Annotated in this window: 42 protein-coding genes, 5 tRNA genes and 1 pseudogene; 17 read left to right on the forward strand and 31 right to left on the reverse strand. The window is 64.1% G+C overall.

What is annotated here, in order from left to right; genetic code table 11:
* The 3 genes and pseudogenes from JWQ90_RS21480 to fabV all read left to right on the forward strand — a co-directional run.
* A pseudogene (locus JWQ90_RS21480) lies at positions 1-248 on the forward strand (biopolymer transporter ExbD); the annotation flags it as partial.
* Positions 249-297: 49 nt separating this feature from the next.
* The gene (locus tag JWQ90_RS21485; RefSeq protein ID WP_299697042.1) at positions 298-1,314 is read left to right on the forward strand and encodes an AgmX/PglI C-terminal domain-containing protein; all 1,017 of its coding nucleotides are present in this window, start codon (positions 298-300) and stop codon (positions 1,312-1,314) included.
* 115 nt (positions 1,315-1,429) lie between these two features.
* Positions 1,430-2,623: an enoyl-ACP reductase FabV gene (fabV, locus tag JWQ90_RS21490; RefSeq protein WP_299697043.1), complete on the forward strand. Its 1,194-nt coding sequence runs from the start codon at positions 1,430-1,432 to the stop codon at positions 2,621-2,623.
* A gap of 63 nt (positions 2,624-2,686) precedes the next feature.
* Here fabV and JWQ90_RS21495 read toward each other — a convergent pair whose 3' ends face one another.
* The 11 genes from JWQ90_RS21495 to JWQ90_RS21545 all read right to left on the reverse strand — a co-directional run bounded on the left by JWQ90_RS21495 (position 2,687) and on the right by JWQ90_RS21545 (position 15,339).
* On the reverse strand, positions 2,687-4,753 hold the full coding sequence (locus JWQ90_RS21495) for a S8 family peptidase (protein WP_299697044.1): 2,067 nt from the start codon (positions 4,751-4,753) through the stop codon (positions 2,687-2,689).
* 164 nt (positions 4,754-4,917) lie between these two features.
* A complete protein-coding gene (locus JWQ90_RS21500; RefSeq protein ID WP_299697045.1) occupies positions 4,918-6,225 on the reverse strand; it encodes a dicarboxylate/amino acid:cation symporter in 1,308 nt (435 codons plus the stop codon).
* Between the two features lie 27 nt (positions 6,226-6,252).
* On the reverse strand, positions 6,253-8,190 hold the full coding sequence (locus tag JWQ90_RS21505) for a SurA N-terminal domain-containing protein (protein ID WP_299697046.1): 1,938 nt from the start codon (positions 8,188-8,190) through the stop codon (positions 6,253-6,255).
* Positions 8,191-8,320: 130 nt separating this feature from the next.
* Positions 8,321-8,397, reverse strand: a tRNA-Asp gene (locus tag JWQ90_RS21510).
* A 9-nt stretch (positions 8,398-8,406) separates the two neighbouring features.
* Positions 8,407-8,482, reverse strand: a tRNA-Val gene (locus JWQ90_RS21515).
* Between the two features lie 89 nt (positions 8,483-8,571).
* A complete protein-coding gene (locus tag JWQ90_RS21520) occupies positions 8,572-8,844 on the reverse strand; it encodes an HU family DNA-binding protein (RefSeq protein ID WP_299697047.1) in 273 nt (90 codons plus the stop codon).
* A 320-nt stretch (positions 8,845-9,164) separates the two neighbouring features.
* On the reverse strand, positions 9,165-11,495 hold the full coding sequence (lon, locus tag JWQ90_RS21525; protein ID WP_366919568.1) for an endopeptidase La: 2,331 nt from the start codon (positions 11,493-11,495) through the stop codon (positions 9,165-9,167).
* A 242-nt stretch (positions 11,496-11,737) separates the two neighbouring features.
* Positions 11,738-13,012: an ATP-dependent Clp protease ATP-binding subunit ClpX gene (clpX, locus tag JWQ90_RS21530; protein WP_299697048.1), complete on the reverse strand. Its 1,275-nt coding sequence runs from the start codon at positions 13,010-13,012 to the stop codon at positions 11,738-11,740.
* A gap of 128 nt (positions 13,013-13,140) precedes the next feature.
* A complete protein-coding gene (gene clpP / locus JWQ90_RS21535) occupies positions 13,141-13,797 on the reverse strand; it encodes an ATP-dependent Clp endopeptidase proteolytic subunit ClpP (protein WP_299697049.1) in 657 nt (218 codons plus the stop codon).
* 36 nt (positions 13,798-13,833) lie between these two features.
* On the reverse strand, positions 13,834-15,147 hold the full coding sequence (gene tig, locus JWQ90_RS21540) for a trigger factor (RefSeq protein ID WP_299697050.1): 1,314 nt from the start codon (positions 15,145-15,147) through the stop codon (positions 13,834-13,836).
* A 107-nt stretch (positions 15,148-15,254) separates the two neighbouring features.
* A tRNA-Leu gene (locus tag JWQ90_RS21545) sits at positions 15,255-15,339 on the reverse strand.
* 205 nt (positions 15,340-15,544) lie between these two features.
* On the opposite strand from JWQ90_RS21545, the gene JWQ90_RS21550 reads away from it, so the two are divergent.
* From JWQ90_RS21550 to JWQ90_RS21560, 3 genes are read left to right on the forward strand one after another with little or no spacing between them, the layout of a single operon-like run.
* On the forward strand, positions 15,545-15,736 hold the full coding sequence (locus JWQ90_RS21550; RefSeq protein ID WP_299697051.1) for a hemin uptake protein HemP: 192 nt from the start codon (positions 15,545-15,547) through the stop codon (positions 15,734-15,736).
* 45 nt (positions 15,737-15,781) lie between these two features.
* Positions 15,782-16,837: an iron ABC transporter permease gene (locus tag JWQ90_RS21555; protein ID WP_299697052.1), complete on the forward strand. Its 1,056-nt coding sequence runs from the start codon at positions 15,782-15,784 to the stop codon at positions 16,835-16,837.
* Between the two features lie 4 nt (positions 16,838-16,841).
* A complete protein-coding gene (locus JWQ90_RS21560) occupies positions 16,842-17,627 on the forward strand; it encodes a heme ABC transporter ATP-binding protein (protein WP_299697053.1) in 786 nt (261 codons plus the stop codon).
* Between the two features lie 347 nt (positions 17,628-17,974).
* On the opposite strand, the gene JWQ90_RS21565 is transcribed toward JWQ90_RS21560, so the two are convergent.
* Positions 17,975-19,633 carry an isovaleryl-CoA dehydrogenase gene (locus JWQ90_RS21565; protein ID WP_299697054.1) on the reverse strand — a complete coding sequence of 553 codons (1,659 nt, stop codon included), beginning with the start codon at positions 19,631-19,633 and terminating at the stop codon, positions 17,975-17,977.
* A gap of 143 nt (positions 19,634-19,776) precedes the next feature.
* Here JWQ90_RS21565 and JWQ90_RS21570 point away from each other — a divergent pair.
* The 4 genes from JWQ90_RS21570 (at position 19,777) to JWQ90_RS21580 (ending at position 22,270) form a co-directional block, all read left to right on the forward strand.
* A tRNA-Ala gene (locus JWQ90_RS21570) sits at positions 19,777-19,852 on the forward strand.
* A 16-nt stretch (positions 19,853-19,868) separates the two neighbouring features.
* Positions 19,869-19,944, forward strand: a tRNA-Glu gene (locus tag JWQ90_RS21575).
* A gap of 171 nt (positions 19,945-20,115) precedes the next feature.
* Positions 20,116-20,526: a DUF6338 family protein gene (locus JWQ90_RS29290; protein WP_366919567.1), complete on the forward strand. Its 411-nt coding sequence runs from the start codon at positions 20,116-20,118 to the stop codon at positions 20,524-20,526.
* Positions 20,527-20,812: 286 nt separating this feature from the next.
* Positions 20,813-22,270 (forward strand): wax ester/triacylglycerol synthase family O-acyltransferase, encoded by a 1,458-nt coding sequence (locus JWQ90_RS21580; RefSeq protein ID WP_299697055.1) that lies wholly within the window; start codon positions 20,813-20,815, stop codon positions 22,268-22,270.
* Here the strand turns inward: JWQ90_RS21580 and JWQ90_RS21585 are convergent.
* From JWQ90_RS21585 to JWQ90_RS21600, 4 genes are all read right to left on the reverse strand, one after another.
* Entirely contained in the window at positions 22,211-23,422 is a 1,212-nt protein-coding gene (locus JWQ90_RS21585) for a serine hydrolase domain-containing protein (RefSeq protein ID WP_299697056.1), read from the reverse strand. The two genes, JWQ90_RS21580 and JWQ90_RS21585, sit on opposite strands and share 60 nt — an antisense overlap.
* A gap of 65 nt (positions 23,423-23,487) precedes the next feature.
* A complete protein-coding gene (locus JWQ90_RS21590; RefSeq protein WP_299697057.1) occupies positions 23,488-23,979 on the reverse strand; it encodes a DUF2505 domain-containing protein in 492 nt (163 codons plus the stop codon).
* Between the two features lie 103 nt (positions 23,980-24,082).
* On the reverse strand, positions 24,083-25,435 hold the full coding sequence (locus JWQ90_RS21595) for a DUF1329 domain-containing protein (RefSeq protein ID WP_299697058.1): 1,353 nt from the start codon (positions 25,433-25,435) through the stop codon (positions 24,083-24,085).
* A gap of 194 nt (positions 25,436-25,629) precedes the next feature.
* A complete protein-coding gene (locus JWQ90_RS21600; RefSeq protein WP_299697059.1) occupies positions 25,630-27,048 on the reverse strand; it encodes an AarF/ABC1/UbiB kinase family protein in 1,419 nt (472 codons plus the stop codon).
* A 34-nt stretch (positions 27,049-27,082) separates the two neighbouring features.
* Here JWQ90_RS21600 and JWQ90_RS21605 point away from each other — a divergent pair, with 34 nt between their 5' ends.
* Positions 27,083-27,526, forward strand: a complete 444-nt coding sequence (locus tag JWQ90_RS21605) for a hypothetical protein (protein ID WP_299697060.1) — start codon at positions 27,083-27,085, stop codon at positions 27,524-27,526.
* Positions 27,527-27,548: 22 nt separating this feature from the next.
* Here JWQ90_RS21605 and JWQ90_RS21610 read toward each other — a convergent pair whose 3' ends face one another.
* Positions 27,549-27,830, reverse strand: a complete 282-nt coding sequence (locus JWQ90_RS21610) for a hypothetical protein (RefSeq protein ID WP_299697061.1) — start codon at positions 27,828-27,830, stop codon at positions 27,549-27,551.
* Positions 27,831-28,043: 213 nt separating this feature from the next.
* Here JWQ90_RS21610 and JWQ90_RS21615 point away from each other — a divergent pair, with 213 nt between their 5' ends.
* Entirely contained in the window at positions 28,044-28,490 is a 447-nt protein-coding gene (locus JWQ90_RS21615) for a DUF2147 domain-containing protein (RefSeq protein WP_299697062.1), read from the forward strand.
* Here JWQ90_RS21615 and JWQ90_RS21620 read toward each other — a convergent pair.
* The 6 genes from JWQ90_RS21620 to JWQ90_RS21645 are packed head-to-tail and all read right to left on the reverse strand — an operon-like array spanning position 28,487 to position 34,952.
* On the reverse strand, positions 28,487-31,084 hold the full coding sequence (locus JWQ90_RS21620; RefSeq protein ID WP_299697063.1) for a DUF1329 domain-containing protein: 2,598 nt from the start codon (positions 31,082-31,084) through the stop codon (positions 28,487-28,489). The two genes, JWQ90_RS21615 and JWQ90_RS21620, sit on opposite strands and share 4 nt — an antisense overlap.
* An 8-nt stretch (positions 31,085-31,092) precedes the next feature.
* Positions 31,093-31,845 carry an energy transducer TonB gene (locus tag JWQ90_RS21625; protein ID WP_299697064.1) on the reverse strand — a complete coding sequence of 251 codons (753 nt, stop codon included), beginning with the start codon at positions 31,843-31,845 and terminating at the stop codon, positions 31,093-31,095.
* Between the two features lie 12 nt (positions 31,846-31,857).
* Positions 31,858-32,262 carry a biopolymer transporter ExbD gene (locus JWQ90_RS21630; RefSeq protein WP_299697065.1) on the reverse strand — a complete coding sequence of 135 codons (405 nt, stop codon included), beginning with the start codon at positions 32,260-32,262 and terminating at the stop codon, positions 31,858-31,860.
* Positions 32,259-32,801, reverse strand: coding sequence for a MotA/TolQ/ExbB proton channel family protein (locus tag JWQ90_RS21635; protein ID WP_299697066.1), 543 nt, complete (start codon positions 32,799-32,801; stop codon positions 32,259-32,261). Before JWQ90_RS21635 ends, JWQ90_RS21630 begins: the two co-directional genes overlap by 4 nt.
* Positions 32,794-34,185, reverse strand: a complete 1,392-nt coding sequence (locus JWQ90_RS21640; protein ID WP_299697067.1) for a MotA/TolQ/ExbB proton channel family protein — start codon at positions 34,183-34,185, stop codon at positions 32,794-32,796. The genes JWQ90_RS21635 and JWQ90_RS21640 overlap by 8 nt, the downstream gene beginning before the upstream one ends.
* Entirely contained in the window at positions 34,182-34,952 is a 771-nt protein-coding gene (locus JWQ90_RS21645; RefSeq protein WP_299697082.1) for a DUF3450 domain-containing protein, read from the reverse strand. The genes JWQ90_RS21640 and JWQ90_RS21645 overlap by 4 nt, the downstream gene beginning before the upstream one ends.
* 102 nt (positions 34,953-35,054) lie before the next feature.
* Between JWQ90_RS21645 and JWQ90_RS21650 the strand changes: the two genes are divergently transcribed.
* Positions 35,055-35,675 carry a rhodanese-like domain-containing protein gene (locus JWQ90_RS21650; RefSeq protein ID WP_299697068.1) on the forward strand — a complete coding sequence of 207 codons (621 nt, stop codon included), beginning with the start codon at positions 35,055-35,057 and terminating at the stop codon, positions 35,673-35,675.
* 99 nt (positions 35,676-35,774) lie between these two features.
* Here the strand turns inward: JWQ90_RS21650 and JWQ90_RS21655 are convergent, their stop codons facing one another.
* The 7 genes from JWQ90_RS21655 to JWQ90_RS21685 all read right to left on the reverse strand — a co-directional run bounded on the left by JWQ90_RS21655 (position 35,775) and on the right by JWQ90_RS21685 (position 42,722).
* Positions 35,775-36,296, reverse strand: a complete 522-nt coding sequence (locus JWQ90_RS21655; RefSeq protein ID WP_299697069.1) for a hypothetical protein — start codon at positions 36,294-36,296, stop codon at positions 35,775-35,777.
* A 171-nt stretch (positions 36,297-36,467) separates the two neighbouring features.
* Positions 36,468-36,965, reverse strand: a complete 498-nt coding sequence (greB, locus tag JWQ90_RS21660) for a transcription elongation factor GreB (protein ID WP_299697070.1) — start codon at positions 36,963-36,965, stop codon at positions 36,468-36,470.
* A complete protein-coding gene (locus JWQ90_RS21665; RefSeq protein WP_299697071.1) occupies positions 36,965-37,858 on the reverse strand; it encodes an NAD(P)-dependent oxidoreductase in 894 nt (297 codons plus the stop codon). The genes greB and JWQ90_RS21665 overlap by 1 nt, the downstream gene beginning before the upstream one ends.
* Positions 37,859-37,893: 35 nt before the next feature.
* A complete protein-coding gene (locus JWQ90_RS21670) occupies positions 37,894-40,626 on the reverse strand; it encodes an MMPL family transporter (protein ID WP_299697072.1) in 2,733 nt (910 codons plus the stop codon).
* 10 nt (positions 40,627-40,636) lie between these two features.
* The gene (locus JWQ90_RS21675; protein ID WP_299697073.1) at positions 40,637-41,452 is read right to left on the reverse strand and encodes an outer membrane lipoprotein-sorting protein; all 816 of its coding nucleotides are present in this window, start codon (positions 41,450-41,452) and stop codon (positions 40,637-40,639) included.
* 123 nt (positions 41,453-41,575) lie between these two features.
* Positions 41,576-42,214: a hypothetical protein gene (locus JWQ90_RS21680; protein WP_299697074.1), complete on the reverse strand. Its 639-nt coding sequence runs from the start codon at positions 42,212-42,214 to the stop codon at positions 41,576-41,578.
* 25 nt (positions 42,215-42,239) lie between these two features.
* A complete protein-coding gene (locus tag JWQ90_RS21685; RefSeq protein WP_299697075.1) occupies positions 42,240-42,722 on the reverse strand; it encodes a transcriptional repressor in 483 nt (160 codons plus the stop codon).
* A 119-nt stretch (positions 42,723-42,841) separates the two neighbouring features.
* Between JWQ90_RS21685 and JWQ90_RS21690 the strand changes: the two genes are divergently transcribed.
* Positions 42,842-43,936: a GTP-binding protein gene (locus JWQ90_RS21690; protein ID WP_299697076.1), complete on the forward strand. Its 1,095-nt coding sequence runs from the start codon at positions 42,842-42,844 to the stop codon at positions 43,934-43,936.
* Positions 43,937-43,941: 5 nt separating this feature from the next.
* Here JWQ90_RS21690 and JWQ90_RS21695 read toward each other — a convergent pair whose 3' ends face one another.
* Positions 43,942-44,352, reverse strand: a complete 411-nt coding sequence (locus tag JWQ90_RS21695) for a MerC domain-containing protein (protein WP_299697077.1) — start codon at positions 44,350-44,352, stop codon at positions 43,942-43,944.
* Positions 44,353-44,500: 148 nt separating this feature from the next.
* Here JWQ90_RS21695 and JWQ90_RS21700 point away from each other — a divergent pair, with 148 nt between their 5' ends.
* The 3 genes from JWQ90_RS21700 (at position 44,501) to JWQ90_RS21710 (ending at position 47,374) form a co-directional block, all read left to right on the forward strand.
* Positions 44,501-45,148, forward strand: a complete 648-nt coding sequence (locus JWQ90_RS21700; RefSeq protein ID WP_299697078.1) for an ATP-binding cassette domain-containing protein — start codon at positions 44,501-44,503, stop codon at positions 45,146-45,148.
* Positions 45,145-46,389, forward strand: a complete 1,245-nt coding sequence (locus tag JWQ90_RS21705) for an FtsX-like permease family protein (protein ID WP_299697079.1) — start codon at positions 45,145-45,147, stop codon at positions 46,387-46,389. Before JWQ90_RS21700 ends, JWQ90_RS21705 begins: the two co-directional genes overlap by 4 nt.
* Before the next feature lie 160 nt (positions 46,390-46,549).
* Positions 46,550-47,374: a DUF3299 domain-containing protein gene (locus tag JWQ90_RS21710; RefSeq protein ID WP_299697080.1), complete on the forward strand. Its 825-nt coding sequence runs from the start codon at positions 46,550-46,552 to the stop codon at positions 47,372-47,374.
* Positions 47,375-47,522 lie beyond the last annotated feature (148 nt).

Consider the following 47,522-nt stretch of genomic DNA (forward strand, 5'->3'; position numbering starts at 1 on the left):
CGGTGATGCGCACCGAGCAGGCACTTCCAGCCGATGTGAAACTGCTGGCGCCGCTGAAATCCGCCCTGCTGCTCGCCCCGCTGATGCAGGTCGACGGCGATACCCAGAACCGCCTCACCCGCGGCGAGGTCAATATCGTCGCCGACAAGTCCATCCCCTATCACCTGCTCAAAAAGGTCATGGCGACCTGTACCGATACGAGATTCGCACGCATCTCGCTGGCCGTCGTCGAGAAGAAGGGTTCGTGATGGGGATCGTGATGGGGATCGTGATGATCAGCGCTCAAGGAGGAGTCGCATGAGCGCCACCGCTCTGCACCACAACGCCGTAATCGGCACCGATGCCTGGAGTCTGACGGACGAAGCCGATCGCCTGTTCCGCAAGGTGACGACGATCGCGCTGTTCGTTTTCCTGATATTGGCCATCGTGATTCCGCTGCTGAAACTGGCCGGCCTGGAGCGCGGCGGCGGCGACACGCTGGACCGCCGCTACGTCAGCCTGCTGCCCGACGCCGAAGTCGCGGACCAGACCGAAGAGCCCAAGCCCTCGGAAGACAATTCTCCCAAATCCGAAGAGCCGAAGCCGCAGGAAGTCGCCAAGCCCGAACCAGCCAAGCCCAAGGCCGAAAAACCGACGCCGAAGCCCGAGCCGACCCGCGAGCAGCAGGTGGAATCGGCGCGCGACAAGGCCTCGCAGACCGGCGTCATGGCGATGGCCGACCAGCTCAAGGCGCTGCGCGACAACTCGCTGCAGGGCATCGACACGGCCCGGCCGCTGACCAGCGACATGGTCACGGCCAAGGCCGGCACCGGCGCGTCCGGCGGTTCGGCTGCGGGCGGCGCGTCGATCGCGCAGTCTGCGGCCGCCAGTTCCGGCGGCATTTCCGGCTCCGGCACCGGCGACACGCGCCGCTCGCAGTCCGGCGCCGGGCTCGGCCAGCGCCGCACCACCGTGGTCGAAAGCCCGATCGGCATGGGGCCGGACAAGACCCGGCCCGGCCAGAGTGGCGACAAGCAGATCGCCGCGCGCACGCTCAGTGAGATCCAGGAGACTTTCGATCGCAGCAAGGCCGCGTTCTACGCTATCTACCAGCGCGAACTGCGCGACAAGCCGGACGTGCGCGGCAAGATCGTCATCAGCCTGACGATCGCGCCGAACGGCTCGGTCTCCGCCTGCCAGATGGTCTCCAGCGAACTAGGCGATCCGGAGCTGGAGGAGAAGATCCTGCAGCGCGTGCGGCTGCTGAACTTCGGCGCCAAGAACGTGCCGGCATTCACGTATCCGAACTATCCGATCGTGTTGTTCCCGGCCTGAGGCGAGCGCCGGCGTATGGAAGGCCGGCTTCTTGCTTAGACAAGTCGGCTTTTGAGCCGGGGGGCTCCGCACAGGCGGCGCCCCCCGCAATCGAAACGAACCAGACGATCCTTCAATGATTATCAAACCCAAAATCCGTGGCTTCATGTGTGTCTCAGCTCATCCGGTTGGCTGCGAAGTCAACGTCAAGGAGCAGATCGACTACGTGAAGGCCAGGGGCGCCGTCGCCGGTGGGCCATCGAGGGTACTGGTGATCGGCGCCTCCACCGGCTACGGCCTGGCGGCGCGCATTACCGCGGCCTTCGGCTGCGGTGCGGCGACGCTAGGGCTGTTCTACGAGCGTGCCGGCGAAGAGACCCGCCTCGGCAGCGCCGGCTGGTACAACTCCGCCGGCTTCCACAAGTTCGCCGAAGCCGAAGGCCTGTACGCCAAGAGCATCAACGGCGACGCCTACTCCGACGAGATCAAGCACAAGACCATCGAGGTCATCAAGCAGGATCTGGGTCAGGTCGACCTGGTGATCTACAGCCTGGCCTCGCCACGTCGCAAGCACCCGAAGACCGGCGAAGTGTTCAATTCGGTGCTCAAGCCGATCGGCGCGCCGCTGACCCAGCGCGGCCTGGACACCGACAAGGTGGTGATCAAGACCGTCACGCTGGAAGCCGCGACCCAGGACGACATCGACCAGACCGTCGCGGTGATGGGCGGCGAAGACTGGCAGATGTGGATCGACGCGCTGGCCGAGGCCGGCGTGCTGGCGCCGGGCGCCAAGACCACGGCTTTCACCTACGTCGGCGAGAAAGTCACGCGCGCGATCTACTGGAACGGCACGATCGGCGCCGCCAAGCAGGACCTCGACAAGAAGGTGCTGGATATCCGTGCGAAGCTCGCGGTCAGCGGCGGCGATGCGCGCGTGTCGGTGCTCAAGGCGGTGGTCACCCAGGCCAGCTCGGCGATCCCGGTGATGCCGCTGTACCTGTCGACGCTGTTCATGGTGATGAAGGCGCGCGGCACCCACGAAGGCTGCATCGAGCAGATCTACACGCTGTACAAGGACAACCTTTACGGCGCCACGCCGACGATGGACGCCGAAGGCCGCCTGCGCACCGACTATGCCGAACTGGATCTCGAGGTGCAGGCCGAAGTCGAAAAGAACTGGGACATTATCGAGAACGACACGATCCCGACGATGACCGACTTCCCCAGCTACAAGCACGAGTTCATGCGCCTGTTCGGTTTCGACATCGCCGGCGTGGACTACGAGGCCGACGTCGACCCGGTAGTGCCGATCGCCAACGTCATCGGCTGACTCGCGCTTCCAATAAAAAAGGCCCGCGATGATCGCGGGCCTTTTTATTGCAACGCCGCGCGACTACGGCTGCTTGGTGCAGAGCGAGAAACTGCCCGAGCCGCTGTACGCATAGACGCGCCAGCGATAGGTGCCGGCCGCGGCGCTGTAGTCGATCGACTCGGTCGCGGTTGAGCCCAGGGAACTCGCCACCGCGCTCCAGCTGCCGCTGCTGCTCTTCTTCTGCAGATACAGGTCGAAGTCGGCGCCAGCCGGCCCGCTCAGGCGGCCGCTGTTGGTGCCGGTTACGCTCGTCGTATAGCCGCTGCTGGTCGGTGCGTAGTAGCTGCCCGCGGCGCTTAGCGAGCCGCTGTAAGCGGTGTAGCCCGCCGCGCAGGAACTGCTGCCGCCGGTGGTAAACGCGCCGACCAGGCTGACGCCGGAGAACGTGCTGTAGCCCCGCACCATCACGTAGTACGTGCCGGCCTGCGCGCTTGTGATCGGGCAGCTTTCGGCGTTGCCGCTCTTGTACGGCCGGCAGTCGTAGCTGGACGTGGTCGGCGCAGAGCCGAACTTCACATACAGATCCGCATCGCCGGTGCCGCCGGACATCGTGAAGCTGAGCCCGGTTGCACCCGCCGGTACGATCATCGTGTAGCGCAACTCGGTATTGGCGCTACCGGCCAGGCCGGTCACCGGAACACCGTTCTGCAGCACGCTCGAAGTCGGCGGTGGCGTGGTGCCCTGCGCCGCGGCGATCGCGGCCGGCGCGTCGACGATGCCGGTGCCGCACTGCGAGCAGGTCGCCGGGAACGCACGCGCGGTGCTCTTCAGCGTGCTCTCGACTTCGTCCGGCGTGATCGTCGGCTTGACTGCGTACAGCAGCGCCGCGACGCCGGCGACGTGCGGCGTCGCCATCGACGTGCCCTGATAGAACGCGTAGCTGTCGGCACCCGGCGTCGTGGTGCCGGCATTGAGTGTCGACAGGATGCCGTTGGCGGTGCCGCTGCTGGTGTCGCCGCCGGGAGCGGCAACGTCGACGATGCTGCCGTAGTTCGAGTAGTACGCGCGGCCACCGGTGCGGCCGACCGCGGCCACCGCGATCACACCTGAGCAGTTGGCCGGGCTCGAGTTCGAGGCGTTGGTGTTCTCGTTACCGGCCGCGACGATGACGCTGGTGCCGCGTGAGCGCGCCGAGGTGATCGCCGCCTGGCTGGTGCTGTCGCAGGCGCCGCTGCCGCCGAGCGACATGTTGATGACCTTGGCCGGATTCGCGTTCGCCGGCACGCCGCTGACGGTACCGCCGGAAGCCCAGATGATGCCGTCGGCGATGTCGGAGGTGTAGCCGCCGCAGCGGCCGAGCACGCGCACCGGCAGCACCTTGGCGCTGTAGGCGATGCCGGCGACGCCGTTGCCGTTGTTGGTCAGAGCGGCGATCGTGCCGGATACATGGGTACCGTGCCAGCTGCTGTTCGACGAGCCGGTGCCGGCGCCGCATTGATCGGTGGTGTACCAGTCGCCGGGATCGCTGGCGTCGCTATCGCGGCCGTTACCGTCGTTGGAGACGGTGGTATCGCTGATGAAGTCATAGCCGCCGACGATGTTGGTCGCGAGATCCGCATGCGGCCGGTAACCGGTGTCGATCACCGCGACGACCACGCCGCTGCCGCTGGTGACGTCCCACGCGGCCGGCATCTTCAGGCTGGCCGTCGCCTCGTACAGATCCCATTGCTCGCTGTAGCGCGTGTCGTTGGGCGTCAGCAGCGCCTTCATCAACCGATCTTCCTCGGCGTACTCGACCCGCGCATCGGCTGCAATATCCCGCAGCAGCGCGGCGAACTCGTCGGCGCCCAGGCGCCTGCCCTGCACTTTCACCACTTCGCCGCCGGTGGCGATCGCGCGCATCGGCGCGAGTTCAATGCCGCGACGTGCCGCGGCCGCCTCCAATACAGCGCGCGCCGCGACTGCATGCGCGGCGAACACACCGTCGCCGTCCTTGAACTTGACGATGATCCGCTGCGGCGGGCCCTGATCGTCGGCGGACGGCGCAACTTGCGCCTGTGCCGACAACGAGATCGTCAGCCCCAGCGTCAGCCAGGCGGCCAGACGCGCGATGCCCGCCCAACGGCGGGCCTCTGCTTTCCCTTGCATATCACTCTCCTTGCCTTACTCGAATCCAGATCAGGCGGATCGAACTTGCCGATCCGGCATCCGCATCCTGCGGACACAGGGCAACCGCCCCCTGTACTTCGAGCCTAGCGAGTGGATACAAAGAGAAACATCGGGGAAACACTTGCATCCAACGCGGAAATCACTCAGCGAGCTTCGTCCTGTGACGCGTCTCGCAAAGGCTGGCGGCCAGGCAAGGCTTTCTCGCCGAGGATGCCGTCCTCGCCTTCCAGCCGCGCGACCAGGATCGTCGCGCAGGAATCGCCGAACACGTTGACCGCGGTGCGGCACATGTCGAGCACGCGGTCTACCGCGAGGATCAGGCCCACGCCCTCCAGCGGCAGGCCGATCGAGGTCAGGATCAGCGCGATCGCGACCAGGCTCGCCGACGGAATGCCGGCCACGCCGATCGAGGTCAGCAGCGCGGCCAGCACGATGGTGAACTGCGTCGGCAGATCCAGCGGCAGGCCGTAGGCCTGGGCGATGAACATCGCGGCGGCGCATTCGTACAGCGCGGTGCCGTCGGTGTTGACGTTGGCGCCGATCGGGAGCACGAAGCCGGTGATCCGCCGCGGCACGCCGGCGCGCGTCTCCAGACACCCCAGCGTGCTCGGCAGCGAGGCGGCCGACGAGCTGGTGGAGAACGCGGTCAGCAGCGCCGGGCTCATCGCGCGGAAATGGCGGATTGGCGAAACCCGGCCGATCACGCGCAGCACGATCGGCAGCGTGATCAGCATATGCGTGGCCAGAGCGCTGATCACGGCGACGCAGAACCAGGCCAGCGGCCGGAACGCGCTCCAGCCGGTCTTGGCGATGATCGGCGCGACCAGGCCGAGCACGCCAATCGGCGCGAACGCCATCACCACCTTGGCGATGCTGATCATGATTTCGTAGATGCCCTGCCAGAAATCGCGCTGGGTCTTGTGCAGCTCCTTGGGCAGACGCGATACGAAGTAGCCGAACAGGAAACCGAAAGTCACCAGGCCGAGCATGTCGCCCGATGCAGCCGCGGCGAACACGTTCTCGGGTACCAGCCGGACGACGACGGCGAGCATGTCACCGGCGCCCTTGCCCTTGACGCTCTCCATGACCTTGCCGGTGTCGGCGTCCAGGCCGAGCAGAGGGCCGGCCGGCTTGCCGTCGACGATCCCCGGATGCAGCAGGTTCACCATCAGCAGGCCGGTCAGGATCGCGATCGTGCCGGTGCCGAGATAGAACGCCAGCGTGCGCAGGCCGTAGCGGCCGATCTTCGAGGACTCGCTCAGGTTGCCGATGCCGCCGATCATCGCTGACAGCACCAGCGGAACGACCAGCATCTTCAGGCCGTTCAAGAACATCTTGCCGGCGAAGTCGCAGAACGTCAGGAACGCCGGCACATCTCCCAACCACCACCCGCTGGCAACGGCCAGCACCAGCGCGATGGCGATTTGCCAATGCAGAGCCGGCCATTTCATCCGAGTGCTCCGCATCAGCGTGCTCCGTTAGCCGCCTTTCTGGTCGGGCGCAGGCGTGGCGGCGGACTCATCGGCCGGCGGGTTCTCGATCTTCACCTTGAACTCCTTCTCCAGCGATTTGCGCATGGCCGCGTATTCGGCACCGGCGACGGCTTCACGCAATTGCGCGGTGCTGCCTTTCGCCTCGGCGGGGCTCGCCTCCGGCTCGTCAACCTTGCGCAGCAAGATCACGGCCAGGTCGCCATTGGCAAGAGCAAGCTCGGTGGCGCTGAGCTTGCCTTCGGCCGGACGCGGCAGCTTGAACGTCGCGTCGACCACGGCGCGCTCCGGCGTGGAGCCATTGCGCTTCACATTGGTATCGGCATGCATTTCGGCGCCGACGGCGGCGCTGGCAGCGTCGAGCGTGTCGCCCTTGCGCAGCGCCGCCAGCAACTCCCTGGACTTCGCGGCAGCCAGCGTCTTCGCAGTAGCAAGCTTGAGTTCTTCACGAATCCCGTCGGCGACCTCGGCCATCGGGCGTTGACGCGGCGCTTCGTACTCGCTCTTGCGAATGACGACGACGCGGCCCGGACCCACCGACAGCGGCTTGCTGTTTTCGTTGTCGGTCAAAACCTCCTGCGAAAACGCTGCCAGCCTGACCGGCTCCTGGGCGAGGATGCCGGCACCGCCGGCACGCGTGAACCAGTCGGTGGTCTCGACCTTCAGGCCGAGCGTCTGGGCAACGGTATCCAGCGAGGTCGGGCTCTCGAACGCGAGCTGTTCGAGCTTGTCCGACATTTCCTGGAAGCGTTTCTGAGCCTCGCGCTGCTGATAGACCTCGAGCAGCTCGGCCTGCACGCCTGGATCTTCGAACGGGCGCGCGCTCGGCGCTTTCAGTTCTTCGAGCTGGATCAGATGCCAGCCGAATTCAGTCTCGACCACGTCGCTGGTTTCACCGGACTTGAGCGCGAACAACGCGTCCTCGAACGACTTGGTCATCATGCCGCGCTTGACCCAGCCCAGATCGCCGCCCAGCGTCTTGGAACCGGTATCGTCGGAATTCTTCTTGGCCAGTTCGCCGAAGTCGGCACCGCCCTTGAGTTCCGCCTCGATCTTTTCGATCTTGGCCTTGGACGCGGACTTGTCGGCGCCGAAGGCCACCAGGATGTGGCGCGCGCGGCGCTCTTCGGTGCCGGTGAAACGGCTGTCCTTCTCCGCGTCGTAGGCGACCTTCAATACATCGGCGCCGGGATTCTCGGCTTTCGACAACTTTTCCAGATCGAGATCGACGTATGCGAGCTTGAGACGCTCGGGCGCCATGTAATTGGCCTTGTTGGCCTCGTAGCGCGCGGCGATTTCCGCGTCGGTGATTTGCGCATCCTTCTGGAAGCGGGCGATCGGCAACACGGCCATGCCGATGTCACGCGTCTGGCCACTGATGCGGCGCGTCAGCTGTGCTTCCTCGTCGCTGACGAAGGCCGAATCGGCAATGCTCTCGCGCAGCTGGTCGATCACCAGCGACTCGCGCAGATCGCCTTCGAAGCGCTGCGGCTGCAGACCACGACGCGACAGCAGATCGCGATAAACCTTGGTCGAGAACTTTCCGTTTTCCTGGAACGCCGGAACGCTGCTCAGATAATTGAACACTGCCGCGTCGCTGGCGCGATAACCGGCGTCATGCGCGTACTGACGCAGTACCTGCTCCTGCACCATGTCGTCGAGCACGTTCTGACGGAAACGCGTCTTGTCGATCATCTCGGGGCGAAAGTTTTCGCCGAGCATCTGCTGCAGCTGCTGATAGCGCTGATCGTAGCCCTGACGAAATTCGGCTTGTGTGATCTCGTGGTCGCCAACCTTCGCGACGATCGGATCGACGCTGCCACCCTTGAAGGATTCGATGCCCCAGAACGCGAACGGAATACAGATCAAACCGATCACGAACCAAACGATGGGGCCGGACAAGCGATCGCGAATGTTTTGCAGCATGGCAGGTCGTCTTTACTCGAAACAGTGAATGCGTCTTGTGACGCGGTCTTGACGCGCTCTTATAGCGCTATTTTCGTGACGCGCAAAACAAAAAAGGCACCCTTGCGAGGTGCCCCTTTTGCAAATCGAGTGGCGGAGCGGACGGGACTCGAACCCGCGACCCTCGGCGTGACAGGCCGATATTCTAACCAACTGAACTACCGCTCCACTTTTTGATGGTGGGTGCTGACGGGCTCGAACCGCCGACATTCGCCTTGTAAGGGCGACGCTCTACCGACTGAGCTAAGCACCCCTGGGCGACGCGTCTTGCGAACCTCGAATCGAACCGCCAAACAGACTTTTCACAGACCGTTCAACGACATCAGCGCCCCACGTAGTCCGCTACTTTATCGCATCTTTTAGAGCTTTGCCAGCTTTAAATGACGGCGTTTTGCTGGCCTTGATCTTCAAGGTCGCGCCGGTCTTGGGATTGCGGCCGACACGAGCAGCACGCTCGCGAACCTGGAACGTACCAAAACCAACCAGAGCGACTTTGTCCTTCTTCTTGAGCGCCTTTCCGACCACGAGAATCAGCGCGTCTAGGGCGCGGCCCGCATCTGCCTTGGACAGATCGGCCTTGTCGGCGATCGCCTGGATCAATTCTGATTTATTCATTTGAGACGTCCCCGGAATTTTTTGATTGCATTGCGGCGCGCAAAGCCATGAGCCATGCGTGCGATATCGAAACGAGCCGTTGCAGCGCTTTTATGAGTGGACAGCTGATCAGCGCTGGCAAGCAAAGAAGCGTTTGATGTAGCCAATTTACGCAACAACGGAGACAGCTTTTTATATCAAGCGCGTCCGTTGCTCGTCAATCAAAAAACCTACTCAGGGCGCTGCAGGAAAACCCGCAAATCCTCAGCGAATTTGCGGGCTGCGGGCGCATCCCCCATTTGCGCAACACAGCCCCGCAGACATCGCAAAACGATCTTTGCTTAGTGCGGGCGTACCGCCTCAGTTGACGCGGCAGGAACTTGCGCCGGCGTATCCGATGCCTTGGGCTCGGGCATCGTTTCGAGCGCGATCTTCAGCACGTCCTCGATCCAACGCACTGGCTCGATCCTCAGTTCCTTTTTGATATTCGCCGGGATGTCCGCGAGATCCTTGGTGTTTTCCTGAGGGATCACGACCGTGCGAATGCCGCCGCGCTGAGCCGCGAGCAGTTTCTCCTTGAGCCCGCCGATCGGCAGCACTTCGCCGCGCAGCGTGATCTCGCCGGTCATCGCGACATCGGCGCGCACCGGGATGTTGGTCAGCGCCGACACGATTGCGATGCACATCGCGACACCGGCGCTGGGGCCGTCCTTCGGCGTTGCGCCTTCCGGCACATGCACATGGATGTCGTTGGCCTGATGGAACGCGGGATCGATGCCGAGCGCGCGCGCGCGCGAACGCACGACAGTCAGCGCCGCTGCGATCGACTCCTGCATGACATTGCCGAGCGAACCGGTCTGCGTAAGCTTGCCCTTGCCCGGCGCCAGCGCGGCTTCGATCGACAGCAACTCGCCGCCAACTTCGGTCCACGCCAGACCGGTAACCTGGCCAACCTGATTCTTTTCTTCCGCGCGCCCATAGCGAAAGCGCTGCACGCCCAGGTATTTGTCGAGGTTCTTCTCGGTGACTTTCACCGCCTTGTCGCTCGGCTTCAGCAGCACTTCCTTGACGACCTTGCGCGCAATCTTGCTGATCTCGCGTTCGAGGTTGCGCACGCCGGCTTCGCGCGTGTAATGACGCACCACGCCGCGTATCGCGCCATCGTTGATCTCGAGCTCGCCCACCGGCTTCAGACCGTTGTTCTTCAACTGTTTGGGAATCAGATACTGCCTGGCGATATTGAGCTTCTCGTCTTCGGTATACCCGGCAAGACGGATCACTTCCATGCGATCGAGCAGCGGCCCCGGAATGTTCAGCGTGTTGGCGGTGGCGACGAACATCACGTCCGACAGATCGAGGTCGACGTCGAGGTAATGATCGTTGAACGTCGAGTTCTGCTCCGGGTCCAGTACTTCGAGCAGCGCCGACGAGGGATCGCCGCGGAAGTCGTTGCTCATCTTGTCGATTTCATCCAACAGGAACAGCGGGTTCTTGACGCCGACTTTCGACAGGTTCTGCACGATCTTGCCGGGCATCGCGCCGATGTAGGTGCGGCGATGGCCACGGATCTCGGCCTCGTCGCGCACGCCGCCCAGCGACATGCGCACAAACTTGCGGTTCACCGCTTCGGCGATCGAGCGGCCGAGGCTGGTCTTGCCGACACCCGGCGGGCCGACCAGGCACAGGATCGGGCCACGCAGCTTCTTCACGCGGCTCTGCACCGCGAGATATTCCAGGATGCGTTCCTTGACCTTCTCCAGGCCATGGTGATCCTCGTCCAGCTTGCCCTGCGCCAGGTTCAGGTCGATGCGCGCCTTGGTGGTCTTCTTCCACGGCACCGTTGTCAGATGATCGAGATAATTGCGCACCACGGTGGCTTCGGCCGACATCGGCGGCATCATCTTGAGCTTGTTCAACTCGGCCTTGGCCTTGGCGCGCGCCTCTTTCGGCATGCCGCTCTTCTCGATCTTGCGCGCGTATTCCTCCTGCTCGTTCGGCGCCTCCTCGCCTTCGCCGAGCTCCTTCTGGATCGCCTTCATCTGCTCGTTGAGATAGTACTCGCGCTGGTTCTTTTCCATCTGCGACTTGACGCGGCCGCGGATCTTCTTTTCGATCTGCAGCACGTCGATTTCGCTTTCCAGCTGCGCGAACACATGCTCGAGGCGCGCGTGCGGATCGTCGATCTCGAGCACCGTCTGCTTGTCTTCGAGTTTCAGATTCAGATGCGCAGCGACGGTGTCGGCGAGGCGGCCCGGTGCATCCATGCTGGCCAGCGACGGCAGCAGTTCGGCGGGGACTTTCTTGTTGAGCTTGATGTACTGCTCGAACTGCGCGAGCGTCGAGCGCACCAGCGCATCGACTTCCTTGGTGCCCGGCGGGATTTCGTCGATCGGCAGCGGCTTGCACTCGGCGACGACGTAGCTGCCGTCCATTTCGAGCTTGAAGATCTGCGCGCGCTGCACGCCTTCGACCAGCACCTTCACGGTGCCGTCGGGCAGCTTCAGCATCTGCAGGATGCTGGCCAGCGTACCCACGCGATAAATGTCCTCACTGCCCGGATCATCGGTGTCCGCGGTGCGCTGCGCGACCAGCAGGATGCGCTTGTCGTCCTGCATCGCGGCGGACAGTGCGCGTATGGATTTCTCGCGCCCGACGAACAGCGGGATCGCCATATGCGGATAGACCACGACATCGCGCAACGGCAGTACGGGAGCCAGACGATCTTGGGATGCTTCCACGTGGTTTCTCGGTGGTGAGGCGTATAGCCTTCAGATTACTGCAGATGAGGATGGCTCGCAGGCTTTTCAAGGCGGCAAGCGGCATAGCCGAGGGTAAGTTTCGAGCAGATGACGCCAGATACGAAAACGCCCCGGTGTAACGGGGCGTCTCCTGAAGCAAAAAACTTTTCGACAACTCAGGCGCTGTTCTTCACTTCTCGACGCGATTCGACATTCTCATAGACGATGAACGGCTTGGCTTCGCCCTTGGCGACGGCCTCGTCGATCACCACTTTCGACACGTTCGACATCGACGGCAGGTCGTACATCACCTCTAACAGGATGTTCTCGAGGATCGTCCGCAGGCCGCGAGCGCCGGTACGGCGTTCCTTGGCTTTGCGGGCGATCGCGCGCAGCGCGTCTTCGCGCAGTTCGAGCTGGCAGCCTTCCATCTGGAACAGCTTGGCGTACTGCTTGACCAGCGCGTTCTTCGGCTCTTTCAGGATCGACATCAGCGAGGCTTCGTCGAGCTCCTCGAGAATCGCGGCGACCGGCAGGCGGCCGACGAATTCCGGGATCAGGCCGAAGCGGATCAGGTCGTCCGGCTCCAGCGCCGACAGCACCTTATTGATCTGCGCATTCTCTTTGGCCGAACGCACGTCGGCCGAGAAGCCGATGCCGGTCTTGTCGGTGCGCTGCTGGATCACGCGCTCCAGGCCGGCGAAGGCGCCACCGCAGATGAACAGGATGCCGGCCGTATTGACCTGCAGGAATTCCTGCTGCGGATGCTTGCGGCCACCCTGCGGCGGAACCTGGGCGATGGTGCCTTCGATCAGTTTGAGCAGAGCCTGCTGCACGCCCTCGCCCGATACGTCGCGGGTGATCGACGGGTTCTCGCTCTTGCGCGCGATCTTGTCGATTTCGTCGATGTAGACGATGCCGCGCTGCGCCTTCTCGATGTCGTAGTCGCACTTCTGCAGCAGGCGCTGAATGATATTCTCGACATCTTCGCCGACGTAACCGGCCTCGGTCAGCGTGGTGGCGTCGGCGATCGCGAACGGCACGTCGAGCAGGCGCGCCAGCGTTTCGGCCAGCAGCGTCTTGCCGGAACCGGTCGGGCCGATCAGCAGGATGTTGGACTTCGAGAGTTCGACACCGTCCTGCGATCCTTTGACCGACAGGCGCTTGTAGTGGTTGTACACCGCCACCGACAGCACTTTCTTGGCCTGATCCTGCCCGATCACGTACTCGTCGAGCACCGCGCGGATTTCCTGCGGCTTCGGCAGCCCCTTGGTCTGCGGCTTGGCGTGGACTTCTTCGCGGATGATGTCGTTGCAGAGGTCGACGCACTCGTCGCAGATGTAGACCGACGGGCCCGCGATCAGCTTGCGAACTTCGTGTTCGCTCTTGCCGCAGAACGAGCAGTACAGAACTCGTCCGTTGTGCGTGCCGCCGCGCAAATCTCCACTCATCTCTTTGTATCCTCGTGCCGGCTGTGACTACCGCTTGACGCCGGTGGCCGTACATATAGCACGGCCTCAATTAATCGCAAAATGGCCCAAAACTTATTGATGAATCAACCAACAGCGCCCCGTCCGAGCTACACGGCAGGGGCCGACCGAGTCTCCAGGATGCGGTCGATCAGACCGTATTCCTTGGCCTGCTCGGCACTCATGAAGTAATCGCGCTCCACGTCCTTCTCGATCCGCTCGATAGGCTGGCCGGTGTGAGCGGCCATCAGCTGGTTCAGGCGTTCGCGCAAATACAGGATCTCACGAGCCTGGATCTCGATATCCGCCGCCGCGCCCTGGGTACCGCCGGAGGGCTGGTGGATCATGATCCGCGAGTGCGGCAGCGAGTAGCGCTTGCCCTTGGCGCCGGCCGACAGCAGGAACGCACCCATGCTGGCGGCTTGGCCGATGCACATGGTCGCGATGTCCGGCTTGATGAACTTCATCGTGTCGTAGATCGCCAGGCCGGCGGTGATCACGCCGCCCGGCGAGTTGATGTACAGATGGATGTCCTTGTCCGGGTTCTCCGACTCCAGGAACAGCAGCTGGGCGACCGCCAGGTTGGCCACGTAGTCGTCGATCGGCCCGACGATGAACACCACCCGCTCCTTGAGCAGGCGCGAGAAGATGTCGTAAGCGCGCTCGCCACGGGCGGTCTGCTCGACCACCATCGGAACGAGGCCCTGGGCACGGCCGATCAACACGTTGGAATCGACGTTGGAATCGACATTGGAATAGGAGGTCATGTCTTCTATGGCGGACGATTAGGCGAAAACTTAAGTTCAGGCCTGAGCCTGGGGATTCAATAGCTGCTCCAGCGACATCGGCTGCTCGGTCGGTGTGATGCCGTCGAGCAGGCTCTCGACGACCTGGTCTTCCAGCACCACCGCGCTCAGGCCCTGCATCATCTGGGCATTGCTCCGATAGTACTGTTTGACCTCTTCGGGCTGCTCGTAGTCGGCGGCCATGTCGTCCAGCGCCTTGTCGACGCGGGCCGGATCCAGCTTGATCGCGCGCTCCTTGAGCACCTCGCCGATCAGCAGGCCGAGCGCGACGCGGCGACGGGCGGTCTGTTCGAACAGCGAAGCCGGCAGGAGTTCATCGCGCTTCTCGGGCGTCAGGTTGCGCATGTTCATGCGCTGGGCGGCGTCTTCACGCAGACGCGGGACTTCCTGCTCGATCAGCGCGCTCGGCACGTCGATCGGGTTCTGCGCCAGCAGCTGCTCCAGGGCCTGGGCCTTCAAACGGCCGCGGACCGCCTTGTCGCGCTCGCTCTCCAGCGCCTTGAGGCCCTTTTCACGCAGCGCGGCGGCGGACTCGACGTTGTGCGCCTTCAGGAACTCGGCATCGTCGAGGTCCGGCAGCTTGACGCCCTTGACTTCATGCACGACCACGTCGAAATGCGCGGTCTTGCCCTTGAGTTCTTCCGAGCGATAGTCCTCGGGGAAGCTGACCGGCACGGTGAAGCTCTCACCGGCCGCATGGCCGACGATGCCGTTCTCGAGGTCCGGCAGGAACTGGCCGGCACCGATCTCGAACTCGACCTTCTCGCCCTTGCCACCCTGGAACGCGACGCCGTCGATCTTGCCGTCGAAATCGATGCTGACCTGATCGCCGGCGGTGGCGGCACGGCTGACGGCTTCCAGCTCGCGGCGGCCCTTGCGCAGGTTGTCGACCAGCTTGTCGATGTCGGCTTCCTGGATGTTGACCACCGGCTTCTCGATCGCAAGCGCGCTCAGGCCCTGCAGCACGATTTCCGGGTAGACCTCGAAGCTGGCGGTGTATTCCAGCGGCTGGCCTTCGGTTTCGGCCGTGATGTCGATCTTGGGCATGCCGGCCGGGTTGACGCCGGCCTGGCCCAGCGCTTCCGGGTAGCTCTTTTGCACCAGATCGCTGACCGCGTCGAGGCGGGCGCTGGCGCCGTACTGCTGCTGGATCACCTTGAACGGCGCCTTGCCCGGACGGAAACCCGGGATCTTGGCGCGTGCCGACATCTGCTTCAGGCGCTGATCGACGGCCTTGGCGACGTTTTCGGCAGGGATACGGACCTTGAGTTGGCGGAGCAGGCCGCCCGGGGCTTCGAGTTGGACTTCCATTGAAGAATGACTCTTATATCGTTGAGAGGATTGACGATCCGGCTACAAAGGGCCTGATCTCTAGTTATCGGCAAGCACTGTCTAACCGGGTGGCGCTTCGATGTTGTTGGTGCGAAAGGCGAGACTCGAACTCGCACGCCTTGCGGCACAGGAACCTAAATCCTGGGCGTCTACCAATTCCGCCACTTTCGCCTACGCGCTCCACGCGGGCTGCGAAGTATATCAGCCATGAACACCCAGCCGAGGTCAGCAATGCCGGCGCATTGCTGGCAACTGTCCGGGCGTTCCTGGCGCCTGATACGTGGCCCGATCGACAGGCGGCGCTTGACGCTTTATCGATAATGATTATCATTCGTCTGCCGACTGCCGCAATCGAAACGACGACAAGGAGCTGTAAATGGAACCGACGAGCCTGAGCGCCACCCTGAGCCTGCAAGGCCGCAGCCCGCATTCGCAGCGCCCCGCTCCGCAGCCCCGGCTCAAGAGCCAGGACCTGTTCCGCGGCACGCACGAGCTGATCATCGAGCACCAGGGCCAGGAATACCGCCTGCGCCTGACCCGCAATGACAAGCTGATCCTGAACAAATAGGTTTCACCCGCCCGGGGCATAGCGGCTCATGCACAATGCGCCGCTATGCCCGATCGATCCGATCCCCGCCGCCGCGCGCGCCTGCTGCTATTGCTACTGATCGGAGCCGCCGTCCTGGCGGCCTTGCTCGGGCTCTGCCTGGGCAACATCGCCATTTCGCCCGAGCGCGTGCTCGGAGCGCTGTTCCCGCCGCTCGGCCAGCAGCTGTCACCGACGACAAGCCGCTTTGAATCCAGCGCGGTGCTCGACCTACGCTTGCCGCGCGTGGTGCTGGCGCTGCTGGTTGGCGCCAGCCTGGCGCAGGCCGGCGCCGCGATGCAGGGCCTGTTCCGCAACCCGCTTGCCGACCCCGGCCTGGTCGGCGTCGCCAGCGGCGCGGCCCTGGCCGCCGCGCTGACCATCCTGCTGAGCCACGCCGTGGCGCCCTGGGCTCAGGCCCTGATTACGCCGGTCGCGGCCTTCGTCGGCGGCCTGGCGGTGGCGACCGCCGCGAGCCGCGTCGCCCGATCCGAGGGCTATACACGCGTGACCACGCTGCTGCTGGCCGGCCTCGCCGCGAACGCGCTGGCCGCGGCCGGGATCGGCTTTATCGTCTCGGTGGCCGACCCGGGCGCGCTGCGCAGCATCAGCTTCTGGATGTTCGGCTCGCTGGCCAAGGCCGGCTGGCGCGAGATCGCGGTCGGGGCGCCGTTGATGATCGGTGTGCTGCTCTGGCTGCCGCGGCAGGCGCGTGCGCTGAACGCGCTGCTGCTCGGTGAAGCCGAGGCACGCCATCTGGGCGTCGACGTCGAAAAGCTGAAGCGGCGGCTGCTGACCGCGATCGTGCTCGCGGTGTCCTGCTGTGTCGCGCTGAGCGGCCTGATCGGTTTCATCGGCCTGCTGGCGCCGCACTGGGTGCGGCTCTGGGCCGGACCGGATCACCGCCTGCTGTTGCCGGCATCGGCACTGGGCGGCGCCGCGCTGCTGGCCTTCGCCGACCTGGCGTCGCGGCTTGCGTTCGCACCGCAGGAACTGCCCGTCGGTATCTTGACCGCCGCGCTCGGTGCACCGTTCTTCCTGTATCTGCTGCTGCGCCATCGTGACCGCGTCGAGAGCTGGTAGCGCGATGCTGGCGGCCAGCCAGGTCAGCGTCCACCGCGGCGCGCGCCTGCTGCTCGACTCGGTGTCGCTCAGCATAACGCCCGGCGAAGTGCATGCCGTGCTCGGCCCGAACGGCGCCGGCAAATCGACGCTGCTCAGCGTGCTGGCCGGCGACCTGAAGCCCGACAGCGGTCACGTTACGCTGGACGATCGCGAGCTTGCGGCCTGGTCGCTCGGCAGCCTGGCGCGGCGGCGCGCGGTGTTGCTGCAGCAGGAGAGCCTGCGCTTCGGCTTCACCGCGGCCGAGGTCGTGTCGCTGGGCCGGCTGCCCTGGGGCGATACGCACCACAATACGCAGCGCCGCATCGTCGACGAATCGCTGGCGGCGGCCGGCGTGCTCGAACTGGCCGGGCAGCGCTACCCGACCCTCTCCGGCGGCGAGCGGGCCCGAGTGCAGTTTGCGCGCGTGCTCGCTCAACTCGCGGGCGACGGCGACACCACCGCTGAAGCGCGATACCTGCTGCTGGACGAGCCAACCGCGAGTCTCGATCTGGCGCACCAGTATCAGTGCCTGCGGCAGATGCGCCGCTTCGCTGCCGCCGGTGGCGGCGTGCTCGCGGTGCTGCACGATCCGAATCAGGCGATGGCGTATGCCGACCGGGTGACGCTGCTGCGAAACGGCCGCCTGATCGCCACCGGCAAACCGGCAGAGGTGCTGACGCCGCGGCAGCTGAGCGATCTGTACGGCATCGAACTCGGCGTGCATCGCAGTGAAGACGGCCATTCGCTGATTGCGCCTCTGCACCGGTAAGGTGCTCCGCGGATCGGCGCGCTCGGCGCACGCTTTGCTAGGTATCCGAGCGCCTCGCTTTCAACGCCCTCATCAGCCGGCCCCGCCATGCTCGAGGTTCACCCGCCCCACAACACCGCGAATACCTGACGCGACTTCTTCATCCTTGGACTCGGCTGCGGGGTTCAATACCTCGTTCGAAATCGCAGGCGTGATCGCAAGGCATGCGTCCGATGGCAGCTGTCTGCGCACGACACCGACGGTCTGATCAGCGCGACTTGCGATGCCCAGGGCAAGCTCTCCTTCACCGCCCGGCTTCTGGGCTTTGAAGACAAGTTTGCCTTGCCGCCGACTTCTGACTGACGACGCTAGGCCGGCCAGGCGCGATCGATCAGATGATCGAAGCGGGTGTGCGCCAGCAGCGTGCCGAAGGCCAGGCCATGTTCGCCGCCGAGCCGGCTGCCACAAAACGCCTGCGCGACGACCGGGTCGCCGGCGCGCAACAGCAGGGCGCCCTGCAGGCACAGCGCCATGCGCTCGACCAGATCACGCGAACGCACTTCCCAGGTGCCGGGATCGTCGAGCGCGGTGGCTAGACGCGACACTTCCCCGTCGAAACAGCGGTCTGCGCCACGCGCGGTCGACAGCTCAGTGAACAAGGCTTCGCGCGACTGCGAGTCGCGGCCGAGCGCACGCAGCACATCGAGGCATTGCACGTTGCCGCTGCCTTCCCAGATCGAGTTCAGCGGCGCCTGCCGGTACAGCCGCGGCATGATCGACTCCTCGACATAGCCCGCGCCGCCCAGACATTCCTGCGCCTCGTTGACCAGCGCCGGCGCGCGCTTGCAGTTCCAGTACTTGCCGGCCGCGGTCAGGATCCGCGCCAGTGCGCTCTCGCCGGAATCGACCGCACGCGCGGTTCGCATCGCCAGCGCGGTCGCGGCTTCGGTTTCGATCGCCAGATCGGCCAGCACGTTCTTCATCAGCGGCTGCTCGACCAGCAGACGGCCGAAGGCCTTGCGATGGCGGCAGTGATGGATCGCCTGCACCAGTGCCTGGCGCATCAGCGCCGCGGAGCCGGTCATGCAGTCGAGCCGCGTCAGCGCGACCATCTCCAGGATCGTCGCGACGCCGCGGCCTTCTTCGCCGACGCGTTCGGCCCAGGCATTCTGAAACTCGACTTCGCTCGAGGCGTTGCTCCAGTCGCCGAGCTTGTCCTTCAGGCGCTGGATGCGGATCGCATTGCGGGTCCCATCCGGCAGCAGCTTCGGCATCAGGAAGCAGCTCAGTCCGGAGCCGGCCTGCGCCAGCACCAGCCAGGCATCGCACATCGGCGCCGAGAAAAACCATTTGTGGCCGACGATGCGATAGCCGTCATCGGATTCGAACGCGCGGCTCGTGTTGGCGCGCACGTCGGAGCCGCCCTGTTTCTCGGTCATGCCCATGCCGATCGTGCAGCCGCGCTTGTCTGCCGCAGGCAGGACTCGCGCGTCGTATTCCAGCGAGGTGATGCGAGGCAGCCACTGCGCGGCCAGCGTCGGCGCATGCTTCAGGGCCGGGACCGCGGCATAGGTCATCGTCAGCGGGCAGCTGGTACCCGCCTCCGCCTGGTAATGAAGATAAGCCAGCGCCGATCGTGCGACCTGGGCCCCGGGCCGCTGATGCCGCCACGCGAAACTGTGAACGCCATGCTGCATCGCGAGCGTCATCACCCGGTGATAGGCCGGATGAAATTCGACTTCGTCGATGCGATGGCCGTAGCGATCGAAAGTCTTCAGCTTCGGCTTGTTCTCGTTGGCTGCGAAACCCAGATCCAGCAACTCGCCGCCGCTGACCGCGCCGTAGCCGGCCAGAGCATCGCCCGCCCAGGCCGCATGCTCACGCTCTACCGCGTCGCGCAGCGGCGCATCGGATTCGTAAGCGTTGTAGTCCCGCAGCGGCGGTGCTTGATTCTCGACGTCGTGAGTGAAAAACGGCTCGATCGAAATCGCGGCGCTGGCGCCCTCATCGGCAGATGCATTCGGCATAACGGATGGCCTGGCGTGAACCTGATGAATTAGACCACGTCATCGCAACGACGATCGTCGCGACCGTCAAAAGACTGATCGAAAACGCTCAACAACTCTTGTTAGCCAGAAACCAGTCGCCTATACTGCGCGCCCTCGGAAACGGGGCTATAGCTCAGCTGGGAGAGCGCCTGCATGGCATGCAGGAGGTCGTCGGTTCGATCCCGACTAGCTCCACCAAAGTTTGTTCAACGACGTTCCCATCGTCTAGAGGCCTAGGACACGTCCCTTTCACGGATGTAACAGGGGTTCGAATCCCCTTGGGAACGCCATTCATTTCAATGCACTATGTAAGCTGCGCTGAAATTCTGCTCACCGTGTAAAGCTGGCGCACAAAATCGAGTGCGCGCTACTTCATCCTCTAGCGAGGTAGCGACAGGGCGCCACAGTTGCCGGGGCCTCAGATTCAGATACTCTGCCTGCATTGTCAGGGTCTGAATCAAATGCCTGAAGAGCTGGGAAAAGACGTTGTAGCGCTCCTCGCGTACCTACTGCCAGGCTTCGTCGCGGGATGGGTTTATTACGGGCTAACTTCGCACCCGAAACCCTCCCAGTTCAAACGCGTAGTACAGGCCTTAATCCTCACGCTGATTATCCAGGCGATCACACCCGCTCTTCAGTGGTGTTTCGAGCTGATCGGCCAACTGCACAGCTTCAGACCCTGGGACCAGTATGCCGCCGGGCTTACTACCCTGGCGCTAGGGTTTTCGTTAGGGACGGGAATGGCCTACCTGACGGCTACCCCTAAGAATGGCCTATCGACAGCAGCAGGGGACACTTCTACATCATGCAGCCAGCCTGGATTGATGAGCACGACGTTGCTCTTGATCTGTCGGCCTTGGACGGCATCCTGATTAATGTGACCGACGTAAAGTGGGTCGAATTTCTGAAGCCAGAAGAACCGAGTACAGGAGCAAACCCGTGAGCAATCCAAATAGAAAAGGCAGTAACCCGCCACCGCCGACCCGAGTCCCGACCCGGGACAACTCCAACCCAACCCCAACAAGCACCAGGCCCGCTCCTTCCCCCAGCCCGCCGCCTGCGAAGAAGTAGCCGCCAAGCCAATACGTCGTCCCTAGTGCTGCGTTGAACGTGTAGTCTTGGAACCCGGCATTACGCCTGGATCCGATAAGGACATCGATGAAGCGCCTCAGCCTGCTCGACGCCTGCTTCCTCAACATGGAGTCGGTCGAGACCCCGATGCACGTCGGCGTGCTGCTGACTTTCAAGCTGCCGGCCAAAGCCGGGCCCGACTACCTGAGCCAGCTGGTCGCGCGGCTGCGCGGTTATCCGGTGAGCCGGCCGCCGTTCAATCACGTGCTCGCGCAGGGCCTGCTCGCCAGGCTCGCACCCGCCTGGGAAATCACCCAGGACGTCGATCTGGACTATCACCTGCGCCATTCGGCACTGCCGCGCCCGGGCGGCGAACGCGAACTCGGCGTGCTGATCTCAAGGCTGCACTCCCATCCGCTGGACCTCAGCCGGCCGCCATGGGAATGTCATGTGATCGAAGGGCTGGAGAACCAGCGCTTCGCGATCTATTTCAAAGGGCATCACGCTGCCGTCGATGGCATGGGCGGCCTGCGCATACTCAAGTCCTGGCTATCGGAAGACTTGGCCCTGCTGAACCAGCCGCCGCCCTGGGCGATGCCGCTGCCAGTCAGTGTGCGCCTGCCGAGCCAGGGGCCGCTGGCTCCATTCCAGCAGTGGCTGGCCCGCGCCCGTTCGCAGCTGCTGGCGGTACCGGAGCTGTATCGCAGCCTCGCGCGTGCCGCCCAGGAATATCCCAACGGCAGCATCAGCGCGCTGTTCAAGGCGCCGCACAGCACGCTCAACGCCAACATCGGCGGCCAGCGTCGCTTTGCGACACAGAGCCTGAGACTCTCGCGCTTCAAAAAACTGGCAGAGAGCAGTGGCGCGTCCGTGAACGACATCGTGCTCGCCGTGGTCGGCGGCGCGTTGCGCCGATATCTGCTCGAGCTGGAAGCGCTGCCGCGGCTGTCGCTGGTGTCGATGGTGCCGGTCGCGCTGCGCCCGCAGCGCGGCAGAGTCGGCGGCAACTCGATGAGCGGATTGATCGTCGATCTCGAAACGCAGCTGGCCGATCCTACCGAGCGACTGTCGGCGATCAATACCTCGACCCTGGCCGGCAAACGCCACGTGCAGCGCATGTCGCGCGCCGCGCTGGCGCAATACAGCCTGCTGCTGATGGCGCCGCTGACCTTGGGCCAGATCACGCGGTCGGCAACACGGCTGCCGCCGCTGTTCAACCTGATCGTGTCGAACGTACAGGCATCGAAGCAGAAACTTTATTTCGATGGCGCCGAACTCGACGGCATGTTTCCGCTGTCGGTGCTGTTCCGCGGCCAGGCACTGAACGTGACCGTGCTCGGCTATGCCGACGCGCTGACTTTCAGCTTTACCGCCTGCCGCAATGCGGTGCCCAGTGTGCAGCGTCTCGCCGTGCATGCCGGCGATGCGCTGAACGAACTCGAGCAGGCGCTGGGCATCACCGACACCAGCGCACTGCGAGTGGTCTCAATCCACAGTGCGCCGCGCACGCGCAAGCGGTTTGCAGCTGCCACTGATGGACCCTAGCACGCCGCCCATCGGCACCAGCTGATCCACCGACAGCGTCTTGCCGCTGTTGACGAAGCCGACCGAAATATCGCGAGCCGGATCAGCCCAGCAGATCGTAGTCAGAAAACCCAGGTGCCCGAAGGCGCTACGGCAATCCCGGCCATAGATGCCTGCCGGCCATTCACCCAGCACGAAACCGGCGCTGAACCGCACCGGCAGCAACAAGGTACGGTCGATATGAATCGGCCCGGCCGGGCGAATCGCCTCGGCCACCGTCTCCGGCTTGAAAATCTGCCTGCCCTTGTACTCGCCGCGCTGCAGCAGCATCTGGTAGAACGCGCCGGCATCATCACTCGTCGCGTAGATATTGCCGGCCGGAATCACCGAGGACATGAAGCCGGCACTGTTGGAGACGTCGGTGACTCGCTCGAACGACGCGCCCAGCACATTGTGGATATACGTGGTCAGCGGGAACCACGAGCGCGGACCGGTGCAGTAGTTCAGCGCCACTTTTGCCCGCTGCTGCTCGGGCACGCCGAAGCTCATGCTTTTCAAGCCCATAGGCTCGGCGATCATGTCGCGCAGCAGATCGCGCAGCTGCGCACCGGATATGCGCTGAGCCAGCTCACCCAGGATGAAACCACCGGTAATCGCGTGATAACTCTGCGCATTGCCATCGGCATTGATCGGCTTGGCGGCACACAGCCGTGCGACCACCGAATCCCAGTCGAACAACATTTCCGGCGTGGCACCCTCCGGCACGCGCGGAATGCCGGCGCGATGCGCCAGCAGATGCCGCACCGTCGTCGCACCCTTTCCTTCTGCCGCATATTCCGGAATGAAGCGCGCGATGCGGTCGTCGAGCCCCAGCTGACGCTGCTCGACCAGCTTGTGCACCAGCATCGCGGTAATCGCCTTGGACGCCGAGAACAGGCAGACCGGCGTCTCGTTGGTGCACAGCAAGCCCGGCCTGCGTCCATCGCCGAGCTGGGCATGGCCGATGCTGCGACGGATCACGATCCGGCCCTTGCGCCGCAACGTCAGCGAGATCGCCGGCTGCAATCCGGTGCGATACAAGCGCTCGATGCTGTGCCAGATCTTGTCGACCTGAGCTTGGGTCATGTCGACCGATTCCGGATCGACTTCAGCCGCGACGTCGCGGGTCGTCACGCTCCGCAGGTCCACTGGGACAGGCAGCCGGTTCGGCTTAAGGATGGATTTCAGCAACATCGGGCTCATGCGTAGTCCGCCAGCAGCTTGATCGAGACTTGTCCGTCGGCGGCCGTTCGACGCTGCACGTCCCCGGCAATCAGCTTTTCGATTTTACCGCCGATCAGCGGGATGCCACAGCGCACTTGCCAGTCCAGCTTCAATACGCTGGTCTTGGCGCTGTCGGCTTCGAGCTTCATGTCGGCATGCACACTCGCCGGTGCACCGCCGATCTCGATATCGATCGTGCCGACGCGCCGGGAAACATGCCAGGCATCGACCTGACCGACGCGGATCGCGTCACCGATCAGCTTCCTGGCGAAGTCCGGCACACGGGTCTCGCCAGCGGCGCGAAAACGATAGCGCAAACTGAAGCTATCACCTGCCACGTGCTGCGTCACGGCGAAATCCGATACTTCCAGCGCCTGGTACTTGCGCTCGAAATAAGCCGGATCGGTAAACATCTTCATCACCACGTCGACGGGCTTCGGGTACTTCAGTTCACTTGTGAATTTCACGGCCATAGCGACATCGATCTCACAAGAACGGCATCTATAAAAAAACCGCCGGGGGCTACCCGGCGGCTTTGAAACTCAAGCGCTCGACGATAAGGCTTGCGCCCTACTTCGTCGTCATCTTCTGCACCGAACTGGCGTTGAAGAAGTCGTCGTTGTACTTCACCGACAGATCATAAGGCTGATCTTCGTTGAACGCGGCCGTGATGAAATAGCGGCCCGAGTCGAAGTGATAGATCACTTCCGGCACGGTCGACGCAGCCTGGATGTTGTAACCGATGACCAGGTGGCCTTCATGCAGCTGAACCAGCTGATTGCGGCTGTCGTAATTGTCTTCGGCCACGATGTTCCAGGAGTCTTCGTCGAGGTACATCGTGCGCTTGTGGAAGGTGTGGCTGGTGCCTTCCTTCAGGTTCGCCTCGACCACCCAGACGCGGTGCAGCTCGTAGCGCGACAGATCCTGGTTCAGATGCTTCGGACGAATCAGATCCTTGTACTTGACCGTATTGCCGGCGATCTTGTTGCTATCGTACGGGATGAACATTTCCTTCTTGCCGAGCAGCTTCCAGTTGAAGCGCTCGAGCGAGCCGTTGAACATGTCCACCTGATCGTAGAACTGGTGGCCGTCGGTGCCCTCGTAGGGGTTGTCGCAGCACACCGTCGGCGCACGGCGGATGCGCTTCAGAGCCGGCGTATAAAGCCAGGCCGCGCGGCCTGCCTCACCGGTACCCGCTTTTTCGTGCACGAGGATGAAGGTGCCGGCCAGACGCGGCGGCGCAACCGTGCGCGACAGATAACGCAGAAACTCGCCGGAGTCCTTGGTCAGCGGAACCTGCTTGCTGATCGAGCCGTAGTAGAACGCCGCGTCTTCGATGATCTTGGTCAGCTGGAACGAGCCGTCGCGCTGCACGATCATCTGGTTGTTGTAACGCTTGGCCGCTTCACCGCGGAACTTCAGCTTGTGGTTCCAGACCGGTTCCGCACCGGTCTTCGGGATCGGAAACGGGAAGCCGAGCTTGCAGTTGTCGAGAATGTCGGTGCCGATCATCTCGCAGGTGGTCGCGTTCTTGACCGTCGCGGTTTTGATCTCTTCCGGGAAGTTCACGTCACGATGCGTCGGATAGACGTTCATCTTGTACGTGTCGTAGTTCTTCAGCAGCCACTTGTGACCTTCGGTCAGCTTGTCGGCGTACTGATCCATGTTCGCCTTGGTGATGGTGAACTTGGGCTTGTCGGCGTCGATCTTGGCGTCGTGCGGGAACTCGCCCTTCAGATCGCCATGCTTGCTCGCCGGCGTCCATTCGGGAATCGAGCCGTCCTTGTTGCCGGCCTTTTCGGCGCCGACCGGAGTCAGATCCTTGCCGAGTTTGCCAGCTTCATCGGGGCCAACCTTTGCCGCGGCAAGTGCTGCATAAGCAATGCAGAACGCACCGACCGCTACAGCGAAGCGCTGTTTCATGGTACCTCTCCTCACTAGGGGCCGAGTCGTTCTTACCCGCTCGGTTATCGTTGATGAAAACTGACGCGGGATGCTAGCCAATTCCCGTCAAACTTCCAAACATTTCCCGCCTCCAAACGCCAAGCCATCGGCAGCGTACTGCTTGAAAAATCCATGATGTCGGCAACTGACAAAACCGTCAGCAGGTCGTTGAATCAAGCCTTTTCCAGCTTCGGCAACGCGTCGAGCAAGGGCTGACGCGCACTGAACTCGGATCGCAGATGCGCCAGCATGATGAAGACTCCGGCCAGGCGCCGATGCAGGAACACGATCTCGCGCGGCGGAACCCGAAAATGCACCGACAGGGCATTCTTGGCACCAGCCTGAGCCGCACGCATCGGCAGATCGCTTTCACCCCAGCGGTAGTCGCCGCTGGGAGTCAACAAAGCAGCAGGAATCCTGCCCTCGGCAGGATCGGTGAATGGCTCGACGATCGTCTCACACATCTCGGAGAACGCCTGCATCGCAGCCTTAGGAAATCCAGCTTGAATCAGCCCGATTTCAATGGCACCTCGCTCGATCAAGGCGTGATCGTGCTCGATCGCGCCGCGCACGATGCAGGCATAGGATTTGACGAACTTGCGCTCGAAACGGCGCGTCGCGCCGAAATCGATCAACACGATGCGATCTTCGCCGTCGGGGTCGACGCGGAAGCGGTAATTGCCGAAATGCGGATCAGTCTGCACCAGCCCCCAATCGAAGAATTCGGTCAGGAACAGCTCGATGAAGGCCTCGCCCAGACGATCGCGGCGGGCCTGGGACAGATTCTGCACCGCCGCCGCGCGGATGCTGCAACCGCTCTCGTAGCTCGTCGTCAGCACACGCGAGCCGCAGTACTCGCCGACGACCTGCGGCACCGCAAAGCGCTGGTCCCCGGCCAGGCGCCTGGCGAAATCCTCGGTAAATTTGCGCTCGGCGATGTAGTCGACTTCCTGCACCAGCATCTCGCGCAGCTCGGCGAAAATCGGGCCGATGTCGAGTCCCTTGGGCGTCAGCCGCGACATCAGCAGCAGCCGCGACAGCGTCTTGATATCGCTGTCGATAGCGTCGGCGACGCCTGGGTATTGTATTTTGACGACCAGTTCCAGGCCGTCGCGCTTGCGGCGAGCGCGGTGCGCCTGGCCCAGCGAGGCAGCGGCCATCGGCTCTTCGTCGATGTCGAGTTCACGCAGCCTGTCCCGGCCGAGTTGCTGATCGAGCACCGGCTTGACGTACTTCCAGGACACCGCGGGAGTGTCGTCCTGAAGCGTCGATAAGACCTCGACAGCCTCCTCCGGCAGAAAATACTGTCCGTACAGCGACAGCATCTGCCCAGCCTTCATCACGCTGCCCTTGAGCTGCCCAAGTTCGTCGGCCAGGATCTGGGCCTGTTTTTGATAAAAGCCGCGGTTGGCTTCGTCCCGTGAGATGTTGCCGCGGAAAATATTGCGGATACTGTGAGCGACAATGCTGCTGCCGGCACCGAAGCCCAGCTTGGTCAAGGCGAGATTGCGTTCGAACGGCCGTGTTTTCAGGCGATCCATACCGGGCTTTCTGATCAGCGGCTGGGGCGAATCGTCGCTATGCTCCGACATGCCCACCCTCTTCTGACCTGATAGACCACCTACGATGAGAACACTTGCGGACATTCTGCTGGTAGACCACCAACGCGAGGCAGTGGCCGGAGACTGCGCGAAAGTGATCGAACGCCATCTGAACGGGCTGCGCAGCCTGCGAGGCATCGCGCTGAGAGCCGGGCTGGCGATGTTCAAGACCGCGGTACCCGATGCGATCCCACGCATCGTGAAAAAGCTGCTGCCGGATTTCGCCGTCGCTTTGGAGCCCCTGCATCAGCTGTTCCGCCAGTCTTCGGAAACCGATTTTAGCCTGTTCCTGAACAAGCACTCGGACGAGGCGACCGACGCGCTGACCGGCGTGATCGACCGGCGCGCGGCGGATAGCCCGAACGAGCCGGTCAAGATGGCCTACGGCAAACTCCGCAGCAGCGTGCGCAGCGAGCTTCAGGCCGTATTGCCGGAGCTGGGCAAGACCATCAGCAGCTATCTGGACTAATCGGCAACAGCCGACGACGGCGCTAGGGCGCCGCGCTGCTGCGGCCGACCAGGGGCATGCCGGCGGCGATCATGTGGCGCGGAGCGGCAAGCTGCACCGCGGCAACCAGATCCCGGGCGATCCGCGGCTGCAGACTGGCCAAGGCTTCGCTGCGCAGCTGCGCCATCGCCTGCTCGCGTATCGTGTCCATTGCCGCCTGTCCCGGCCGCTGCTGCTGCGGCTCACAGGCCAGCGCCGCCGCGGTCGTCGTCAGCAGCAGCATCCCTGCGCTAAAGTTGAGCGCCGACTTCATCGTGGTTTTCATCAAAGGTCTCCGTCCCTGTTACCGCCTTGCACCTCTCAGATGAGGCAGGATGCCAACAGGTTGGAAGCGACCCGAGTTTTTTTTGCGGCTACAGCGACGCAATCACGGCCCCGTCCGGGCCGCCAGGTCGAAGCTCCGGGACTCATCGAGTGTTAAGCCGCTGGTTCGTAGCGTTCGGGGCGCCGAAATACTTTCGCCCAAGGAGAGAGCCCAATGAAAATACAGATCAAGAAATTGAACGCCAGTCTGGCTGCGCTGCTGTTGGCCTTGCCGGCGTTCGCCGCCGGGGCGACGCCGGTGGGCCGCTGGCAGACCATCGATGACGCCACCGGCAAGCCGAAGTCGATCGTCGAGATCACCGACACCGGCGGCGAGTTGCAGGGCAAAGTGATCAAACTGCTCAACCCGTCGAAGCCCAACCCCACTTGCGACAAGTGCGAAGGCGAGCTTCAGGGCAAACCGATCGAGGGCATGACGATCCTGTGGGGCATCAAGAAAGACGGCGAGGTCTGGGACGGCGGCAAGATCATCGACCCGGAATCAGGCAAGGTCTACAGCGCCAAGCTCACGCCGGAGGCCGGCGGCGACAAGCTGCAGGTTCGCGGCTATCTGGGCATCTCGATGCTCGGCCGCACGCAGGAGTGGATCAAGGCGCCCTAGCGCCGCCCGTATTGCGAACGCACCGCCTCGGGCGTGAAGTCCGAATCACTGAGCCCGGGAACGTCGTATTGAGCCGGCGGTTCCTCGGCGGTCAGGCGATTGATGAAATAGCGGCCGTCCTTGAAGTCGTAGGTCACCACCGGCAGGCAGTTCGCCGACAGCGAGTCGTACAGGGCCAGCAAGTGCCCCTCCTGGAAACGCCACAGCGTGCTGTCGTCGCGCTGATAGTTCTCCACCAGGACCACGTTCCAGCTGTCCTCGTCGACATAGAACACGCGCTTGCCGAAGGAGTGCGTCTTGCCGCCGCGCTCGCTCGCCTCGATCACCCAGACCCGATGCAGTTCGTAGCGCGTCGTCTCCGGATTCAGGAAGCCGGGCTTGATCAGCTGCGAGTATCGATAACGGCCATCGCCGATGCGATAGTTGTTGTACGGCAGGTAGATCTCGCGCTTGCCCAGCATCTTCCAGACATAACGATCGAAGGCGCCGTTGTACATGTCGACCATGTCGATGAACTGCAGGCCGTCCGATCCCGGAAACGGCTGGTCGTAACCGACTGGCGGAATCCGGAACATGCGGCCGATATCCATTGGCAGCGCCCAGACATTGCGCGCCCCGCGCTGCGCGTCGGCAGTCTCGTGCACCAGGCTCAGGAAGTCCTTGCGCGCCGCGCTCTTGCCGAACCAGGTCAGGTAGTACAGCAGGATGTTCTTGTCCGCGATGTCGACCGGGCTGGCGATGTTGCCGTAGCGGTAGTACACCAGCTCGGTCTGCTTGAGCCAGGTTGCGCTGCCGTCTTTCTGCACCACCGCCTGCGCGGTCTGCGCCTTCATTGAATCGCCGCGATAGCGCGTGCGGTGATTCCACATGATCTCGACGCCGGAGCCGGGCTTCGGGAACGGCACGCCGAGCTTCGCTCCGCTCAGTGAATCCGAGCCGATCAGCTTCGCCCGGCCGATATTGGCCTGGCTGGCGTCGTAGATCGCCTGCGGATACGCCACACTGCGATGTGTCGTGTAGACGGGCATCGCATAACCCGGCTTTGAGGCGAACAGTTGGCGATGGCCGCTGGAAAGCTTGCCCGCATACTGGCCGAGGTTCGCAGCGGTGATCGTGAACAGCGGTTTTTCGGCCGGGAAAGGGTCCTTGAGCTTCTGGCCCTTCTGGAAACCGGCGGGCCGCTGCGCCGCGGTGATGCCGCCGCTCCAGGCCGGAATGCTGCCGTCGCGGTTGGCGCCGCGTTCGGCGCCGATCGGCGTCAGGCCGGCCGACGGCGTGGCCGAGGCTTCCACGGCCGCGGAAGAGTCCGGTGGCGCGGTCACGCTGAGGCTGTCGCCCATCAGGCGGCTGCTGATCTGCGTTTCCTCGTCCTGCTGCCGCTGACGCAGCGCAGCGACCGCATTCAGAGCCTCGTCGCGCGCGCGTCCGGTTTCCAGGTATTTGATCCAGTCCGCTGCAAGCTTCCTGCTCGGCGCGAATTCCTGGGCGGCGCGGAAAGCGGTGAGTGCGCCATCGACGTCGGCCTGCTGGTAACGGGCCAGGCCCAGCGTCATCAGCAGCGTGCCGCTACGCGCGGGCCCGGCCGCCAGCTTCTCCAGATCCTTGGCGGCCTCGGCGTATTCCTCGCGCTCCATGTGCAGCTGCGCCTTCTGCTGCAGCAGCTCGCTGCTCGGTGCCAGCGCCAGCGCGCGATCGAGCGCGCTCAAGGCCAGCTTCTTTTCGCGCGCGGCCAGCCACAGCGTCGCCAGCAACTTGCGATTGGCCGCGTCGTCGGCCAGCGCCTTGCTGTCGATCCAGCCGCTGAGCAGCGATCCAGCCTCGAACGGCGCACCGATCTGCGCGGTCAGCGTGACCAGGCGCAGCCGGTCCTGGGCGTCGCGCAGATAACCGAGACGTGAGGCCACTTCCATCACCGCCTGCGCGCGCTCCTTGTTGCCGGCCTTGATGCTGACCGCTGCCAGCTGCAGCCATTCATCGCGATGCGTCGGATCACGCTTCACCGCCTCCTCCAGCAGCGGCAATGCGTCCTTGTCGCGGCCGGCTCCCAGATACGCGGCGAGCAGCGCGCGCTTCCAGCTCAGGTCGGCATTCGGTACGGCGCGCACGCCCTTCTCCAGCAGCGGCGCCGCGTCGGCGTAGCGCTTCTGCTCCAGATAGGCCGCACCCAGCGCGACATAAGTCTCCGGCGACGCCTTGCCGCTTTTCACCTGCGCCTCGAGTTGCGGCACCATCTGCCTGGCGTTGCCGCCGGCCCCACTGGCCCCGCTGGCAATGTACAGCTGGGCCAGATCCTGGCGCATCGCATTCTCGGCCGGCCCGGCGAGCGCCTTGGTCGCGATCGCCTGTTCGAGCAACTGCGCCGCCTGTTTGTAGTCCTTTTTTTGCGCCGCACTCGCCGCCAGATCGCGCAGCAACAACGCACGTCCGTAAGGGTCGGTGGTCTGCTTCAGCAGGGTCTGCGGGTCCACCGGCTTCTGCACCGGTGTGTTCGGGACTTCGCGTACTTCGCTCTTGTATTGATCGGCCAGCACCGGCCGCGCCGCGAACAAGGCGACGCCCGTCAGTACCAGGCTGGCGATCTGCTTGCGATTCAACGGTAGTTTCAATGGTAGTTGTAGGCGCAGTCGGCCGGGTCCATCGGCACGCGCTGACGGACCTCGGCGGATTTGCCGGTGCGCTCGTAGAGCCAGTTGCCGATGCTCTCGACTGCGGCCGCTTCGAACACACCGCGAGGTTCGGCGTTGACGATCTTCACGTCCCTGACGTGTCCGTTCGGATCGACCGTGAAGATCGCCTCGACCCAACCCGCGAGCTTCTGCTTGCAGGCCCATTCCGGCATTTGCGGGCGCGCGGTCGACAGCGGCACCAGCGGCTTGCCTTTCCAGGTACCGCCGCCGGCGCCGGCTCCGGAACCGCTGCCATTGCCACCGCCGCCGCTGCCGGCAAATCCGCCGAAGCTGCCGGAAGACCCCAGCGAGGTGCCACCGCCGATCGCTAGACTGCCGGTCGGCAGCGAGATCGTGCCGATATCGACCGGCGACACCGTGATCGCCGGCATCGCCAAGGCCGGCACCGCGGCCTGCGCGAGCGCAGGCGGTGCGGCCGGCGGCGGTGGCGGCGCGTTCTGCAGCGTCTTCATCGGGTCCTGCGGCGGATGCTCGTCGCGCCGCGTCTGCACCACGCGCACGTCTTCGATGATCGTCTCGGGCTCATTGGCCGGCTCACGTGAACGGATTGCCCAGACCATCAGCAGGAACAGCAGCCAAGTGATCAGCAATGCAGCCGGCGGCAGCCACAGCCAGCGCAGCCGTGACGGCAGCGACATCGCCTGCGTGGTTTGCACCTGAGCGGTCACACCTTGCCGAGCCTACTTGGGCCGCGCCGCGACGGCGACGTCGGCGACGCCGGCCAGCCGCGCCTGGTCCATCGCCTCGACCATCAGGCCGGCACGCGCATCGCGATCGGCCTGGATCACGACGGCCGCTTTGGGGCGGTCATGCCGCATGCGTTCGATCTCGCCGCGCAGGCGGCGGATGTCGACGCGCTGCCGGTCGATCCAGATCTCGTTGTTGGCCGACACCGCGACGAAGATGCTGCCCTTGTCCTCGGGCTTGGCGGTCTTGGCGGACGGGCGGTTCACGCGGATGCCAGACTCGTGCACGAAGGCCGCGGCGATGATGAAGAAGATCAGCAGGTTCATAACGAAATCGAGCATCGGTGCGAGATCGATGCCGGTGTCCTCCTGCACGACGGTGTGCCGGCGGAATTTCATCGCAGAACCTCCAGGCGTGCATCGAGCAGATCGTTGAGTCGCGCGGTTTCGCGCTTGACCCGCGACGTGAACAGATGCGTGAAGAACAGGCCGATCAGGCTGACGACCAAGCCGGCCATCGTCGCGATCATCGCGTGGCTGATGCCGTCGGCCATCGCGCGCGTGTCGGTGTTGCGCGAGGACGTCATCGCGTCGAATACCTGCAGCATGCCGGTGACGGTGCCGAGCAGGCCGAGCAGCGGGGCCATCGGCACCGTTACCCGAATCAGGGCCAGGCCCGACTCGAGACCGATCCGCAATTGCGACACCATCGCCGCGCGGATGCGCAATGCGGCCCAGCTCTCGCGTTCGCTGCGAGCGCGCCATTCGGCCAGCGCCGCGGCGCGCCGGCCCGGGTGGATTTTCCACAGGTACCAGGCGCGCTCGAGCACCAGGGTCCACATCACCAGCGCCGTAATCAGAATCCAGCCGACGACCCAGCCGCCCGAATCGAGAAAGTCGCCGAGCATGTGCACCGGCAGCAGCAGGGTTTCATTCACGCGTGATGCCCCGATGCGCTTCCAGATGCCGCGCCAGCAGGCCGGCCGCCTGCTCGTCCAGCACCTGCGTCAGCGCACGCGAACGCGAGCCGAGGAAACTGTTCGCGAACAGCAGCGGGATCGCGATGATCAAACCCAGCACGGTGGCAATCATCGCCTGCGATATGCCGCCAGCCATCACCTTGGGATCGCCGGCGCCGAGTTCGGTGATCACCTGGAAGGTCAGGATCATGCCAATCACGGTACCGAGCAGGCCGAGCAGCGGGCCGGCCGCGACGATCATCTTCAGCAGCGACTGGTAGCGCTCCAGCCGCGGCGTCTCGCGCAGGATCGCTTCGGACAGCCGCGTCTCCAGCACCTCGGGGTCCTGCAGCAACAAGGCATCGGCCTGATCGCCGGCGCCGATACTGGCGAGCACGCGGCCCAGCGGGTTGTCGTTTCGCGGCCTGTCGATCTGGCGCAACTGGCTGCGCACCAGGGCGTCGACGCGCAGCAGATAGATCAGCTGGTAGATCGCCAGAACCGCGCCGATCACGCCGATGCAGATGATCACGTAACCGACTGCCCCGCCCTGCTCGATGCGCTCGGACAGCGACGGCCGCTCGGCCGAGCGACGCAGCAGCGCGCCGCGCGAGGGATCGACCAGCATCGGGGCGAGTTCGTCTTCGCCCTTGCCGAAATCGTCGATCAGCCCGGTGTGGCCAGGCTGCCGCGCCAGCGCGGCGAGCTTGCCGGTGTCTGGCTGCAGCGCGAGATAGCGGCCTTCGGCGAATGCGGTGAACAGGCCGATGCGCGTGACCTCGGCCTGTTGCGGCGCGCCCGCGTCGTCGAACACCTCGGCCTTGAACCGCGCGACCTTGCCGCCCTCGGCGATCTCCTGCGCGTACAGCAGCCACAGCTGCTCGAGCTGGTCGACACCCGGCAATTCGCGCGCCTGCGCCAAGGCATCGAGCTGGGCCAGGCGATCCGGAAACTGCGGCGTCACCAGCGAATCGGCCGCCTGCGCGCGGAAGCTGCCCGCTGCCTCGGACACCGCCGAGAAAATCTGCGCACTGTCGCCGACCCGACCTTCGAGCTGCTGCTTCAGCGCGGCGATGCCGGCCTGGGCGCCGTCGAAGCGGCCCTTCGCGGACTTGGCGCGCGCGTCGGCGGCACTGCGCGCCCCTTCGGCTTCCGCAAGCAATGCCGCCTGCTGACTCTTATCGCGCAGAAACCGCGCTTCGCGATCGGCATTGGTCTTCGACATCTCTCGCGAGCCTTCGCGAATCTGTTCGACCAGCTGGTCGAGACCGCCCGCTGCGGGCTTGGGCGCCGGTGCGGGCGCAGTAGCAGCAAACGCGGTCGTCGACATCAGCGCGAGCAACAATATCCAGCCAGGCTTCACGACCTGGCCCCCGCCGGCTTCTGCGGCATCGGCAGCTGCAGCAGATCCGGTGCCAGGGTTTCGCGCGCCATGCGCAGGCCGCGGCGCACCGGCGTGATGTACTGGCTATCCAGCGGCTGCCAGCTGGATTTCGCGGCGTCCCACCAGCCGGCTTCGCGGCCATCGGTGCTCAGGTAGAACAAGGCGGTGCGGCCGACGCGCAGCACGTCGACCGAGCGATTCTCGACCTGGGTGCGCTCGGCACCGAGCGTGCGGCCGTATTCGGCCTCGATCTGGTAGGCCTCGAGAATCCGCTTGAACTTGTCCGCATTGCTGGCCGAAGGATCGGCCATCAAGCGCTTGATGCTGTCGACGCGCTCCTGCCGTTCCTGATGCAGAAACGGCAGATCGGATGCGACGATGCTCTCCAGACCCTGGGTCATCCGCAGCATCAGCGGCAGCAGTTCGCGCTCGGTGCGGTCGATCTCGGTCAGCTGCCGCTGCAGGGAATCGCGCTCGGCCTCCTGGCCTTTCGCGAGTTCCTCCAGCTGGTCCGCGTAAACCTTGAGCTGCTGCGATTGCCAGCTTGCCGAGCGATAACGTTCGAGCATCGCTTGCGTCGCATCGTCGAGCTGATCGATGCGTGCCTGCGAATCGCGCGACGCGCGGTTGGCATTGGTGGTGGCATCGAGCGCCTGCCCAACCGGATCGGCTGCCACGGCCGTCGTCACTCCTGCGCTCAGCACCGCCACCGAAATCGCGGCCCGCCATCGGGCCTGATTGAACATCCGCACCTGTCTGCTCCTCGATCTGCCGGCTTCTTTAGTGGGCGAGGCCATCGGCTTGCATTGCGCATGCTGCGGCTCTAGTGTCGCGAGTCAGAAGTTCGCATGCGAATTCGCCGCGGCTTTTCGCGCCTGGCCGCGTTGCAACTCCTCGCCATAGTTCGACTATGGCTCGTCGTTGCGCCTTGCCAGTCACGAAAAGCCGCCAGCGGCTTCATCATGCAACTTCTGACTTGGGACACTAGGGCAAGGTTCGACGCGGGCGCCGGCCTTGTCAACGCATACTCGGACGAGGGCCTGCGCATGGAGCGATTCGTGCTCCGCGCTAGAATCGGCTCACCACAACGGCAAGGATCGACAATGAGCGACCACTCGCAGGCATTCCTGAACCTGGTCAATGACGCGCGCAGCCGCGTCCGCGAAATCCATGCGCGCGAAGTCGCCGCCGAACTGGCCAGCGTGAAAAACGCCAAGCTGATCGACGTGCGCGAAGAAAGCGAATTCGCTGCCGGGCACATCAAGGGCGCGGAGCATCTTGGCAAGGGCGTGATCGAGCGCGACATCGAGGCCCGCCATCCCGACAAATCGACACCGCTCTATCTGTATTGCGGCGGCGGCTTCCGCTCCGCACTGGCGGCGGACAACCTGAAGAAGATGGGCTACGACAAGGTCGTCAACATCGACGGCGGCTGGCGCGAGCTGAAGGAATTGATGCCGGTGGAGTGAAGTCCGACCACCGTAGGTTGGGGTGAGCGCAGCGAACCCCAACATCGGCGCGGAACCAATGTTGGGGTTCGCTTGCGCTCACCCCAACCTACCGTCGGACTAGTTCGTCGCCGCCTGCTGCGGTGGACGCGCAATCAGCGCCTCCAGATTGGCCTTGACCTCGCGCGCATCGAAGGCCTTGAAGTTGTCCGCAGGCTTGGGGCCCTTGAACACCAGAATGCTGGCCTGCGCCTCGTATTCGGTGCGCGGGATCGAGCTGCTGGCGCCAAGGCCGAAACCCGGACCATAAAACGGCGACCAGTAACCGCCGTAGCCACCGAAGCCGCTATAGGTCTGCGAATAGCTGGTCTGCGCATCGGTGTTGGAATCAGCCTGGACGAAGTAGTCGTAGCCGTTCTGCAAGGTCACTTCGGCGGCACGGTAAAGCAGGTAGTTTTCGACAGTCTGGCGCGAGGTGCTGGAGTTGCCGGAGAACGTGACCTTGTAGCGATTGCTCTCGAGACGCTGCTCGGAATAACCAACTCCGTTTTTCGCGGGCTGGTACGGGGTCGCGGTGACGCAGGCCGCGACAGCGAGCACCAGGCTCGACATCGTCAGGCTGCGAATCAGGTGGGTACGCATGAGTTGCTCCTGGGAAGGCAGTCGGACGGCGCCCGCCGTCCTTGGGTGCATTATCACGCGCCGCAAAACAGCGTGGCGCAACCATTCATTGGCGATTCAGCTAGCCGGCGCACCGCTGCAGGCAGCATTACAAAGATTTTCGAATCCGCAAGTTAGCTTGCCGCAACGCCCTCACGCATACGAGACCGAGATAATTTCCAGTTCGGTTTCTCCACCTGGCAGGCGGACGGTAAAAACCTCACCCTCCTGCTTGCCCAGCAACGCGCGCGCCAGCGGTGAATCGACGCTGATGTACCCCGGCCCCTCGCCCGCTTCGTCTGGCCCGACAATCCGATGCCGCCGGGTCTCACCGCCGGCGTCGGCGATTTCGATCTGCGCACCGAAGAACACCCGGCCCGGCTGGTCCGGTGCGCGATCGACCACGCGCAGATCCGGCAGCCGCACTTGCAGGTAGCGCACGCGCCGATCAATCTCCCGCAGTTCCTTCTTGCGGTACTGATACTCCGCGTTCTCGGAGCGGTCGCCCTCGGCAGCGGCGGTAGCCAGCGCACGCACGACTTCGGGCCGGCGCACGCGCCACAGCTGATCGTATTCGTCGCGCAGCCGCGCGTAACCTTCGGCGGTGATGTAGATGGAGCCCTTTTCCGAAGGCGGGCGGTATCGCGACATCAGACTTGCGGAATCCCGTCCGGACAAAAGAAATCGGGCATGAAATGGGTAGTGCCCGGCACCGTGGCGTAGCCGGAGAAATCGGTCACGCCGCTCGCATGCAACACCAGGTCGTCAATGCAGAAGTTGCCGGTGAACTCGCGGCTGGGCTGGGTCAGGATCACGTGCGCCGCGTCGGCCATGATCTCCGGCGTGCGCGACTGCTTGATCATCGCATCACCGCCGAGCATCGCGATCGCCGCGGTGGCGATGCCGGTGCGCGGCCACAGCGCGTTGGCCGCGATTCCGGCCTTCCGGAACTCCTCGGCCCAGGCCAGGATGCAGAAGCTCATGCCGTACTTGGCCATCGAATACGCGACATGCGGGCCGAACCATTTCGGCGACATGTCCAGCGGAGGCGACAGCGCCATGATGTGCGGATTCGACGAGCGTTTCAGATGCGGGATGCAGGTCCGGCCGACCAGATAAGTGCCGCGCGCATTGATCCCGTTCATCAGGTCGTAGCGCTTCATGTCGGTTTCCATCGTCCCGGTCAGCGAGATCGCGCTCGCGTTGTTGACCAGGATATCGATGCCGCCGAAACGCTCGACGGTCTTCGCCACCGCATCCTGCACCTGCGTTTCATCGCGGATGTCGCACTGCAGCGCCAGGCCTTTGCCGCCCGCACGCTCGATCGCTTCGACCGCGGTGAAGATCGTGCCTTCGAGCTTGGAATGCGCTTCGGCGGTCTTAGCCGCGATGGCGACGTTGGCGCCATCGCGGGCAGCACGCTCGGCGATCGCCAGGCCGATGCCGCGGCTGCCGCCGGTGATGAACAAAGTCTTGCCGGCCAGCGATCCGGCTTTCATCGGCTTCAGCTTGAAACTGCCGAGATCAACGCTGCTGTAGCTCATCTGGTTTCTCCTTGCCTGCTATTGAGGGGTCTGACTTAGGTTTCTTGCAACATCGCGGTTGCGCGCGCGAGGCGCTCGGCCTGGATGCGATTCAGGTTGCGGAATACGGTAGCGGCGATACGCGGATAGCGCCGGCGCAGCCGCTCCAGATCCTGCGAGTCGAAACGCAACACGCGTACCGGCGTCGTCGCCAGCGCATTGGCGGTGCGCTTCTGGCCGAAATAGCCGGCCTCACCCAGCACCGCGCCGCGGCTGAGCTGGGTCAAGATCTGGCGCTCGCCGCCACGATCGATCCAGATATCGACTTCACCGTCGAGCACCACGTACATGTCGCGTGCCACGTCACCCTGGCGGATCACCTGATCGCCCGCCCGATGCCGTTCGAGCTTGGAAATCAGCGCGAAAACACGCGCCTGGCGCAGCGACAGGCCGGCGAACAGCGGGATCGTATGCTGCGGCGACTGGCCCAGATCGAGCCGCAGCATGTCCCACAAGGTGACGATCTTCAGCCGCGTCGCCAGGGCCGGCGTCAGCGTGATTTCGGAAATCCAGCCGATGAACAAGGTAAACGACGCGAGCAGGCCGAACTGCACCTGCGACTTCAGCTCGCTGCCGGCGAACATCAGCAGGCCGAGACACAGCGCCAATGTATTCAGCGTGGTCGGCCGCAAGGTACCGGCAAGGGCTTTCTCGACCGCGAGCTGCTCGTTGCCCAGCGAGCGAGCGTAACTATTGAAGCGCGCCAGAAAGTGCACGGTGTCGTCGACCGCAATGCCGAGCACGATGCTCGCGATCAGGCTGTTGGTCGGGTTCAGCGGGATGTCGAGGACGCGCAACAGGCCGAAGTACACCGCGACCGGCAGCAGGTTCGGCAGCAGCGCCCAGAGCCCGGCGACCAGCGAAGTGAACATCAGGCTGAGCAGGCCCAGAATCACCACGCCGGCAACCGCCAGCGACAGCCACTGTCCCTGCCCGATCGCCTCCACCGTGCGCGTCGCCAGGATCGAGCTGCCGGTCAACTCGCCATCGAGCGGCTCCGGCAATTGTGCGAGGCGCACCCGAGCCCGCTCGGCAAACCTCGCGATCTCGGCCGAGTCGTTGACGTTCAGCCGCACCGAGATCAGCGCCTCACGGAAGCGCGGATCGATGAAGCGGCGCAGATCCTCGCCGCCGACGAATACCAGGAGCTGCTTGGCGGCAGCGGCGCTGTCGGGCAGCGCGTAGGCGCTGTCGGCACCGTCGTTCATGCTCTGATGGATCAGCTTCAGATGATCGATATAGGACACCGCCGCGCCGACTTCGGGCTGGGCGCGCAACCAGGTCTGCAGCGTGTCGATCGCCTGCATCAATTCGGGCTCGGTCAGTGCATCGTTCAAATGGCTGTCGATATGCACCGCCACCAGGTTGGCACCATTGAACTCGCGACTGATCGCCTCGTAGTCGATGCGCGCCGGATGCTTGGCGACGAATCCCTTGACGTAGTCCGCACCCACCGGAATGCCGGTTGCCAGCCACAGGCATAGCGGCACGATGATCAGGGCGACGCCGATGATGCGGCCGCGCCAGCGAGTATCGAAACGCGCCAGCGGGCCGGCGAAACGTGCGGCCAGCCGCTGGCCCAGGTGGCCCTGTTCGTGACGGCCGCAACGTGTGACCGCGAGCATCGCCGGCATGAAGAACAAGGTCAGCAGCAGCAGGAACGACACGCCGAGCACCGACAGCCAGACGAACTGGCGGATCGCCGGCAGCGCATTGATCAGCAGCGCCAGGAATCCGGCGATCGTCGTCGCCGTCGCCAGCAGCAGCGCCGGTGCGAGCTCACGCATCACGTGCGCACTGCGATGCCGGCGCTCCTCGGCATCGCGCGCCGGCTCCGAGAAAAAATCCGACAGCAGATGGATCGCATAGGCCAGGCCGAGCGTGACCACCAGCGGCGGCGTGATCACGGTGACCACGTTCAGCGGGATCTCCAGCGCCACCGCGCTGGCCAGGGTCCAGATCATCGCGACGCTGACACCCAGCACCGCAGTCAGCATCGCGCGCACCGAGCGGAACGCGATCAGCAGCAGCACGACGATCAGGCCGTAAATCGTCGGGATCGTGAACGCCAGCGTATCCAGCAGCGCCAGTGTCGTCGCCGCCTTGATCACCGGCGCGCCGGTGACATGAATTTCGGCGCTGCCGGTTTCCCTCGCCGCGATATCGCGGAAACGCTGCTCGTAGTGCTGCCGCAAAAAGCGTACTTCGTCGACGCCCTCCAGCGACACCACCAGCGCCGCATATTTTCCGTTCGGCGAAACCAGCGTGCCGCGATAAACGGCGTTGCGATCGAAGGCCGCCGCCAGTGCCGGCACGACAGAAGGATCGGCGGCCGCCTGCTCGGTGAAACTGCTGACCTCGATGTCTTCGCCGCTGGCGAGCAGGTTCGGCACCGTCGCCAGCGAGTAGACGCTATTGACGCCTTCGACACGGCGCAAGGCCGCGCTCAGCCGCGCGATCGCCTCCAGATGGTCCGCAGTGAACACCGGATCGAAGCGCACCGCCAGCAGCACCGCATCGGTGTCGCCGAAGGTCGCGCGCAGATGCTCGAAGCTCAGGCGGTCGACGTCGTTCTTCGGCAGCAGCTTTTCGGTCGACGGGTCGACGCTGATACGCAGATGCCCTGCGCTGTCGAAACAGCTCGCTGCCGCGTAGACCGTGATCAGCGCGACGACGATCAGTGGCAGCCACGGCCGCCGCGCGAGGAACTCGATCAGCTTGTCGAACACGCTGGCCAGCTCAGCCGCCGAGTTGGAAGGAGTGCGGGTTGAAGTACAGGTCCGACAGGCCGTCGCTGCCAATGACGCCGTCGATGCTGAGCTCGGTGTGGCTGTGCTCGCTCAGGTCTTCCATCGTGCCCTTGGACACGTACCAGCGGCTGCCGCTTTTTTTCAGATCCTTCGCCGACGCGCTGTAGCGCTTGCGCACCTGCTGGTCCGCGATAAATTCGGCGCGCAGGGCCACGCAGGATTCGCGGTCCACCCAGGTGCGGATCTCGGCGAAGCGTGATTGCTGTGCCGCATCGGGGGTCAGCTTCAGCACATAAGTGTCGCGCGACTCGATCTGCTCGGTCTTCTCGAGCACGACATGGCCGCCGCTGAATGCATGCGAGATCTGCTTGATGTCGGCATAAGAGATGTCGGTGCCGAACAAGGGATTGTCCTGGGTGCCGCCCATGATCCGGCGCGTCTTGTTCAGCGCCGGCAGGAAGATGTACATCGCATCCTGTTCCTTGGCCTTGGCTTCGCGCAGCAGGTAGGCCGCGCCGCGCAGATCGGCCGGAGCATCGACGCGCAGCATCGTCCGCAGCAGCCCCTCGTCGCGTATCGCAAACAGCCGGCCCTTGAGCTGGCGGCTGGCGCCGTTGCGGTCGGTGGAATTGAGCGTGAACTGCTTGATCTGCAGCGCAGGCGGAATGTTGGCGCGCATGCAGCTGTCGATCGCCTCGACGCTGGGCGCGGCGGCATTGCCGGCCGCGATGGCCCCTGAACCGAACAGCATCATCAGCAGGCTGGCGAGGCCGTGTCTCAGCACGGTACCCGTCTTGGTTTTCATTCTCGTCTCCCGGGCGGGCGAGCGTCCGCTCCCCCGGGTGTAGCTTAGCGGGCTGGTGCCGGCCATGCGCAAGCGCCGCTGCAGGGTACGCCCGGGCACAAGGCTGTGCGACCGGCGCCGCGATCAGGCCGTCGGCGCGGGCATGAAATGCTTCAGCAGCAGGTGCGCCGGGAAGTACAGCAGGGCCGGATAGCCGAACAGCGCCACCATCAGCCAGGCCCAGGCCGGCATCCACTTCTGCGCGACGTCGTCGGAGAAACCATAAACGTAGTTGATGTTGACCGGTCCGATGCCAGCGCGCGACAGCGAGGGCGGCGGCATGAAGAAGTAGCAGACCAGCACTAGCGCCGTGGCCAGCACCGTCCAGATCACGAACCCGCGGCTGTCGTAGCCGGTGCGCCAGACCAGGTACAGCAGCAGCACCGGCAGCCAGCCATGGAACAGCGACAGCCCGCGCAGGAACAGCGATCGCTGCGTGTCGAACATGTAATCGGTCATGCCGGTGACCCGCCAGCCGGCCAGGTTCGCAAGAAAATCGGCCAGCCAGAATATTTGCGGGATCAGGATACCGGCCGTCGCGATCGACAATAGCAGCGAGCTTTCCATCCAGACGCCGGCAAGGGTCAGCAGCAGCGCCACATCGCAGAAATACAGGAAGTTGCTCGGCCCATAACTGCGCAGATACACCGGCAGCAGCACCGCCATGAACGCGGTGTACGCGAGTTTGATGCCCAGTGGAATCGAGCCTGCCGCAACCTCCATGGAAAGTCCTTTTGTGTTGTGCCGCTCAACCAGCGCATTTTCGGCAGGTGCCGAGCACTTCCAGCACCTGGCGCCTGGGCAGGAAGCCGGTCTGGCCGGCGCGCTTGGTGATCCAGGATTCGATCGCCGTGCTGTCCATTTCCTCGGCGGTGCCGCAGTCGCCGCACAGGAACAGCACGCCGGCGTGGTGGTGATCGGGCTCCTGGCAGGCGGTGTACGCCTTCAGCGATTCGAGACGGTGCAGCCGGCCGATCTCGACCAGGAAATCGAGGCCACGATAAACCGACAGCGGCGATGGCCGGCGATCGAGCACGCCTTCCAGGCCCTCGATGATCTGGTACGCGGTCTGCGGCTGGTTCTGCGCCAGCAGGTGGCGATAGATGTCGCGACGCATGCCGCTGAGCCGGTGCCCGTCCGCCAGGCACTGCGCCTCGAGCGCCGCGACGCCGGCCTTGATGACGGCGGCCGGGCGTGCGGCTTTGCGGGATTTATCGACGGTGCTGGCCATGGCTGCATGCTAACCCAGCGACCGCATCGGGTGGGCCGCGCTTGCGCCGGCGAACGTTACTTCGTAACACTGTGCATCCGCTGCCACCGCAGCACCGTGATCGACACAGGAACCGCCGAGTGACGACCGATACCCGCATCCCCGTGTGTCTGCTGACCGGCTTTCTCGGAGCCGGCAAGACCACGCTGCTGAACGCCCTGCTGCGCGATCCGGCAATGGTCGGCACCGGCGTCGTCATCAACGAGTACGGCACGGTCGGCATCGATCACCACCTGGTCGAAGCCGCGCCGGAAGATACCTCGCTGATCGCCGACGGCTGCATCTGCTGCACCGCGCGAGGAGAGATCGCCGAGGCGATGCTGAGCCTGAGTGAGCGCATGCAGGCACGTGCCGGCACCAGCTTGAGACGCGTGATCATCGAAACCACCGGCCTGGCCGAACCCTGGCCCATCCTGCAGCAGATCCTGCGCACGCCCGAACTCGCCGAGCGTTACACGCTCGACTCGGTCGTAACTGTGGTCGACGCCTTCAACGTCGCGGACACGCTGGCGACGCAGGACATCGCAGTGCAGCAGATCACCGCCGCGGATCGCATCCTGATCAGCAAGACCGATCTGGTCGACAGCTCCCAGAGCGCCGAGCTGCGCGCGCGCCTGGCCCAGATGAATCCGGACGCGGAGATCAACGACGTTGCGCAAGGCGCAGCGCAGCCGGAGCAGTTGTTCACCGGCGGCCGCCACGATCCTTCATCGCCGCAGTATCGGCCGGGCGCACTGCTGGCGAACGCCGACACGCTGCGCTTCACGCCGGCGCCGCCCGGTGTGCTGCGCCGCCAGCCCGGCCTCGCGGTGCCGCGCGACCAGGACATCCAGACGTTCAGCCTGATCCTCGATGTGCCGCTGCAGGCCGGCCGGTTTCTGGGATGGATGGAATTCCTGCGCACCTTGTGCGGGCCGACATTGCTAAGGGTAAAAGGCCTGATCAACATCGACGGCCAAACCGGGCCGACGGTGATTCACGGCGTGCAGAAAGCCTTCCATCCGCCGACCGAACTGGCGGCCTGGCCGGATGACGATCGGCGCACCCGCCTGGTCTTCATCACGCGCGGTTACGGCCAGGAAATCGTCGGGGAAACCCTGGGCTACTTGCAGGCCTGCGCAGCCGGCCAGCCGGCCACGCCTCCGGCCCCGTCAAGACCAATTCAGCTCAACTGAACGCCTCACTCATCGAGCGGCGCAGATCCATGAGGGTGATCGGGGTGCCGGCGACGATGCAGCACGAAGTTCGCTGTATGCGCCGCCGCCAACAATAGCGCGCCGCACACGGTCAGCACGGTCTCACCGCGATGTGCGATCACGCCATAGACACTGCCGACAAGGCCAGCGCTCAACAGCAGTACACCGCAGGCGCCAACTGCCAGCACTCGCCAGTCACGATGCCGCCGGCAGCCCAGCAGCAAAGCCGCGAAGCTCGACGGCACCACGGCGATCAGCATCCAAAAATGAAACGACTCGCTGGTGAAAAGCCCGGCCATCGCCCAAGGCAGCGCTGCGACGAGCAGCGGCAGGGCCAGGCAATGCACCAGACACAGGCCGGACAACAGCATCGCGCCCATATCGAGTGCCGCCAAAGGCGCCGCCGATGAGGCCGTGGACAATTCCGCAGAATCTGCAGAACCTCTGGAACTCCCGTACATATCGATACTCTTATCTGCTGTTACAAGGTAACGTCTGCACTATAACATCGCCGCCAGAAAAGTCGCGGCCGGGAGTTCACGCATGCTGAGATTCGAGCAACTGCGGCACCGCTACGGTGAGCGGACCGTGTTGGACGTAGGCGATCTGCGGATCGAGGACGGCGCGCAGATGCTGCTGCTGGGCCCGTCGGGCAGCGGCAAGTCGAGCCTGCTGCATATCGCCGCCGGCCTGTTGCGACCGACTGAAGGCCGCGTCTGGCTCGACGATATGGAGCTGACCGGCATGCACGGCGCAGCGCTGGACAGGGTGCGCGGGCGCCGTGTCGGCATCGTGTTCCAGCGCCTGCATCTGATCCCGTCGCTGAGCGTTCTCGATAACGTGCTGGTCGCTCAATACAGCGCTGGCAACAAGGTCGATGCCGGAGTTGCGATGGAGACTTTGGATCGCCTTGGCATGTCGGCGAAAGCCAAAGCCAAACCGTCTTCGCTGAGCCTCGGCGAAGCACAACGCGTCGCAATTGCACGTACGGTCGTCAATCGACCCCGTCTGATCCTGGCTGACGAACCAACCTCGAGTCTCGACGATGCGAACGCCGAGCAGGTGCTGCGCCTGTTATGCGAACAGGCGCAAGGCGCGACCTTGCTGATTGCAACACACGATGCCCGCGCAAAAGCCGTAATACCGCAACAAGTCATACTGAAAGCTGCCGCTCAGCAGGTAGTCGCGTGAACCTGCTGACACTCGCTGCTGCTGATCTGCGCCACCGGCCTCTGCCGAATTTTCTGCATCTGGTTCTGCTCGGGCTGGGCATCGCGATGATCACGGCGCTGCTGCTGATTTCCACGCAGATCAGCGGCAGGCTGCAGCGTGACGCGAACGGCGTCGACCTGGTTCTCGGCGCGAAAGGCAGCCCACTGCAGCTGATTCTGTCGACGGTCTATCACCTCGATATTCCGACAGGAAACATACCACTCGACGAAGCCAATCATTGGGCCAGCAATCCGATGATTGCCGAAGCGATCCCGCTGTCGCTCGGCGACAACGCCCGCGGTTTTCGCATCGTCGGCACGACACCGGCGCTACTGAAACACTACGGCGCCAGGTTTGCGCAGGGCCAGGTGTGGGATGCACCGATGCAAACCGTGGTCGGCTCCGAGGTCGCACAGTCCGGCTTCGTAAACGGCGCAACCTTTATCGGCATGCACGGCCTCGGCGCATCCGGTCATGCTCATGCCGACCATCAGTACCGTGTCGTCGGCGTGCTGGCGCCGACCGGCACCGTGCTCGATCGCCTGATCCTGACCAGTCTCGACAGCGTCTGGGAAGTGCATGGCGCGCATCACCATGATGCCGACGAGCACGACGACGACGATCACGCCGAGGATCATGCTGCCTCCGGAGACGGGGCCGCGAACTACAACGCCGCGAAAGAAATCACCGCAATGCTGATGACCTATCGCACGCCGCTCGCTGCCGCGTCCCTGCCGCGCATGATCAACACTCAGTCCAAGCTGCAGGCAGCGGTGCCGGCGATGGAAACCGCGCGCCTGCTCAATCTGCTCGGCCTAGGATTCGACACCTTGAGAGCGCTCGCCGCCGTACTGATCGTGGCAGCCGCGCTATCCGTATTTGTCGCCTTGTATACCGCGATGGAAACGCGCCAGTACGATCTGGCCGTGCTGCGCAGCCTCGGCGTATCACGCGGACGAGTGGTCGCGCTGCTGTGGATTCAGGCGCTGAGCCTGAGCATCGCCGGAACACTGATCGGCTTGCTGCTCGGACACGGCGCAGTCGAGGCGATGGGCCGCGTCGCCGGTACCGGCCGCAATGTCAGCCTCACGGGCTTGACGCTGCAGGCCGACGAGCTGGCGATTCTGCTGCTACCGCTTCTGGTCGGCACTCTTGCCGCGTTGCTGCCGGCCTGGCGCGCGTATCGCAGCGACGTCGCCGCCACCTTGTCGCAGAGCTGAGCCGATGAGGCTTCTTAGCGCGTTATTGATACTGGCTACGGCGGCCGTGCTGAACGCCTGCGGGGGCACAGATACTCCGCCGCCGGATGCACCCCGGGCACCCGCTGACAGCCCGATCGAATCCGGGGATCCACCGCCAACGCGCCTGGACGCGAACGGCATGCCGTCGCCTGCCGGCAGACCATTCGCCGACTCGCTCTCACAGTCATCGCCGGCTCTCGCCGCGAAGAAAAAACCGAGCGTACGTTACAAGAACGGCAAGCTCGTATCCGATGATTCCGCCCCGATCATCGAGGTCGTTTCCGAGTTCGACAATCATCGCGACGGCCGCATCGCGGTCCCCGCCTATCCCGGAGACATCCTGTATCTGGGCGTCAATGTGCAGACGGAAGCCGGCACGCCGTTGAAGCGCAAGCCGGTCGAGATCAGTTCGGCGCGCAAGACTCGCATCGTGCAGATGAGCGACCAGACCGACGACGAGGGCTATCTGGAATTTCACATGGTCGCCGGTATCGCGGGCAGCGACATGGTCACCGTCAATGCCGCCGCGGTCAGCACGATTTTCTACATCGACGTCACCGAACCGCCTCGTGGTGAATGGCTGGCTGGCATCGATCTGAAAGGCGTCACGCCGTGGGACGTGTTGATGAGCGCCCAACTCGATATCGGCATGCAGGCCGTCAGCGCGACGTTCCCCAAACCACTGCAGGATCTGCAGAAGCACAGGCTCAAGCTGGTGGGATTCATGCTGCCGCTGGGTGTCGAGGAAAAGCAGAAGCACTTCCTGCTTTCATCCAACCCGCCGAGCTGCTTCTTCCATCCTCCAGGCGGGCCGTCGTCGGTCGTCGAAGTGTTTTCCGACAAGGGCGTGGCGATGAGCTACGACCCGATGGTAATCGAAGGCGAGTTCGAACTGGTGCCGAAGAGCGACACCGGCATTCTGTACAAGCTGAAGTCGACGAAACTGATCGCCGGAGGCGGTTAAGCATTCGGTCTTCAGAATCAGAAAAATCGCAAAAAAAACCCTCAACGGGTGTGCGTTGAGGGTTGGGGTATTAAGAGCCTGGCAGTGTCCTACTCTCGCATGGTCATTGCCACACTATCATCGGCGCTGAGTCGTTTCACTTCCGTGT

This window comes from Hydrocarboniphaga sp. (assembly GCF_028291725.1).
Lineage (GTDB): Bacteria > Pseudomonadota > Gammaproteobacteria > Nevskiales > Nevskiaceae > Hydrocarboniphaga.

Bases quoted from the DNA above. Each gene is read 5' to 3' on its own strand.
- JWQ90_RS21485 (WP_299697042.1), top strand. From the start codon at position 298: ATGAGCGCCACCGCTCTGCACCACAACGCCGTAATCGGCACCGATGCC.
- fabV (WP_299697043.1), top strand. From the start codon at position 1,430: ATGATTATCAAACCCAAAATCCGTGGCTTCATGTGTGTCTCAGCTCAT.
- JWQ90_RS21495 (WP_299697044.1), bottom strand. From the start codon at position 4,753: ATGCAAGGGAAAGCAGAGGCCCGCCGTTGGGCGGGCATCGCGCGTCTG.
- JWQ90_RS21500 (WP_299697045.1), bottom strand. From the start codon at position 6,225: ATGAAATGGCCGGCTCTGCATTGGCAAATCGCCATCGCGCTGGTGCTG.
- JWQ90_RS21505 (WP_299697046.1), bottom strand. From the start codon at position 8,190: ATGCTGCAAAACATTCGCGATCGCTTGTCCGGCCCCATCGTTTGGTTC.
- JWQ90_RS21520 (WP_299697047.1), bottom strand. From the start codon at position 8,844: ATGAATAAATCAGAATTGATCCAGGCGATCGCCGACAAGGCCGATCTG.
- lon (WP_366919568.1), bottom strand. From the start codon at position 11,495: ATGGCGATCCCGCTGTTCGTCGGGCGCGAGAAATCCATACGCGCACTG.
- clpX (WP_299697048.1), bottom strand. From the start codon at position 13,012: ATGAGTGGAGATTTGCGCGGCGGCACGCACAACGGACGAGTTCTGTAC.
- clpP (WP_299697049.1), bottom strand. From the start codon at position 13,797: ATGACCTCCTATTCCAATGTCGATTCCAACGTCGATTCCAACGTGTTG.
- tig (WP_299697050.1), bottom strand. From the start codon at position 15,147: ATGGAAGTCCAACTCGAAGCCCCGGGCGGCCTGCTCCGCCAACTCAAG.
- JWQ90_RS21550 (WP_299697051.1), top strand. From the start codon at position 15,545: ATGGAACCGACGAGCCTGAGCGCCACCCTGAGCCTGCAAGGCCGCAGC.
- JWQ90_RS21555 (WP_299697052.1), top strand. From the start codon at position 15,782: ATGCCCGATCGATCCGATCCCCGCCGCCGCGCGCGCCTGCTGCTATTG.
- JWQ90_RS21560 (WP_299697053.1), top strand. From the start codon at position 16,842: ATGCTGGCGGCCAGCCAGGTCAGCGTCCACCGCGGCGCGCGCCTGCTG.
- JWQ90_RS21565 (WP_299697054.1), bottom strand. From the start codon at position 19,633: ATGCCGAATGCATCTGCCGATGAGGGCGCCAGCGCCGCGATTTCGATC.
- JWQ90_RS29290 (WP_366919567.1), top strand. From the start codon at position 20,116: ATGCCTGAAGAGCTGGGAAAAGACGTTGTAGCGCTCCTCGCGTACCTA.
- JWQ90_RS21580 (WP_299697055.1), top strand. From the start codon at position 20,813: ATGAAGCGCCTCAGCCTGCTCGACGCCTGCTTCCTCAACATGGAGTCG.
- JWQ90_RS21595 (WP_299697058.1), bottom strand. From the start codon at position 25,435: ATGAAACAGCGCTTCGCTGTAGCGGTCGGTGCGTTCTGCATTGCTTAT.
- JWQ90_RS21600 (WP_299697059.1), bottom strand. From the start codon at position 27,048: ATGTCGGAGCATAGCGACGATTCGCCCCAGCCGCTGATCAGAAAGCCC.
- JWQ90_RS21605 (WP_299697060.1), top strand. From the start codon at position 27,083: ATGAGAACACTTGCGGACATTCTGCTGGTAGACCACCAACGCGAGGCA.
- JWQ90_RS21610 (WP_299697061.1), bottom strand. From the start codon at position 27,830: ATGAAAACCACGATGAAGTCGGCGCTCAACTTTAGCGCAGGGATGCTG.
- JWQ90_RS21615 (WP_299697062.1), top strand. From the start codon at position 28,044: ATGAAAATACAGATCAAGAAATTGAACGCCAGTCTGGCTGCGCTGCTG.
- JWQ90_RS21630 (WP_299697065.1), bottom strand. From the start codon at position 32,262: ATGAAATTCCGCCGGCACACCGTCGTGCAGGAGGACACCGGCATCGAT.
- JWQ90_RS21645 (WP_299697082.1), bottom strand. From the start codon at position 34,952: ATGTTCAATCAGGCCCGATGGCGGGCCGCGATTTCGGTGGCGGTGCTG.
- JWQ90_RS21650 (WP_299697068.1), top strand. From the start codon at position 35,055: ATGCGAATTCGCCGCGGCTTTTCGCGCCTGGCCGCGTTGCAACTCCTC.
- JWQ90_RS21655 (WP_299697069.1), bottom strand. From the start codon at position 36,296: ATGCGTACCCACCTGATTCGCAGCCTGACGATGTCGAGCCTGGTGCTC.
- greB (WP_299697070.1), bottom strand. From the start codon at position 36,965: ATGTCGCGATACCGCCCGCCTTCGGAAAAGGGCTCCATCTACATCACC.
- JWQ90_RS21665 (WP_299697071.1), bottom strand. From the start codon at position 37,858: ATGAGCTACAGCAGCGTTGATCTCGGCAGTTTCAAGCTGAAGCCGATG.
- JWQ90_RS21675 (WP_299697073.1), bottom strand. From the start codon at position 41,452: ATGAAAACCAAGACGGGTACCGTGCTGAGACACGGCCTCGCCAGCCTG.
- JWQ90_RS21680 (WP_299697074.1), bottom strand. From the start codon at position 42,214: ATGGAGGTTGCGGCAGGCTCGATTCCACTGGGCATCAAACTCGCGTAC.
- JWQ90_RS21685 (WP_299697075.1), bottom strand. From the start codon at position 42,722: ATGGCCAGCACCGTCGATAAATCCCGCAAAGCCGCACGCCCGGCCGCC.
- JWQ90_RS21700 (WP_299697078.1), top strand. From the start codon at position 44,501: ATGCTGAGATTCGAGCAACTGCGGCACCGCTACGGTGAGCGGACCGTG.
- JWQ90_RS21710 (WP_299697080.1), top strand. From the start codon at position 46,550: ATGCCGTCGCCTGCCGGCAGACCATTCGCCGACTCGCTCTCACAGTCA.